Below are 56,225 nucleotides of genomic sequence, written 5' to 3'. Positions count from 1 at the left end.
ACCTGCATCAGGTGCTGGCGATACCGCGCGGCGAGCTCAGCGTGGTAGCCGCGCTCGGCACCGTACCGCCCGCGGGACAGCCGGTTCATGCGGCGCTTCGTGCCACGGACGAACGTCCCCGAACCCGGACGGGTGATCAGCAGCCCTTCGATCCGCAGCTGGTCGATGGTCCGCTGGACGGTCTGCTTGGCGACGCCGAACTGGGTGGCGAGGGACGGGATCGACGGCAACCGCTCGCCGGGCGCCCAGTCTCCACGATGGATGCGGGCCCGGAGCTGCGCGGCGATCTGCCGGTGCGGAAACTCCGCGGCTCCAGGGTTGATGGTCATGGGGCAAAGCCTAGCCTCCTAGGAAGCTCTGCGCAAGTGGATCGGCGTCACGGTGGAAACGCCACATGATGGGAACTGGCTACTGAGGCATGGGAGAAAGGCTCGTACTGTGACTCCATGCAGGTGACTCAGTCCGCGAAGCTGGCAAACGTCTGTTACGACATCCGCGGACCGGTCATGGCCGCCGCCAAGCAGATGGAGGCCGAAGGCCACCACATCCTGAAGCTCAACATCGGCAACCCGGCGCCGTTCGGTTTCGAGGCGCCGGAGGAGATCCTCCAGGACGTCATCCTGAACCTGCCGTCAGCCCACGGCTACGGTGACTCCAAGGGCCTGCTGTCGGCCAGGCGCGCCGTCGTGCAGTACTACCAGCAGAAACAGGTCTACGGCGTCGACATCGAGGACGTGTACCTCGGCAACGGCGTCTCCGAACTCATCGTCATGGCGTTGCAGGCGCTGCTGGACAACGGCGACGAGGTGCTCATCCCCTCGCCGGACTACCCGCTGTGGACCGCCTCCGTCAGCCTCTGCGGCGGCCGCGCCGTGCACTACATCTGCGACGAGACCAACGACTGGATGCCCGACGTCGACGACATCGCCGCGAAGGTCACCCCGCGCACCAAGGCGATCGTCATCATCAACCCCAACAACCCGACGGGCGCCGTCTACTCACGGGAGATGATCGAGCGGATCGCCGAGGTGGCCCGCCGTCACAACCTGCTGGTCTTCTCCGACGAGATCTACGACAAGATCCTCTACGACGACACGAAGCACGTCTCGACCTCCGCCGTCGCCCCGGACCTGTTCACGCTGACGTTCAACGGGCTGTCGAAGGCATACCGCGTGGCCGGCTTCCGCACCGGCTGGCTCGTGCTGTCGGGTCCGAAGCAGCACGCGAGCAGCTACATCGAGGGCCTCGACATCCTCGCCAACATGCGACTGTGCCCCAACGTGCCGACGCAGCACGCCGTGCAGACCGCGCTCGGTGGATACCAGAGCATCAACGACCTGATCCTGCCCGGCGGCCGGCTGCTCGCCCAGCGTGACACCGCCTGGCGGATGCTCAACGACATCCCGGGCGTGTCGTGCACGAAGCCGCAGGGCGCGCTGTACATGTTCCCGCGCATCGACCCCGAGGTGCACCCGATCAAGGACGACCTGCAGTTCGCGCTCGACCTGCTCCGCAAGGAGAAGCTGATGGTCGTGCAGGGGACCGGCTTCAACTGGCACAATCCGGACCATTTCCGCATCGTGACCCTCCCGCGCGTGGCGGACCTCGAGGACGCGATCGGGCGCATCGGCCGGTTCCTGTCCACGTATCGCCAGGTGTGATGGCTGTTTCAAGGATGGACTGACTCAGGTCCGTCGTGGGCGCGGTTCGCTGCTCCCGTCAGACACCGGGCCGGGGCCCAGCTACCGCTGGCCCTGGCCCTGCCATCTCCGCGGACAGTCGCGCAGACACGACCTGCGGTCGTGAACAAGCCCGCGGCCGCGGACGGCCGCGACCAAGCCCCGCACATCGGACCGATGCCGAAGGGCAGCATTTTGCGTGACCTTGTCCGCCACTGAAGTGGATCTTCTTCATGATCGAAGGAGCGTCCTGGCCGTGTGGACGGCCAGTGCTGTCCTTTGATCACGAGTGCAAGATCGAATCAGTGGGGAGGGGCGGCTCGGTGCTCGGGGTGGGGCGGTGGTTGCGCGAAACGCCGATCACTGCACGCGGGTCGGGGCCGGAGGGCGCTCCCGTGGCTTGGCGGCTCCGAAGGGAAAGGGCCGCGTGGCGCACCGCGGCGACCGTTGAAACGCGGCGATCGCCGACTGAACCGCGGCGATCGCCGACTGAACCGCGGCGACTGTTGACTGAACCGCGGCGACTGTTGAACTGCGGCGACTGTTGAACTGCGGCGAGCGCTGAACTGCGGCCAAGGTGTGATGGCCGGGTGTGAGGTCGGAGGGGAGCGCCGTGGCGACCGCGGGGCGTGGGCCTCGGGTTGTGCGCGGAGCGCACCGCGGCCGTCAGGTCGCGTCGTGGGCGGGACGGCCGGGCCGCGGCTGCGGCCCGGCCGGCAGGCCGCGGGGCTTGTCGCGGCCGTCAGGTCGCGTCCGCCGCAACTGTCCGCGGAGGTGGCAGGGAAGGCCGTCCACGGCCTGACCGGTGGCTGACGGGAGCAGCGGATCGCGCCCACGACGGACCGGAGCCATGCGGATGATCTATCAGTCGGGCAGTGGCTACCAGGCGCCGGTGGCGGACGGGCCGGCCTGACCGCCGCGGCGGCGGAGGTACTTCTCGAACTCCTGCGCGATCTCGTCGCCGGACAGGGGTTGCAGGCCGGCGTCGCCGGAGCGTTCCTCCAGCTCGCGGACGTACTCGGCGAGCTCGGCGTCCTGCTCGGCGGCCAGCTTGAGCCGCTCCTCCCACTCCGAGGACTCCTTGGCGAGGTCGCCGGTCGGGACGGGCAGGTCGAGGACCTCCTCGACGCGGTGCAGCAGCGCGAGGGTGGCCTTCGGGCAGGGCGGGTTGTTCGCGTAGTGGGGGACGTGCACCCAGAAGGAGACGGCCTCGAGGTCGGCGCGCACGCAGGCGTCGTGCAGGACGCCGACGATGCCGGTCGGACCCTCGTAGCGGGTCGGGGTGAGGCCGAGGCGCTCGGTGGCGTCGGTGGAGGCGGCCCCGCGCGGCGCGGAACCGCTGACCGGCAGCGGCCGGGTGTACGGCACGTCCGCCAGCAGCGCGCCCAGCAGCACGATCCGGCTCACCTCGAGGCTGTGGCAGACCTCGAGGACCTGCTCGCAGAAGGTGCGCCAGCGCATGCTCGGCTCGATGCCGCGGATGAGGACGATGTCGCGCTCCGCGTCGGGCGGGGTGGCCACCGAGAAGCGGGTGGTGGGCCACTCGATGCGGCGGGTCTCGCCCTCGGACATCATCACCGTCGGGCGGTTGACCTGGAAGTCGTAGAAGTCCTCGGGGTCGAGCGCGGCGATGGGCTCGGCGCCCCACTCCTGTTCGAGATGCTCGACGACGGCGGTCGACGCGTCGGCAGCGTCGTTCCACCCTTCGAACGCGGCAATCGCGACAGGGGAGCGCAGCACGGGCAGGCCGTCGAACTCGGTCACGGTCCCAGCCTACGTGGGCGACCGCCGGATGGCTTGCCGGCCGCGCCCGAGGTGTCGTTTCCAAGATCACCTTGTGTCGTCCCGGGGAGCGCGACGGACGCCGGCCGAGCTGCGCACCGTGGCCCCGATGAGGGAGGAGCGCCTTCGATCATGGCGGCGTGGCCTTCGGGCGACCCAGGTCTCAAAGGTGCGGGACGTGTTCAGTGCGAAACGGACGCCGGGCCGGGCGTCAGCGGCGGTGCAGCAGGCGGCGTTTCTGCTCGGTGAACTCGTCGTCGGTCAGCACGCCCCAGTCCCGGAGGCCGGCGAGGCGTTCGAGCTCGGCACCCCCGGGATTGACCAGCCCACGCAGTGACTCCTCGATGGTCGTGCCGAGCGGCACCGGTCTGGGCAGCCGGGCCAGCCGGATCATGTCCGCCCCGAGCCCGAGGAACACGGCTGTCGCGACCACGAAGCCGGCGACCACGTACGCCCACCGCGGCAGGTCGAACATCCATGTGCCGGCGGCCGCGAGCCCGGCGAGGGCGCCGCCGAGCAGCGTGAACCGCCACCCGCTGACCGCGTTGGCCCGGCCGATGACGGCGGTGACCGTGACGAGCGTGAACAGGACAGCCGCGTCGACCACGAGCAGAACCCCGATCATCGGGCCACGATAGCGAAGTTCATTGATCAAAGGGCGTCACGGCGCCGAGGTGGTCTCCGGGGCGACCGCGGGACGGGCGGACACGGCCGCGGAGACCTCGCCGCGACGCAGCCGGACGCCGCGACGCAGCCAGAAGCCGCGACGCAGCCGGAACAGGGCCGCCGCGAACGCCGCCGAGGCCACCAGGCTGACTGCGACGAACCCCCAGTGCAGCTGGTGTCCCTTCCACACTGCCGCGACCCAGATCAGCGCCCAGTACGCCGCCTGCAGCGTCACACCGACGCGGACGACCCACTTCGGCAGGACGCTGAACAGCACCCCGCCGCCGGCGAAGAGCAGCAGCATCGTCGCGTAGGAGCCCTGGTGCAGGTGGGTGGTCGACGGCCCGTACATGACCAGGATCCACACCAGCAGGGACGCGCCGGCGATGCCGAAGACGAGGCGTAACCGGTCCGGGTCGGCCGCCTCGCGGACCCGCTGGCGCCCGCGGCGGGTGATCAGGACGAGCCAGCCGAGGGTGAACACGCCGAAGCACAGGCTCAGGTAGCGGAACTCCTCGTCGCGCAGGACGCTGGTGCGGCCCGTGCCGAGGAGGTGGTACTGCACGTGCTGCGCGCCGAGGACGGTGGTGAGGTTGGCCGTCTTGTTGGCGAGGGCCCCGGTGCCGCCGGTGCCGCCGTACTGGCTGCGCAGCAGCTCGCCGAGGGACCGCTCGTCGGGGTTCGGGATGCCAGCGAGGTGCATCTTCAGCAGCCGGTCGCCGGGCGGGTCGTACAGCCGCTGGTAGGCCTGCCACGGCGCGAACATCACCAGCGCGGCGACCGCGGCGACGCCGAGCGATGTCCACGCCGGCCGGTGCCGGGGGAGCAGCAGCGCGACGACGATCGGCACGAGGGTGAACACGACGCCGCTGTGCGCGACCATCGCGGCGCCCGCGGCGAGGCCGCCGATCGCCCAGCTCCAGTGATTCGGCTGATTCGGCCGGGGTTCGCGCCGGTCGAAGAACCAGACGCCGCAGGTGAGCACGACCAGCGCCGCCGGCAGCAGCTTCGGCCAGGTGAAGACGGAGTTGAAGAAGAACAGGCCGGTGCAGGCGCAGCCGGCGGCGACGACCGCGAACGTGTGGGTCGACACCTTCAACGCCCGGAACAACCCCCACAGCGCCGGCAGCCACATGGCCTGCAGCAGGACGGTCAGCACCTCGTAGCTGATGATCCGCCACGACGCCGACTCGGTCAGCGGCGCCTGCAGCAACTGCACCCCGGACTGCAACGGTGGCCGGTCGCTGCCCTGCCAGTCCCAGGTCACCGTGCGCGGGTCGCCGTGGTGGATGTTGTCGGCGAAGATCTGCGGCAGGATGTTGTCGCCGGTGAACCCGTTGAGGTGGCAGAAGGCGTTGACCGACCCGGCGCCGGGGCCGGCGGTGCAGGAGAACGTGATCGCGCTGTAGCCCAGGGTCAGCAGTAGCATCAGCCCGAGGGGCGCGGCGACGTCGAGCCGGAGCAGCGCGGCGCGCAGCGTGGGGCGGACCCCGATCCAGGCCGCCGACACCAGCGCCGCGGCGGCGAACCCAGCGACGGCGACATTGCCGAGCCGGTGCGCGCCGAAGAACGCCCACAACACGGCGTAACCGCTCACGCAGCCGACGAGGCCGGCGACGGGCACGACGAGGTGCGCCGGGATGCGGTCGCGGCCGGCCAGCAGGAGCCCGGCGAGCAGGCCGGGCGCAAGGAGCCAGAGCGCCTGCGCCAGCAGGAGCGGGACGAGCAGGATGCTGGATCGCATGGTGCCGCGGCGTCTACCCGACACCCGGCCGGTCATGCCTGATGTCACGTCCCGTGGGAAGAACCACCCCGAAATACGATGGGCCGATGCGATGGATGATCTACGGTGCCGGCGCTGTCGGGGGAGTGGTCGCGGCCCGGCTCGCGATCGCCGGGCTCGACGTGGCGGTCGTTGCCCGCGGCCCGCACCTCGAGGCGATGCAGAAGGACGGGCTGACCCTGCGCCGGCCGGACGGGGACACGGTGGTCAAGGTCGACGCGTACCAGCATCCCGCCGACACCGGCAAGGACGTCGTGGTGCTCGCGATGAAGGGTCAGGACACCGGCGCCGCGCTGGTCGCCCTCGAAGGCTTCCGGGGGCCGGTCGTCTGCCTGCAGAACGGCGTGGCCAACGAGCGCGCGGCGCTGCGGCACTTCGCCGATGTGTACGGCGTCCACGTCATCCTGCCGGCCAGCCATCTGGAGCCGGGCGTCGTCATCGAGCACTGCGATCCGGTCCCCGGCATCCTCGACCTGGGCCGGTATCCGTCGGGCCGGGACGCGACCGCCGAGCGGCTCGCACAGGAGCTGCAGACGGCCGGGTTCGTGTCGCAGCCGCGCGCGGACATCATGCGCTGGAAGTACCGCAAACTCCTGCTGAACCTCGGCAACGCGGTCGAGGCGCTGTGCGGGCGGGTCGACGGGCTCGACGCGGCGGCCGGACCCGTGCAGGCCGAGGGCGAGGAGGTGCTGCGCCGCGCCGGCATCGACGTCGCGTCGGCGGCCGAGGACCGGGAGCGCCGCGGCGACATCATGCGGTGGCCGCACGGCATCAACCGGGCCGGCGGGTCGTCGTGGCAGAGCCTGGCGCGCGGCGCCGGCACCGTCGAGGCCGACTACCTCAACGGTGAGATCGTGCTGCTCGGCCGGCTGCACGGGGTGCCGACCCCGGCCAACGAGACCGCCCGCCGGCTGGTCCAGCGTGCCGTCCGGGAGGGCCGCAAGCCGGGCAGCCTGACGCCCGGGGAGTTCCTGGAGGCCGTGACGTTGAGCACGACTGCGCCGTGAAACCGGGCGTGCGGGGCAGGATCCGTCAGGTGGATTCTGACGACCGGCTCGCGGCCGTGCTCTTCGACATGGACGGCACCCTCGTGGACAGCGAGAAGGTCTGGTCGGTCGGCCTGACCGAGCTCGCCACCCACTACGGCGGGGTGCTGTCCGCGCAGGCCAGGCACGCGATGGTGGGCAGCAACATGACCGACTCGATGCGGCTGCTGCACGCCGACCTCGGCCTGCCCGCCAGCGTCAGCACCGACGCGAGCGTCGGGTGGCTGGAGGCCAGGGTCAAGGAGTTGTTCCACGGCGGCATCGAGTGGCGTCCCGGCGCGAAGGAGCTGCTCGCCGCGTTGCGTTCGGAAGGTGTACCCCTGGCGCTGGTGACCGCCACGCACCGGCACCTGGTCGACGTGGCGCTGCTGACGATCGGCGCGGACAACTTCGACGCGGTCGTCGCCGGGGACGAGGTCGACCGGACCAAGCCGCACCCGATGCCGTATCTGACCGCCGCCCGGCTCGTCGGGGCGACCGCGGCGCAGTGCGTCGCCGTGGAGGACTCGCCCAACGGCGTCCTCAGCGCCCGCGCCGCCGGCTGCGCGGTCCTCGCCGTGCCGTGCGAGGTGGCCCTGGACCCCACCGGCGTCACGCTGGTCGACTCGCTGCTGGACGTCGACGTGGCCTATCTGCGGAAGCTCATTGCATAGAAAGCTCATTGCATAAAGGGGGCGCCGAAGCGCCCCCTTTGCGATGCGGGAAATCAGTCGTGTGAGATCGCCTGCAGGACGTTGACCCGGGAGGCCCGGATCGACGGCAGGACCGCCGCGATGACCCCGACCAGCGCCGCGAGGAGCAGGTACGTCGCCATCTGGCTCCACGGGAACGCCATCTTCGTGAAGCCCTCGTCCTTCAGCGCCCGCACCACCGCCGCGCCGAGGCCGGTGCCGACGGCGAGGCCGAGCAGCGCGCCGAAGGTGGAGATGACGACCGCCTCGACGGTCACCATCCGCATTGTCTGCGCCCGGCGCATCCCGATCGCGCGGAGCAGCCCCAGCTCGCGGGTCCGCTCCAGCACCGACAGGGCGAGGGTGTTGACGATGCCGAGGACCGCGATGAGGATCGCCAGCGCGAGAAGCACCTGGATCATCACGAGGAGCTGGTCGAACTGCGCGGCCTGCGCGTCGACGTACTCGGCCCGGTTCGCGACCGACACCTCGGGGTTGTCGACGAGGAGCTGGTCGACCTGCTTCTGGATCGCGTCGACCGACGCGCCGTCGCTGACCCGGAGGAAGCCCCAGGACGGCTGCGCGGAGCGGTAGTCCTTCACCACGTCACCGGAGACGATGGTGCCGCCGATGACGTCGCTGTGTTGGTACAGACCGACGATCTTCACCTGGTGCGGCTCGCCGCGGGTGAACTGCATGGTCATCGTCGAGCCGAGCGTGAGGTTGCGCTTCTTCGCGTTCTCGGTGTCGATGACGGCCTGGTCCGGGCCGGTCCACTGCAGGGTCCCCTCGGTCGCCGTGAGCTTGAACATGCTCGCGTAGGCGGCCATGTCGGGCGTCGCGGAGATGCCCGTGCCGTGCCCGTCGACCTGGGCGAAGTCCCAGTACTCGCTGGCGGTGCTGGACACGCCAGGCAGCTTCGCCGCGGCGGTCATCACGGCCGGGTCGAACTTCGCCGGCCCGTTGTCGTCGCCGTCGCCGGAGATGATCAGGTCGACGGTGACCTGGGTCGAGGCCTGCGAGGACAGGCTCTGCTTCGCCGAGGCGAGGATGACGTTGACGCCGGTGATCAGGGCCAGGCCGACCATCAGCGCGGCCGCGGTGATCGCGGTGCGCCGCGGGTTGCGGCCCGAGTTGAGCCGGCCCAGCTTGCCCGGCACCGACCAGGAGAACAACCGGCCGAGCAGCGACACGACCGGGCGGGCCAGCAGCGGCGTGAGCAGCGCGACCCCGATGAAGCTGATCAGGACGCCGCCGAGGATCAGCCACAGCGTGTTGTCGCCCTGACCGGCCAGGCCGAGGCCGAGCATCGTGCCGCCGGCCGCGCCGATGAGCGCGCCGCTGACGGTGAGCTTGGTGAGCGGCCGGTCCGGGGTGGAGACCTCCTGCAGCGCCGCGATCGGCGGGATCCGGGAGGCCCGCAGCGCCGGCAGGACCGCGGCGACGACCGTCACCAGCAGGCCGACCACGAACGCGCTGATCACCGCGGCGGCGGGGACGCCGACGCTGGCGAGGGCGACGCCGCTGACGTTGCCGAACACCCAGGCGAGCAGGACACCGACGCCGATGCCGGCGGCCAGGCCGAGGACCGAGGCGATGAGACCGATCGCGACGGCCTCGATGATGACCGAGCCGAGCGTCTGCCCGCGGCTGCCGCCGAGGGCCCGCATCAGCGCCAGCTCACGGGTCCGCTGCGCGACGATGATCGAGAACGTGTTGAGGATGAGGAAGGTGCCGACGAACAGCGCGACACCGGCGAACCCGATGAGGACGTTGTTGAAGAACGCGAGGCCTTCCCGGAACTCCTTGGTCGTCTCGTCCGTCAGCTGCTTGCCGGTCTTGACCTGGAAGTCGGCACCCAGCGCGGCGGCGACGTCGTCGCGGAGCTTCTCGTTCGTCACGCCCGCGGCGGCCGTCACGTTGATCCCGCTGAACACGTCCTTCTCGCCGAGCATCAGCTCCTGCGCGACCGGCGTGGTGAACAGGACCTCCAGGGACCCGCCGAGGGAGTCGCGGTCGCCGCTGTAGCCGAAGATGCCGACGAGCTTGAAGACCTTCTTGCCCGGCTGGAGGGTGAGGACACCGACGTCGTCACCGACCTTGAGCCCGCCGGCGCTCTTGGCCGTGGTCACGTTGACGACGATCTCGTTGTCGGCGGCCGGCGCGCGGCCCTCGCGCAGCTGCAGCAGGTCCGACGTGCCGACCCAGTTGCCGCCGAGCCGCGGCGGGCCGAACGTGGTGACGACCTTGCCGTTCTTGCCGATGACCCGGGCGCCGTCGGTGGTCGCGTCGCCGGTGACGCTCGCGACGCCCGGCACCGCGCGGACCTTGTCGAGGGTCGCGGCCGGGATGTTGCCCTGCTGCGACGGGCCGAAGTCCTCGTCGCCGACCTTCGGCTTCTGCGTGACGTTGACGTCGATGCCCTGGTACACGGACGAGAACAGGCTGTCGAAGGAGCGGCCCATGGTGTCGGTGAGCACGAACGCCCCCGACACGAACATCACGCCCAGCACCACTGCCAGGCCCGACAGGACCAGCCGCAGCTTGCGTGACAGCAGGCTCTTGAGGGTGGCGCGCAGCATCGTCAGACCGCCTTGTCGAGGCGCTTGAGGCGGTCGAGCACGGCGTCGGCGGTCGGCGCGTGCAGCTCGTCGACGATGTGCCCGTCGGCGAGGAAGATGACCCGGTCCGCGTACGACGCCGCGTTCGGGTCGTGGGTGACCATGACGATCGTCTGGCCGAAGTCGCGCACCGAGTTGCGCAGGAACGACAGCACCTCCGCGCCGGAGCGCGAGTCGAGGTTGCCGGTCGGCTCGTCGGCGAAGATGACCTCGGGCCGCGACACGAGGGCCCGCGCGCACGCGACCCGCTGCTGCTGGCCGCCGGACAGCTGGCTCGGCCGGTGCTTGAGCCGGTCCCGCAGCCCCACGGTCTCGATGACCGTGTCGAACCAGGCAGCGTCCGGCTTCCGGCCCGAGATCGACAGCGGCAGCAGGATGTTCTCCTCGGCGGTCAGCGTCGGCAGCAGGTTGAACTGCTGGAAGATGAACCCGACCTTGGTGCGGCGCAGGTTCGTCAGCCCCCGGTCCGACAGGCCGGTGATCTTCGAGTCGCCGATGTAGACCTCACCGCGCGACACGGCGTCCAGGCCCGCGAGGCAGTGCATGAGCGTCGACTTACCGGAGCCCGACGGGCCCATGATCGCGGTGAAGCGGCCCTTCTCGAGCTCCACCGACACGCCGCCGAGCGCGTGGACCTGCGCCTCGCCCGTGCCGTAGACCTTCCAGACGTCGACCGCCTTCGCGGCCACCTCGGTGCGTGTCGCAACCGATGCAGTCATGATTCCCCCTGGTGAATGGTGTGCCTTCATCCTCGGGGCACGTCGTGCTCGTCTCGTCCGCCCGCAGGGCGAGCTGACCACGGGTATTTCGCCGGGGAATGGCCCGGAGTGGATATCAGGGTCATCCCCTAGCCCGCCTTTCTCAGCCTTCACAGAAAAGGGCCCGGAAAAGCGGAAAGCCGGTCGGGGGAGACCCCCGACCGGCTTTTGGCAGTGCTGGTGCCTATTCGTACGCGATGGCGTTGAGCACGTTGAGCCTGGCCGCCCGGACCGCCGGGATGATGCCGGCGACGACGCCGATGATCACGGCACCGATAACGTAGAACACCATCGTGCCCCACGGCATCGTGACCGCCCCGAACCCGACCACCCGCTTCAACGCGGTGACGATCGCCGAGCCGAGCCCGGCACCGACCGCGAGGCCGAGCACCGTGCCGAACACCGTGATCACCACCGACTCGATGGTCACCATCAGCCAGGTCTGGCCGCGCCGCAGGCCGATCGCCCGCAGCATGCCCAGCTCCCGCGTCCGCTCGATCACCGACAGCAGCAGCGTGTTGATGACCCCCAGGACCGAGATCGCCAGGGCGGCCGTCAGCAGGATCTGCACGATGATCAGGATCGCGTCGAAGACCTGCTGGCTGTTGCCGGCGTACTCCTTCTTCGTGAGGACGTCGACCTCGGGGTTGTTCTTGATCACCCCGTCGACCGCGGCCTTGGCGTCGTTGACGTTGACGCCGCTCTTCACCTCGATGAACGCCTGGATCGGCTGCGGGAACGCGAACCCTGCCTGCGCGTCGGTGTTGGAGATGGTGATCCCGCTGGTGGCGGCGTTGGTCTGGGTGATGCCGACCAGTGTCAGCGTCTTCGAGCCGCCCTTGCTGAACGCCACCTGGAAGCTGTCGCCCAGCTTCCACTTGCGGTCCTTGGCCGTCTTCTCGTCCGTGATGAACTCGCCGCTGCCGAGCCGGTCGACGCGCCCCTGCGCGGCCTTCAGCTTCAGCACCGTGGTGGCCGCCGCCATGTCGTCGAAGGCCGCGACGAACTCCTGCTTGCCGTTCCACTCCACGCCGTCGTAGGTCAGCGCGGCGACGGTCTGCGTCTGCGGCAGCCCTCTGATCGCACGCAGCTCGTCGAGCTGGATGGTCGGCGGCACGTCGGACGTCTGCTGGCCCATGACGACCAGGTCGGCCTGCAGGTCCTTCTCCACCGTCTCGCCGAGCGCCGTCGACAGCGACGTGAGCACCGTGCTGATCATCGTGATGATCGCGATGCCGATCATGACCGCGCCGGCCGTGATCGCGGTGCGGCGCGGGTTGCGCGAGGAGTTGCGCTTGCCGAGCTTGCCCGGGATCGTCCAGGAGAAGATCGACCCGAGCGCCCCGACGAGGGGCTTGCTCAGCAGCGGGGCGAGCAGCGTCACCCCGATGATGATCAGCAGCACGCCGCCGAACACCAGCAGCAGCGTTGCGTCGCCGGCCCCGGCCAGCCCCCACGCCAGGGAGCCGCCGCCGAGCGCGGTGACGATCCCGCCGACGATCGTGATCCCGGTCAGCGGCCGGTCGGTCGCCGCCGCGTCCCGCATCGCCGCGATCGGCGCGACCCGGGCCGCCTTGATCGCCGGCACGACCGCCGAGATCATGGTGACCAGGATGCCGACCGTGAACGACACGATGATCGCGGTGAGCGGGAAGCCCACCCCGGCGGAGTCCATGTCGGCAGCCGAGGCGAAGAACGCCGCCCCCGCGGAGCCGAGCCCGAGCCCGACGAGGAAGCCCAGCAGCGACCCGGCCACCCCGATGATCAGCGCCTCGATCAGCACCGACTGGATGACCTGCCCCCGGCCCGCGCCCATCGCCCGCAGCAGCGCCAGCTCCTGGGTCCGCTGCGACACGATGATCGAGAACGTGTTGAGGATCAGGAAGATGCCGACCAGCAGCGCGATCGTGCCGAAGCCGAGCAGGAAGTAGTTGACGTAGTCCAGCAGGCCCCGCAGTGCCTTGCTGGACTCCTCGGACAGGTCCTCGCCCGTCTGCACGACAAACCCGTCGCCGAGCGCCGCCTTGACGTTGTCGCGGACCTTGGCGTCCGAGACGCCGCTGTCGGACTTCACGTCGATGAGGTTGAACGCGCCCTTCTCACCGAGCATGAGCTCCTGCGCGGTGGACTCGGTGAACAGCACCGCGGTCTCACCCGCCATCGAGTCCCGGCCGCCGCTGTACTGCATGATGCCGGAGATCTTGAACGTCTTGCGCGGCTGGGTGCGGGTGATGACGTCGATCGGGTCACCGACGGCGAACTTGCCCGTGAGGGCGAGGCCGTTGTTGATGACCACCTCGTCGTCCGCCGACGGCCCCTTGCCGGCGATGAGCTTCGTCAGCTCGTCCTCGCCGCCCCAGTTGCCGCCGAACTGCCCGGACCCGCTCGCCACGATCTTGCCGTTCTTGCCGACGGCCCGGGCCCCGGTCAGGAAGACCTGCCCCTTCGCCGACTTCACACCGTCGACCTTCGCGACCTTGTCCACGTCCGAGGCCGTCAGCGGCTTCAGCGACTGGGCCGGGCCGCCGCCCTGCGCCTCGACGTCGGCCTTGGTGGTGACCTGCACGTCGGTGTTGGTGTAGATGTCGGCGAAGATGTTGTCGAACGTGCGCCCCAGCGTGTCGGTCAGCACCAGCGAACTGGCGATGAACATGACCGACAGCACGACCGCCAGGGCCGACAGGATCAGCCGGAGCTTGCGCGCCAGCAGACTCTTGAGCGTTGCGCGCAGCACGGCTCAGCCCGCCTGCGACGCGTCAGCGGCGCTCTCGACCTTGGCGTCCAAGCCCTTGAGCTTGTCCAGCACCGCGTCCGCGGACGGCGCCAGCAGCTCGTCGACGACCCGGCCGTCGGCGAGGAAGATGACCCGGTCCGCATATGAGGCCGCGTTCGGGTCGTGGGTCACCATGACGATCGTCTGCCCGTATTCCCGCACCGAGTTGCGCAGGAACGACAGCACCTCCGCCCCCGACCGCGAGTCGAGGTTGCCCGTCGGCTCGTCGGCGAAGATGACCTCGGGCCGCGACACCAGGGCCCGCGCGCACGCGACCCGCTGCTGCTGGCCGCCGGACAGTTGGCTCGGCCGGTGCTTGAGCCGGTCCCGCAGCCCCACCGTGTCGATCACCGTCTCATACCACTTCGGGTCCGCCTTGCGGCCGGCGATCGACAGCGGCAGCAGGATGTTCTCCTCCGCCGTCAGCGTCGGCAGCAGGTTGAACTGCTGGAAGATGAACCCGACCTTGGTCCTGCGCAGGTTCGTCAGGTCCCCGTCGGACATCCCCGTCAACCGGGTGTCACCGATGAAGATCTCACCGCGCGTCACCGAGTCGAGCCCGGCGAGCGTGTGCATCAACGTCGACTTGCCGGACCCCGACGGGCCCATGATCGCGGTGAACTGCCCGCGCTCCAGCTCGACGCTCACCCCGTGCAGCGCGATGACCTGGGCCTCGCCGCTGCCGTACACCTTCCACACGTCCACCGCGCGGGCGGCGACCGCCTGCCCGGTCGTGACTGTCGTGGTCACGCTCGATCCCCCTCTGGTTTCGTGAATGTCCTCACGCTACGGGGTGATCTCGGCCGTGCCGTCCTCCCGGGGTGCCGGTCGGGACTACTTCTTGGGGAGGACGGCTATGAGCCCGGGCGGACCAGACCCGTCTCGTACGCAAGGACGACGGCCTGCACGCGGTCGCGGAGACCGAGCTTCGTCAACACGTGCCCCACGTGCGTCTTCACCGTCGTCTCGCTCACCGACAGCGCCTTGGCGATCTCCGAGTTGGACAGCCCCCGCGCCAGATGGACGAGCACCTCCCGCTCCCGGTCCGTCAGCACCCGCAGGTCCCGCGGCGGCGCCGCGTCCGGGTCCGGCAGCGCGTCGGCGAACTTGTCCAGCAGCCGCTTGAGGATCCGCGGTGCCACCACCGCCTCGCCGGCCGCCACCGTCCGGATCGCGGTGACCAGGTCGTCGGCGGGCACGTCCTTCGCCAGGAACCCGCTCGCGCCGGCCCGCAGCGCGCCCACCACGTATTCGTCCAGGTCGAACGTGGTCAGGATCAGCACCCTGACCGGCAGTTTCGCCTCGACGATCGCCCGGGTCGCGGCGACCCCGTCCATCCGCGGCATCCGGATGTCCATCAGCACCACGTCGGGCAGCAGGCGCCGGGCCAGCTCGACCGCCTCGACCCCGTCACCCGCCTCGGCCACGATGTCGAGGTCCGTCTCGCCGCCGAGCACCATCCGGAACCCGGTGCGCAGCAGCGGCTGGTCGTCCACGAGCAGGAGCCGGATCGGCCTCGGGTTCAAGCTGGCTGCCTTTCCACGCTGTCGACGTGCTGTTCTATCGGGATCCTCGCGTGCACACGGTAGCCGCCGCCGGGCCGTGGACCGGTGCGCAGTGTCCCCCCGTACAGCATCACGCGCTCCCGCATGCCGAGCAGCCCGTGCCCGATCGCGGCCGTCCCCAGCTGCGGCCCGCGCCCCGTGTCGCACACCTCGACGACCACGTCCTGCCGGCTGAACACCATCCTGACCTCGACCGTCGCCGCGCCGGCGTGCTTCAACGCGTTCGTCAGCGCCTCCTGCACGATCCGGTAGATCGTCAACGCGATGCCCGAGTCCAGCGGCCCCGGCACCCCCTCGACCTTGAGCACGGCCTGCAGCCCCGCCTCGCGCATCTGCTCGACGAGCCCCTCCACCCCCGCCAGCCCCGGCTGTGGCGCGAGCTCACCGGCCGGCTCGGCTTCCGTGCGCAGCACCGTCAGCAACCGCCGCATCTCCCGTAACGCCGTGCGCCCCGTCTCCTCGATCGTCGCCAAGGCCTCGTCGGCCGCCCGCGGGTCCCGTTGCAGCATCCGCCGCGACCCGGTCGCCAGGACCCCCATCACGCTCACGTGGTGCGCGACGACGTCGTGCAGCTCCCGCGCGATCCGCCGGCGCTCGTCGGCCACCGCCTGCTCCGTCAACGCCCGCTGGCTTGTCTCCGCGGTCCTGGCCCGGTCCTCCAGCGCCGCCACGTAGGCCCGCCGCGTCGCCATCATCCGCCCCACCGTGAAGCACACCAGGGCGCTCATCGCGTTGAACAGCAGGAAGATCCGTGGCTCCAGCACGAACGGCTCGTCCTCGGTGCGCCCCATCACCGTCGCGAGGGCCATCCCCGGCACCCAGATCAGCAACCCCGCCACCACCGCCGACCGCAACGGCAGGTACGCCGCGGCCGTGTAGGTCACGACGATGACCGCGAACCCGCCGTTGGCCAGCGGGAACGTGCCGAGGAACGGCACCACGGTGTGCGCCGCGGTGAACCACACCGCCACCCACAGCCACTTTCGCCGCACCGCCACCGCGGTCAGCCCGACCGTGTCGAAGATCAGCTGCAGCGTCAGGTTCCTGGTGCCGAACTCGTCCTGCGCGACCGTGGTCGCGATCCCACTGAACACGGCGAGCACTATCGCGAGGGCGATGTCCTGTACCAACGGGTCCGCTCGGCGGCTCAGCACGCGCTTCAGCACTCTTCGTACGCTATCGGCTGCCGGGCCCTTCGGATTCGTCGCCGCGTCCGAGTCCGCCTCATGCTTGAGGATGAGGCCCGTCCTCCTGGCGGACCGTGGTTGGGGCTCGCTGTTACTGGTTGTCCAGACCTTCAAATATTCGCCCAGACGTTGCGGGGACTTGATGGCACCGCCCGGCCTTCGGCCGTGCGACAGGGTTGCGTGGTCCCGGTCCGTGCCGTCGTTGCGGTGATCCCAAGCCAGGTCCGAACTCACATGATCCAGGCCCGTCGAGGTCATCATTCGGTGCTACAACACCGTCTTCAGTCAAAAATCGAAAACCATCGATCACTGGACTGACCGGTACCAGCGCACTTCTCATGATCCGGTAGACCTTGTGCACCCAGGGGTGCACAAGGTCTACCGGATCAAGAGTGCACGATCGAAAGGTCGGGGTGCTGGCTTGCCTGCGCCCCCAACTTGGGTGATTTGTCCGGAATTCTTGAGCCAGCGACGGTCTGGAACCACCGAATGATGACCTCGACGGTGCTGGACCATGCGAGTGCGGACCTGGCTTGGCATCACCGCAAGACGGCACGGACCGGAACCACGCCACCCTGTCGCACGGACGCGCCAGCGGCCGGGCGGAAACCCCGAAGTCCCCTTGCGCGAACGTGAATATTTGAAGGTCTGGTCGGAATCCTACGCGAACCGCAACCAACGCCCCCGAACGGCGATCTCCCACCCACGCTCAAGCGCACAGGATCGTTCAATCGGGGCCCAGGCCGCGCCGTGCCCCGACCTGGGCGTTTTGTCCAAAGTTCTGAAGCCGCCGACGGTGCGGCACCACCAAACGACGCGGACAGGAAGCAGTCACGGTGACCACGCAACCCTGTCGCCCGCCCGCGACAGTGGCCAGGCGGGAAGACCGCGAAGCCCCCCGCCGCGAACCTGAACACTTGAACGACTGGTCGGACCCCCTCCGCGCACCGCAACCAACCAGCGCGCGCCGACCCCGGGCGTTACTCGTCGCGCCCCGTCGCCGGCTCCGCCTCCGTGGACAGCGGCACAGGAGGCACCGCCACCCGCTCCGGATACGGCGGCGGCGTCCCCCCGAACGCCGGGCACAGCGCCTGATGCGCGCACCACCCGCACAGCCGGCTCGGCTGCGCCCGGAAGTCCCGCTCCGCGGTCGCCCGCTCGATCGCCTGCCACAGCGCCAGCAGCGTCCGCTCGAACCGCTCCAGCTCCTCCGCGTCCGGCGAGAAGTCGCAGACCTCACGATCCTTCAGATACATCAGCCGCAACACCCGGGGCACGACGCCGCGGGTCCGCCACAGCACCAGGGCGTAGAACTTCAGCTGGAACATGGCCCGCGCCTCGAACGCCTCGCGGGGCGCGCCGCCGGTCTTGTAGTCCACGACCCGGAGGTCGCCGGCGGGGGAGACGTCGAGCCGGTCGATGTAGCCACGGATGACGAGCTTGCCGTCGACCTCGGCCTGGACGAACGCCTCCCGCTCCGCGGGCTCGAGCCGGTTGGGGTCCTCGACGGCGAAGTAGCCGCCGAGCAGCTCGCGGCTTGACTCCAGGAACGCCTCCGTGTCGGCGAACAGGTCGGCGAGGCCCTCCTCGGTCTCCACGAGGCGCTGCCACTGCGGTGCGACGAGCGCGGCGGCACGCTCGGGGGTGCGGGTGCCGGTCGGCTCCTCGAACAGTGCCTCGAGCACCGCGTGCACGAGGGTGCCGCGCATCTGGTCGGGCGTCGGGCGCTCTGGCAGGCGGTCGATGCTGCGGAACCGGTACAGCAGAGGGCACGTCTTGAAGTCGGCGGCGCGCGACGGCGACAACGTAGGCAGTGTGGTGATGGTCTCCGTCATGCGTGGAAGGTTAGGCCACGGGTACGACAGTTTCACGGACCGGCGTCCCGGCGCGGACTACCCGTAGCATCATGGGCAATGGACGACTACCGCTCGGCACCCGCGCCGGCGTCGTCGGCTGCCCGGACCCGGCCGCCTGAGCGCGGCTCCGGGATCCCGCTGGGTCGGCTGCTCGGCGTCCCGATCCACCTCGCCCCGTCCTGGCTGCTGCTCGCCGCGCTGATCACGCTGACGTATAGCCAGTTCCTGACCTCGCGCCGGGAAGAGCTGTCGCTGGGCACCGGCCTGGCGGTCGGGTTCGGGTTCGTGGTGTGCCTGCTGTTGTCGGTGTTGCTGCATGAGCTCGGTCACGCGATCACCAGCCGGCAGAGTGGCATCGGTGTGAGCGGCATCACTCTGGAGATGCTCGGCGGTTACACCGAGATGGAGCGGGAGGCGCCCCGGCCGGGCGTGGAGCTGTTCGTGTCGCTCGCCGGGCCGGTCGTGTCGCTGCTGCTCGGGCTGTTGTCCGGTGCCGCGGCGCTGGTCCTCCCGGCGGGTGGGATCGCCGAGACGTTCGCGTTCCAGCTGGCGTTGAGCAACATCGTGGTCGCCGTGTTCAACGCGCTGCCCGGGCTGCCGCTGGACGGCGGCCGGGCGCTGCAGGCCCTCGTGTGGAAGATCAGCGGCGACCCGAATCTCGGCCGCCGGGTCGCCGGCTGGTCCGGCCGGCTCGTCGCGGTCGCCACCGCGGGCACCGTGGTCGTGCTGTTCATGCAGGGGATTCTCAACGGGTGGTTCGGCCTGCTCTTCACGCTGCTGGTGAGCATCACCATGTGGGTCGGCGCCGGGCAGGCGATCCGGCACGGGAAGGTCGCCGCGAGCCTGCCGCCGTTCAACGCCAGAGAGCTGGCCAGGCCGATCGTGCCGGTCGCGGCGGTCACGCCCCTGGCCGAGGCGGAGCGGATCGCCGAGCAGGCCGGTGGGCACCACCTCGCCGTGGTCGACGGTGCCGGGGCGATGCTCGGGTTCGTGCACGGCGCGTCGGCCCGGGCAGTGCCGGCGGAGCGCCGGCCATGGGTGCCGATCGGCGACGTCACCCGCCGGCTGGACGAGCACCACGTCCTACCAGGCGATCTTCGGGGCACCGACCTGCTGCACGCCATCCGTGACGACCCGGGCGGCGACTACCTGGTGGTCTCGGGTGAGGATGTGCACGGCGTCCTGCGCGGCGCCGAGCTGCTATCGCTCGTCGAAACACGCCGACCCGACGGCCGGCCCACCAGCAGAAGGAATCGCACGTGACTGTGTCCCTCGACCTGCCAGTGACCCACCGGGGTCCGTTCCGACCGGGTGACCGGGTCCAGCTGACCGACCCCAAGGGCCGGATGCACACGATCGTGCTCGAGGCGGGCAAGGAGTTCCACACCCACCGGGGTGCGCTGCCGCACGACGACCTGATCGGCGCCCCGGACGGCAGTGTGGTCACGTCGGCCGGCGGGACCGCGTACCTCGCGCTGCGCCCCCTGCTGTCCGACTACGTGCTGTCCATGCCACGCGGCGCGCAGGTCATCTACCCGAAGGACGCCGCGCAGATCTGCGCCATGGGTGACATCTTCCCCGGCGCCCGGGTCCTGGAGGCGGGCGCCGGCTCGGGCGCGCTGACGTGCTCCCTCCTCAGGGCGGTCGGCCCGTCGGGGTCGGTGACGAGCTACGAGATGCGCGAAGACTTCGCAGCCATCGCCCGCCGCAACGTCGAGGCCTTCCTCGGCGGGCCCCAGCAGGGGTGGACCTTGCGGGTAGGTGACGTAGCCGGCTGCGAAGATGTCGGTTTTGATCGGATAATCCTTGACATGCTGACCCCGTGGGAGATCCTGCCGCTCGTGTCGCGGGCGCTGATCCCAGGCGGGGTGTTCATCGGCTATGTGGCGACCACGCCACAGCTGTCGGAGCTCGTGGAGGCGTTGCGCGAGGACGGTGGCTACACCGAGCCCCGCGCCTGGGAGAGCCTGGTGCGTGACTGGCACGCCGAGGGGCTCGCGGTGCGGCCCGATCATCGGATGATCGCGCACACCGCGTTCCTCGTCAGCGCCCGGAAGCTGGCACCGGGGGTGACCGCGCCGCCGCGGCGGCGCAAACCGAGCAAGGGCGCCGAAGCATATGCGGCGCGGCGGCTGGCGGCCGCCGCGGTCGCACGGGAGGAGGAGGCAAAGGATGAGCCGTCCGAGCTTCAGTGACCTACCTGCCGTATTTCCGGACTGGTCTCCCTATCCGGACCTCGAGTCGGCGGCCAGGGCCTACCTGCGTGATCCGGACATAGCGCTCGACGCGATGGCCGGGGTGCTGCGCGGGCAGAGTGTGCTCGGTTTCACCCTCGAGCGGTTCGTCAACGACGTCAACGGGGTGTGGCAGGAGGTCGTCGTCTGCGACGGCACCCGGCTCATCCTGTGGCACGGCGAGGACATCCCGCCCGAGGAGGCGCCGCCGGGCTCGATGACGTCGTCGCTGCGGGTGGTGGCGCTGTCCGCGGTGACCGAGGTGGGCTGCCGCCGGCGGCTCAGCCGCAACCCGAACGGGCACGCCAGGGTCGACAGCGTCGACGTCTACCTGCTGCTGACCTCGCTCGACGAGGCGAACGTCGCGGCCGAGGAGGCCGGCTCCGTCATCCGCCACGACGCGTTGCGCTTCGGTAAAACTCTCGACGACGGCGGCGCCGGACAGATCGCCCGTTTGGAGGAGTTTGCCCGGCTCGTCTCTTCGCTCGTGGGCAAGCCGATGCTATGAGGCGTTGGGCCCGGCGACCGGCACGTCATCGGCTGTCCGGTGCACGTGGATGCAGTCGCCGGGGCACTCCTTGGCCGCGTCGATGACCTCGAGCCGGAGGTGTTCTGGCACGTCGACGCGGCTGCCGGGGGCCAGCAGGAGCTCGCCGTCGGGCTGCTTCACGTAGGCCAGGCCATCGACGTCGAACTCGAAGACCTCCGGTGCGTACTGCACACACAGGCCGTCGCCAGTGCACAGGTCCTGGTCAACCCACACCTCAAGAGCGCTCACGCCGCAACATTACAGGGCTGGTGGAAAGCGCCTCCAGGCCGCACGATTTGTAAAAGCCCTGTGGCGCACGGGTTCGAAGGGGCCCAGACCGGCGAACAGCAGTTAGTGTTAGAGCACAACGTTCAAAGCCCCCGGGGAGGTGGGACGTGGCACGCAGCGACGACGCGGAGACGCGCGCCGCACGATGGGAGAAGGACGCCCACGATCTCTCCACGCAGGTCGCCTTCCTCCAAGAGGAACTCGCCCTGGTGCGGCGCAAGCTGACGGAAACCCCGCGACACGTGCGACAGCTCGAGGAGCGGCTCGCCGCAGCGCAGGCGCAGATTGCCCGGCTGACCGAAAACAACGAGCGGCTCGTGGCCACCCTCAAGGAGGCCCGCGCCCAGATCGTGACGCTGAAGGAGGAAGTTGACCGCCTGGCACAGCCGCCGAGCGGTTACGGCGTCTTCCTCGCCCGCCACGAAGACGGCTCTGTCGACGTCTTCACCGGTGGGCGCAAGCTGCGCGTGGCGGTATCCCCGGCCATCGAGGTCGAGGAGCTGCGACGAGGCCAGGAAGTCCTGCTCAACGACGCCCTGAACATCGTCGACGCGCTCGGGTTCGAGCGTTCCGGCGAGGTCGTCATGTTGAAGGAGATTCTGGAGGGTGGTGACCGCGCGCTCGTCATCTCGCACGCCGACGAGGAGCGGATCGTCCACCTGGCCGACACCCTCACCGACGCGCCCCTGCGCGCCGGTGACTCGCTCATGATCGAGCCCCGCTCGGCGTATGCCTACGAGCGGATCCCGAAGAGCGAGGTCGAGGAGCTGGTGCTGGAGGAGGTGCCCGACGTCGACTACACCGACATCGGCGGCCTCTTCTCGCAGATCGAGCAGATCCGCGACGCCGTGGAGCTGCCCTTCCTGCACGCGGAGCTGTTCCGCGAGCACCTGTTGCGCCCGCCGAAAGGCGTCCTGCTCTATGGCCCTCCCGGCTGTGGCAAGACGCTGATCGCCAAGGCGGTCGCCAACTCGCTGGCGAAGAAGATCGCCGAGCGGCGCGGCGAGGAGCGCAAGACCAGCTACTTCCTCAACATCAAGGGTCCTGAGCTGCTCAACAAGTATGTCGGCGAGACCGAGCGGCACATCCGGCTGATCTTCCAGCGCGCCCGTGAGAAGGCGAGCGAGGGCACCCCGGTCATCGTGTTCTTCGACGAGATGGACTCGGTGTTCCGCACCCGTGGCTCGGGGGTCTCCTCCGACGTCGAGAACACGATCGTGCCTCAGCTGCTGAGCGAGATCGACGGCGTCGAAGGCCTGGAAAACGTCATCGTCATCGGCGCATCCAACCGGGAAGACATGATCGACCCGGCGATCCTGCGCCCCGGCCGGCTCGATGTGAAGATCAAGATCGAGCGTCCGGACGCCGAGGCGGCCAAGGACATCTTCTCCAAGTACATCCTCACCACGGTTCCGCTGCACAAGGACGACATCGCCGAGCACGGCAACTCGCCGGACGCGACGGTGGCGGCCATGATCGACGCGGTGGTCCTGCGGATGTACTCCGAGACCGAGGAGAACCGGTTCCTCGAGGTGACCTACGCCAACGGCGACAAGGAGGTCCTGTACTTCAAGGACTTCAACTCCGGCGCGATGATCCAGAACATCGTCGACCGGGCCAAGAAGATGGCGATCAAGGACTTCCTCAGCAACGGCCAGAAGGGCATGCGCCTCCAGCACCTGCTCGACTCCTGCGTTGACGAGTTCCGCGAGAACGAGGACCTGCCGAACACCACCAACCCCGACGACTGGGCCCGCATCTCCGGCAAGAAGGGCGAGCGGATCGTCTACATCCGCACGCTCGTCTCCGGTGGCAAGGGCGCGGAGGCCGGCCGGTCGATAGAGACCGCGACCAACACCGGCCAATATCTGTAGGACCGCGACACGGGCGGGCGGTGGCCTCAGGGCCGCCGCCCGCTTCGCGTTTCCGAAGAGCCAGAAGAGCCAGAAGCGTCAGAAGGGCATGGCTCCGGTCCGTCGAGCGCAAGGTCCGTTGCTCCCGTCAGCGACCGGTCGGCCGTGAACGGCCTCCCTGCCAGGTCCGCTGCCAGTTGCGCGGACACGACCTGCGGTCGTGATCAGGCCCGCGGCCGTGGCCGGCCGCGACACGACCTGCGGTCGTGACAGACCCGCCCTCAGCCGCGCTGTGCCGCTTCGGCCAGGGTGGTTTCGAGCGTCGTCAGGACCATCGACGCCTCCGCCAGCGACACGTGGTGCGTGTCGGCGTAACACGTCAGGACGGTCGCCCCGGGAGCGTCGTCGGCGTGCACGAACACCCGGCTGGACGGGCTGTCCTTGAACGGCATCCAGTCCAGCGTCCGGCGGGTGAGCGCCTGCGGCAGCGACCCCGGCACCACCGGCAGCTCCGGCCCGCGCCGGTCGTTGAGGTGGAAGTCGACCCGGAACTGCGGCCCCCGCTCGGCGGCGACCCGTGCCACCAGGGACTCCTTGCCGGCCGTGTCGTAGTACGCATGCTTGTACGCCGCCGTCGCGGCTCGGCGCGCGCCCTCCAGTACACCGGCGAAATCAGCATCGGCGACGTCCACGAGGCACAGCCCCGGCTGGGCGACCGGCGCCACGACGTCCGCGAGCCCGGAGCGGAACCGGTTGCTGGTCACGAGCAGCATCGGCACCGGGTCGACGCCCGTGCACCGGCGCACCGCGACGGCGAACGCGGCGAGCAGCGTCGTGGCCGGGTCGGCGCCGGTGCGCTCGACCAGCATCCGGGTGGCGAGCGGGATCGCGGGGGAGACCAGCCGGCCCTTCCAGTGCCGGGGGCTCTCCCGCCGTCGTGACGCGACCGGCCATGGCGGCGGCATCGTGCGCAGGACCCGCTCCCAGTGCCGCAACGCGCTGCGGCTCTGCCGGGCCCCCGCCTCGGACGCCTGCCAGCCGGCCTGCTCGAGCGGCTGCATGCCGGTGACCGGGTCCTGGACCTTCGCGGCCACCTCGCGCAGCATCACCGCCGCGCCCGAGCGGTCCATGGCCAGATGCCAGATCACCGCGCAGAGATGGGTGAGCCGGCCGCGGTGCCGCACGACCCCCATCCGGATCGGCCAGTCGCTGGTGAAGTCGACGGGTTCGCGGCGGTACCGCTCCAGCATGCCGGCCGGGTCATCGGTGTCGGCGACCTCCAGGACGGTCGTGCCGGCCGCCGCGACGACCTGCCGGGGCACGCCGTCGGCAGTGAACCGCAGGCGGGTCCGCAGCACCTGGTAGCGGCTCATGAGGTAGCGCAGCTCGCCGGCGACGTCCTCGACGGTCGTGCCGGACGGCAGTGGGGTCACCCCGCCGAGCGGCAGCTGCTCGCCGAACCTGGCCATCGACGCCCAGATATCCTGCTGCCCCCATGACAGCGGCGCCTCACCGGCGCCGGTGCCCTCGAAAGCGACACTGATTCGCATCTGCGGATGTTACGGGCAGCGACGTCCTCACAACAATCGGACATCAGCAAACCTGGCGCGCCGCGGTGGAGGCAGACTGTCGTACCTTGCGACTAGGGTTGTTGGCATGAGTGTGCGGCGCGTGATGGGCACTGAGGTCGAATACGGCGTGTCTGTGCCCGGCCAGCCGGGAGCCAACCCGATGGTGACGTCATCCCAGGTGGTCAACGCTTATGGCGCACGACCCGAGCTCACCAAGGGCGGCCGGGCCCGGTGGGACTACGAGGAGGAGTCCCCGCTGCGCGACGCGCGCGGGTTCACCTACTCCGGCGCCCTCTACGACCCGGCGGAAGCCCTCGCGGACGAGGACCTCGGCCTGGCCAACGTGATACTGACCAACGGCGCCCGGCTCTATGTCGACCACGCCCACCCGGAATACTCCACGCCGGAGTGCACCAACCCGCGCGACATCGTGCTGTGGGACAAGGCCGGCGAGCGGGTGATGGCCGAGGCGTCCCGCCGGGCGGCGACGATCCCCGGGACGCTGCCGATCCATCTGTACAAGAACAACACCGACAACAAGGGTGCCAGCTACGGCACGCACGAGAACTACCTCATGCGCCGGCAGACCCCCTTCGCCGACATCGTCATGCACCTCACCCCGTTCTTCGTCACCCGGCAGATCGTGTGCGGGGCGGGCCGGGTCGGCATCGGGCAGGACGGCTCCGGCCCCGGCTTCCAGATCTCCCAGCGCGCCGACTTCTTCGAGGTCGAGGTCGGCCTGGAGACGACGCTGAAGCGGCCGATCATCAACACCCGCGACGAGCCGCACGCCGACGCCGACAAGTACCGTCGCCTGCACGTCATCATCGGCGACGCCAACCTGTCCGAGATCTCCACCTACCTCAAGGTGGGCACCACCTCCCTCATCCTGGCGATGATCGAGGACAAGGCGCTGTCCGGCGACCTCGGCATCGCCGACCCGGTCAGCGAGCTCAAGGCGGTCAGCCACGACCCGTCCCTGCAGCACCTGATCCGCATGCGCGACGGCCGCCGGCTGACCGCGCTGGACATCCAGTGGGCGTTCTACGAGCGGGCCCGGGCCTATGTGGACTCCCGGCAGGGCTCCGACGTCGACGAGCAGACCGCCGACGTCCTCGAGCGCTGGGAGAGCGTGCTGGACCGGCTCGGCCGCGACCCGATGCTGTGCGCCGGCGAGCTGGACTGGGTCGCGAAGCTCCGCCTCCTCGAGGGCTACCGCGAGCGCGAGTCGCTGGGCTGGTCGTCGCACAAGCTGCAGCTCGTGGACCTGCAGTATTCCGACGTCCGCGCCGAGAAGGGCCTCTATCAGCGCCTGGTCGCCCGCGGTTCGATGGCGACGCTGTTCACCGAGGACGAGATCCAGCGCGCGATCGTCGAGCCGCCGGACGACACCCGGGCCTACTTCCGCGGCCGCTGCCTGGCCAAATACCCCGCTGAGGTGGTTGCGGCCAGCTGGGACTCGGTCATCTTCGACGTGGGCCGGGAGTCGCTGGTGCGGGTGCCGATGATGGAGCCCGAACGAGGGACCAAGAAGCACGTCGGTGCACTCTTCGACAAATGCCCGAGCGCGAAGGATCTGCTGGAAGCGATCACTTCCGGGTAAGTTCGATGCAGCGGTTGTTTGGTGGTCCCCCCGAGGAGGATGAGACATGGCTACGAGGGATACGGGCGGGCAGTCCCAATCCGGTAAGTCCCGGCGCGACGAGGAAGAAGACGTCGCCGCGCCCGAGGTCAACCCGGAGACAGCCGAGCGGGTCGAGCAGTTGGGCGAGGACGTCGACGACCTCCTCGACGAGATCGACTCGGTGCTCGAGGAGAACGCCGAAGAGTTCGTCCGCGGATACGTGCAAAAGGGCGGCCAGTAGCCGTCACTGAGAAGGTCCCGTCGGTCCGGACGCATCCGGGCCGACGGGCGTATTGTTTGGTCAACTACAGTCGATCATCCTGTGAAGGGAGCTCCGTTGCCGACGGGTCTTGACCACTCTGGGCGTCTGCCGGCCGCGTTCCACGCCGCGGGGACCTCGTCGTTCAGCGAGTTCCTGTCGGCGGTCGCGCCCGAGATGCTCCCGGGTCGCCGGCCGCTGCCGCCGGGGATGGCCGCAGACGTGAGCGCGCACGCCACCACGATCGTCGCCATCACCTGCTCCGACGGCGTGCTCATGGGCGGCGACCGGCGCGCCACGATGGGCAACCTCATCGCCCAGCGGGACATCGAGAAGGTCTTCGCCGCCGACGCGTATTCGCTGGTCGGCATGGCCGGCACTGCGGGCTTCGGCCTGGAGATGCTGCGGCTGTTCCAGGTCGAGCTGGAGCACTACGAGAAGATCGAGAGCACCATGCTCTCCCTGGAGGGCAAGGCCAACCGGCTCGCCACCATGGTCCGCAACAACCTCGGCGCGGCCATGCAGGGCCTGGCCGTGGTGCCGCTGTTCGCCGGGTTCGACGTCGACGCCAAGTCCGTCGACAAGGCCGGCCGCATCTTCAGCTTCGACGTCGCCGGCGGTGTCTACGAGGAGCGCGGCTACGACTCGATCGGCTCCGGTTCGCTGTTCGCGAAGTCGTCGATGAAGAAGCGGTACAAGCCCGGCATCACCACCGCCGACGCCGTGAAGATCGCCGTCGAGGCGCTCTACGACGCCGCCGACGACGACACCGCGACCGGCGGGCCCGACCTGCTCCGGGGCATCTTCCCGGTCATCATGACCGCGACCGTCGAAGGCACCCACCGGCTCACCGACGACGAGGTCCGCGCGATCGCCGAGGCGGTCATCGCCGAGCGCGCCGACAACCCGGGCGTCTGAGCCCCTCTCTCACCCAGCTCCCACGTCAGAAGGAGAACCCGCCCCGTGGCCATGCAGTTCTACGCCTCGCCCGAGCAGATCATGCGGGATCGCTCGGAATACGCGCGCAAGGGCATCGCGCGTGGTCGCAGCGTCGTGGTGCTCAGCTATGAGGGCGGCGTGCTCTTCGTCGCCGAGAACCTGTCGACCGCCCTGCACAAGGTCAGTGAGATCTACGACAAGATCGGGTTCGCTGCCGTCGGCCGCTACCCGGAGTTCGAGAACCTGCGCTCCGCCGGGGTCCGCCTCGCCGACCTGCACGGCTACTCCTACGGCCGGCGCGACGTCACCGGCCGGCAGGTCGCCAACGCCTACGCCCGGACCCTCGGAGCGATCTTCACCCAGGAGCAGAAGCCCTACGAAGTGGAGATCTGCGTCGCCGAGGTCGGTGCCACCGCCGAGGACGACGAGCTCTACCGCATCACCTACGACGGCTCCGTCCAGGACGAGCCCGGCCTCGTCACCATGGGCGGCCAGTCCGACACCATCTCCGGTGCCGTGAAGACCCGGCTGCGGCCCGACCAGACGCTCGCTGAGGCACTCAAGCTGGCGGTTGAGGGTCTGAGCAGCGTGGGCGGCGAAAACGGCCAGCCGCGCAAGCTGGCGGCCAACCAGCTCGAGGTCGCCGTCCTGGACCGGCACCGCCCGGGCCGCACGTTCCGGCGCCTGACGGGGCTCGCCCTCACCGCCATCCTCGAGGACCCGGCGAAGAGCGTCACCCCCGAGGAGGGCCTCGAGGACAAGCCGCAGCCCCCGGCGTCGCCGAACACCCCGGCGGACAACGCCAGCGGCCCCACCGCCGCGGACACCTCCTCCGGCGAGGACGACAAGCCGGCGGCGGAGTAGCCACCCGCACACCAGACGACCGCACGACCGGGCCGGGGTTCCAGCTTCCAGCTGCCCCGGCCCCGTCGTGTCCGCTGGTGGTGGATCGCACGCACTCCTGCCGGGGAACGTGTGGAGCGGTGTGGACGCCCCTTGCGCTGCACGCTTCGGTGCGCCGCCACCGCGTCTACTGACCGCCTTAGGTTGGTGCGGGGCCCCAGGGCGGCTGGGCGCCGGGGGCCTGCTGCGGCTGCGCGGGATACTGCTGCGGCGGTGTCCAGGTCGCCGGATAGGTCGCCGGATAGGTCGCCGGATTGGTTGCCGGATGAGCGGCCACCGGCGGCGCGGTCCGGCGTTGCTCGGCGATCGCGCTGGCGACGGCAGCAATCATGAATGCCACGCCGACACCGACGTACGCCAAGTCGCGCAGCAGCTGGATGGTGGTGCCGTCGTCGGAGTCCGACGTCGCGCCCCCGAGGCCGAGCAGCAGGAGGATCACGCCCAACGTCTGAAATGTCATCCGTGCCATGCCGGGGACCGTACCGTCGTCGCGGGCCCGACGACGACGCCCCGTGCCGCGCCGGTGACGGACCGGTCGGGTCGTAGACGGAAGTCTGACGCGCGTCGTACATTGGAGGCATGCCGTACCGCTGGTGGCCGGCAACGCTCGCGGCGCTCGTCGGGATCACCGACGCCGAGGTGCTTCAAGCGTTGAACGCCGAACGGCGACGCCCCCTTCCGGGCTTCGCACTCGGCATCCCGGCCCTCAGCATCTGGGCACGCACCGACACGGGACGACCTCTCATCGTCGTCGTGAAGCAAGAAGGCCAGTTCAGCTGGGGCATCCTCGGAGCACGGGACATGACCCCCGACGAGCTCGCCGAGTATGAGAAGTGGGAGGCGAGCGCAGCATGAACACCGACCCGCTCAGCGAGCAGCAGATGGACGCCATGGTCGCGGCCGTTGCCGCCGGAGAGTTCACGTTCGACCGGTCCGCGCCGGTCCCGGCGCTGCCGCCGAAGCCCGACGCCGAGGTCATGGCCGTCTACTCGATGCGCCTGCCGTCCGACGTGGCCCAGCGCCTCGCCGCGGTCGCGAAGAGCAAGGGCGTGAAGCCGTCGACCCTGATGCGGCAATACGTGGAATGGTGTCTCGCGACGGAGATCAGCGACCGCCCGATCTCGCTCACCGACGCCGTCCGCGCCCTCACCCAGCTCCGCCCCGCCGCCTGAGCCCAGCACCGGACGACCCGCCGGACAACCCTGCCGGTCGGCTCCGCCGGATAACCGTGCCGGACTGCTCCGCCGCCTGAGCCCAGCCTGGACGACTCCGCCGGGCGACCCTGCCGCATGAGCCGCAGCGCTCGATGGCTCAGCCGGACGACCCTGCCGTGACACTCTGTCGGGCCACTCTGCCGGGACGGCTCCCGGTGTGCGACGAGGCGATCCGCCCGCCGCTCCATGACCTGCGCCCTGCTCCGGTCGCCCGCCCGGCTGTCCCCACGACCCGAAGGATCCCCGGGTCAGGTGCCCCGGGGATCCTTCGGGTCGTGGGGAATTCAGCACGCCCCCCGCGTGCGTTCCGGTGTCCGGATCAGCCGCTTCGCCCGCCTGTTCCGCGCCCGGGGTGGATCTTCCTGGTGATCGAAGTCGCGGGCTGGCTGTCCGCACAGCCCGTACACGACTTCGATCACGACCGCCCGCCCGCCCGCCCGCGGCGGCAGGCGGCGGCCTGGGCGACGGACGCCGCGAACGGTCACCATGCCGGCTTCGGCGATCGGGATCAAAAGGCACTGGCCGCCCGCACGGCCGCGGAACGACTTCGAGCAAAGAAGCCGCCGGCCGACGTCCGGGCACGAGGGCCTCGCGACGTCGATCAAAGCAGGCGACCGAGGAGCGGAGCCGGACCCCGCCCCCCGGATCACCAGGTGCGTCAGGTGCGGATCAGGGCCAGGAGCAGCACGATGCCCGCGCGGCCGAGGTAGATCGTGGACTTCATGGGGGAGTTGCTCGGGGTGCCGGCCATTCGGGGGCGCATCGCCACCGGGATCTGGGTGATCTTGTAGCCGGAGCGGGCGACCCGCACCAGCACCTCGATCGTGTCGCCGAGGTACTCCGCCGGGTACCAGTGCGCGAGGAGCTCGATCAGCCGGCGGTTGCAGGCCCGGTGGCCCGACGTGGTGTCGGTGAGCTTGGTCCGAGACAGCCGGGACAGCACCGCGGACAGCATCCGCATCGCCCACTTGCGCGGGCCGGTGACCTTGTAGCCGCCCTCACCCGCGAAGCGGGCGCCGATGACCAGGTCGTGCTCGTCGAGGGCGTCGACGAGCTTCGGGATGTACCGCGGGTCGTGCTGCCCGTCCGCGTCGACCTGGATCGCCACGTCGTAGCCGTGGTCGCGGGCGTAGCGGTACCCCGTCCGCATGGCGCCGCCGACGCCCAGGTTGAACGGCAGCCGGGCCACGATCGCGCCCGCCGCGGCGGCCCGCACCGCGGTGTCGTCGGCGGAGCCGTCGTCCACGACGATGATGTCGACGCCGGGCAGTTCGCCGTGGATCTCGGCGATGACGTCGCCGATGGAGGCGGCCTCGTTCCAGGCCGGGATGATGATCAGGACCTGCTTACCGTTGATCATCGGGGACCTCGATGGTGGGAGCGGGCACCGCGGAGGAGTTGCGAGGGTGGCCGATCTCGCTGCGCAGCAGCGCCAGGTCCTCGGCCAGGGTCCGGGTCTCCTCTTCCAGCCGGCTCACCTCCCAGCTGAGGTGCACCGTGACCAGCAGCAGGAACACGATGCCGAGGAACAGCACCAGGCTGACCCCGGACGCGATCCCGATCGCCTCGGCGAGGTTGTTGGTCAGGAACGGGAAGAAGGCGAGGGGCAGGATCACGATGCTCACGACGAGCCAGAGGATCGCGTACTTCTCCTGCAGTTGCCGCCGGCGCAGCAGCTCCACCATGAAGGCCAGAACCGCCAGAGCAGTCAGCCCCGTGACGATGATGAGTTTCATCCGGCACCCCCCTGGACGGCGGCGAACGCGGGGTCGCGCAGCGCCGCGGTCAGCATGGTATGCCAGTCCCGCATCGGCGCCATCCCCGCGGCCGCCCAACGGTCGTGACCGAGGACGCTGTACGAGGGTCGCGCCGCCGGTGTCACGTAGGCGGCGCTGGTCGTGCGGCGGACCCGCGCGGGGTCGAGGCCGGACAGCGAGAACACCGCCTGGGCGAGCCCGTGCCAGGTCGTCTGCCCGGACGCGGTGCCGTGGTAGATCCCCGCGGGGGCGTCGGAGTCGGCCAGGGCGACGAGCCGCTCGGCCAGATCCCGTGACCAGGTCGGCTGACCCAGCTGGTCGTCGACCACGTCGAGGAACTCGCGGGTGGCGGCGAGGCGCAGCATCGTCTTGACGAAGTTGCGGCCCTGCGCGCCGTACAGCCACGCGGTGCGCACCACGTAGCCGGACGACGGCAGGGTGGTCAGCACGCTGGTCTCGCCGAACAGTTTGCTGTGCCCGTAGGCGTTCAGCGGTGCGGTCGGCGCGTCCTCGGCGTACGGCGCCGTCCCCGAGCCGTCGAACACGTAGTCGGTCGAAACGTGCACGAGTCGTGCACCGTGGGCGCGGCAGGCCTGGGCGAGCACCGTCACGCCCGTGCCGTTGACCGCGAGCGCGGACTCGTAGGCGGTCTCCGCGCCGTCCACGTCGGTCCAGGCCGCCGCGTTGAACACCACGTCGTGGCCGGCGATCACGGCGTGGGCCGCATGGGGGTCGGTGATGTCCAGGTCGGCCCGCTTCAGGGCGGTGACCGGACGTCCCGCCAGAGCCTCGAGAAGGTCCTGGCCGAGCATCCCGCCCGCGCCGGTGACCAGATACCGCGTCACAGGGCCGCGCGCGTCTTGAGGGGCTCCCACCAGGAGCGGTTCTCCTTGTACCAGGCCACCGTCGCCGCGATGCCGGCCTCGAACGTGACGGCGGGCGCGTAGCCGAGCTCGTTGCTGATCTTCTCGTGGCTCAGCGAGTACCGCCGGTCGTGGCCCTTGCGGTCCTCGACGGGACGCACCGCCGACCAGTCGCGGCCGGTCGCCTCGAGGAGCACCTCGGTCAGCTCGCGGTTGGTCAGTTCACGGCCGCCGCCGATGTTGTACACCTCACCCGCGCGGCCCTTCTCCAGGGCCAGCTGGATGCCGGCGCAGTGGTCGGAGACGTGCAGCCAGTCGCGGATGTTGCCGCCGTCGCCGTACAGCGGGACCTGCTTGCCGTCGATGAGGTTGGTGACGAACAGCGGGATGACCTTCTCCGGGAACTGGTAGTGGCCGTAGTTGTTCGAGCAACGGGTGACCACGACCTCCATCCCGTGGGTGCGGTGGTAGGCGAGCACGAGAAGGTCCGAGCCGGCCTTCGAGGCGGAGTACGGCGAGTTCGGCTGCAGCGGCCACTCCTCGGTCCAGGAGCCCTCGTCGATCGACCCGTACACCTCGTCGGTCGACACGTGCAGGAAACGCCCGACGCCGGCCCGTCGCGCCGCGTCGAGGAGGACCTGCGTGCCGATGACGTTGGTGGTCACGAACGGCCCGGCGCCGAGGATGGACCGGTCGACGTGCGACTCGGCGGCGAAGTGCACGACCGCGTCGTGGCCGGGCATGAGCTGCTCGACCAGGTCGGTGTCGCAGATGTCGCCCTCGACGAAGTTGACAGCATCTGAAACTGACGCCAGATTGTCGCGATTGCCGGAATAGGTGAGCTTGTCGAGCACGGTAACGGCCGCGCCGGCATAGGCCGGGTAACCGCCTCCGAGGAGGGTGCGGACGTAATGGGAGCCGATGAACCCGGCACCGCCGGTGACGAGGATTCTCACGGGATCGGGAGTCTAGTCCACTCGGACGGGCGCTGAGTCGACCCAGGGTCAGGTCAACCCGTAAGGTGGCCGAGTGCGTGGCATTATCCTCGCCGGTGGCACCGGCTCCCGCCTCTGGCCGCTGACGAAAGCGGTGTCGAAGCAGCTCATGCCTGTTTTCGACAAACCGATGATCTACTACCCGCTCACAACGTTGGTGATGGCGGGCATCCGCGAGATCCTCGTGATCACCACTCCGGAGGACCAGGACCAGTTCCAGCGACTGCTCGGCGACGGCACCCAGTGGGGTCTCGAGATCAGTTACGCGGCGCAACCACGCCCCGAGGGGCTCGCCCAGGCGTTCATCATCGGCGCCGACTTCATCGGTGACGACACGGTCGCGCTGGTGCTCGGCGACAACATCTTCCACGGCGCGCAGCTCGGCCAGCGCCTTGCCGACAACAACGAGCTCAAGGGCGGGCGGGTCTTCGCCTACCCGGTGGCCAACCCGCAGGAGTACGGCGTCGTGGAGTTCGACGACGACGGCAAGGTGCTGTCGATCGAGGAGAAGCCGGCCCGGCCGAAGTCCCGCTACGCGGTGCCGGGGTTGTACTTCTACGACAACCGGGTCGTGCAGATCGCCCGGGAGCTCAAGCCCAGCGACCGCGGCGAGCTGGAGATCACCGCCGTCAACGCGGCCTACCTGGAGCGCGACGAGTTGCACGTCGCGATCCTGGATCGCGGCACGGCATGGCTGGATACGGGTACGTTCAACACGATGGTCCAGGCCGCCGAGTTCGTCCGCGTGATCGAGGAGCGGCAGGGCCTCAAGATCGGTTGCGTGGAAGAGGTCGCGTGGCGCGCGGGCTTCATCGACGACGCACAGCTGCGGGCACTCGCGGAGCCGTTGCGCAAGAGCGGCTACGGCGAGTACCTGATCCAGTTGCTCGATTGGGAAGCCTGAGCAACCTTGCCCACAATGAACCGACCGAGCATCACAACGACATCGCGACGGGTGGGGCCGCACACGTGAAGTTCCGACAGCTGTCGATCGCCGGTGCCTGGGAGATCACCCCGGTGCAGCGGGGCGATCCCCGTGGGATGTTCATGGAGTTCTACCGCTTCGACCACCTCGCGGCCGAGGTCGGCCACCCGCTGCGGCTGGCCCAGGGCAACCTGTCGGTCTCCGCGCGCGGGGTCGTGCGGGGCATCCACTTCGCCGACGTGCCGCCGGGCCAGGCGAAGTACGTCACCTGCACCCGGGGTGCCGTGCTCGACGTGGTCGTCGACATCCGGGTCGGATCCCCGACGTTCGGTCGCTGGGAGGGCGTGCAGCTCGACGACGTCGACCGGCGCGCGGTGTATCTCAGCGAGGGCCTCGGCCACGGGTTCTGCGCGCTCACCGACGACGCGACCATCACCTACCTGTGCTCGGAGACCTACAACCCGACGGGTGAGCACGGCATCCACCCGCTCGACCCGGATCTCGGCATCGTGTGGCCCGTCGACGAGCCGCAGCTGTCCGCCCGGGACGCCGCGGCGCCGTCGTTGGCCGAGATGCGCGACGCCGGGCGGTTGCCGGACTTCACCACCTGCGAGGCGTATACACAAAGTCTGCGGGCGCAATAGGGCCGGATCGGGGCTCAGGCGGCTAGTGTTCCTACATGGACCGGCGAATTTTCGGCCTTGAGACCGAATACGGGGTCACGTGCACCTATCGGGGACAGCGCCGCCTGTCACCCGACGAGGTCGCCCGCTATCTGTTCCGGCGCGTCGTTTCCTGGGGCCGTTCCAGCAACGTGTTCCTGCGAAACGGCGCGCGCCTCTATCTGGATGTCGGCTCCCACCCGGAATACGCGACGCCCGAGTGTGACTCGGTGCCCGACCTGGTCACCCACGACCGGGCCGGCGAGCGGATCCTCGAAGGCCTGCTGGTCGACGCCGAGCGCCGGCTGCACGACGAGGGGATCGCGGGCGAGATCTACCTGTTCAAGAACAACACCGACTCCGCCGGCAACTCGTATGGCTGCCACGAGAACTATCTGGTCAGCCGGCACGGCGAGTTCGGACGTCTCGCCGACATCCTGATCCCGTTCCTCGTCACCCGCCAGCTCATCTGCGGCGCCGGCAAGGTGCTGCAGACCCCGCGCGGCGCGGTCTACTGCCTGTCGCAGCGCGCCGAGCACATCTGGGAGGGCGTCTCCTCGGCGACCACCCGGTCCCGCCCGATCATCAACACCCGCGACGAGCCGCACGCCGACGCCGAGCGATACCGGCGGCTGCACGTCATCGTCGGCGACTCCAACATGAACGAGGTCACCACGCTGCTCAAGGTCGGCACCGCCGACATCGTGCTGCGGATGATCGAGGCCGGCGTCGCCATGCGCGACCTGTCGCTGGAGAACCCGATCCGCGCCATCCGCGAGGTGTCGCACGACATCACCGGCCGCCGCCGGGTCCGCCTCGCCAGCGGCAAGGAGGTCAGCGCGCTGGAGATCCAGCAGGAGTATTTCGACAAGGCCACCGAGTTCCTCGACCGGCGCGGCGCCGACGCGGCGACCAAGCGGGTCATGGAGCTGTGGGGCCGGGTCCTCAACGCGGTGGAGAGCGGCCGGCTCAAGGACGTCGAGCGGGAGATCGACTGGGTGACCAAGCTCGGTCTGATCGAGCGCTACCAGAACAAGCACGACCTCCCGCTGTCCCATCCCCGGGTCGCGCAGATGGACCTGGCATATCACGACCTGCGCCGCGGCCGAGGCCTCTACGGCCTGCTCGAGAAGCGCGGCAAGGTCGACCGGGTGTCCAGCGACCTCGACATCTTCGAGGCGAAGGAGACCCCGCCGCAGACCACCCGGGCCCGCCTGCGCGGCGAGTTCATCCGGCACGCGCAGGAGCGCCGCCGCGACTTCACCGTCGACTGGGTCCACCTGAAGCTCAACGACCAGGCGCAGCGCACCGTGCTGTGCAAGGACCCGTTCCGGGCCTATGACGAGCGCGTCGACCGACTGATCGCCAGTATGTGAACGTTGGGTTAGGCTGACCGGCGCTATGGACGACAACCCCGCCGGTCAGCCCGCCCCGAAGCCCAAGGCGAGCGACAATCCGGACAAGCCGCGGTCCAACCGCCACGGTCGCCGGTTGCAGCGCATCCGCGAGGAGATCGAGCGCAACCGGACCGAGGGTCCCGCGATCCCGACCTGGGTCCTCGCACTCATCCTCCTGCTCATCATCGCCGCCGTGACCGCCCTCGTGGTGTTCTCGTGAAACGCCTCGCCGCGGCGCTCGCCGCCGCGCTGCTGCTGGCCGGGTGCACCGACGACGGGGAGCGCCGCACCCCGATGCCCGTCGCTCCCACCGGCGCCGGCGAGGCGTCCGCCCTGCCGCTGCCCTCACCGAGCCTGCCGCCGGTCGTCAACTCCGACGGCTGCCAGGGCCTCGTCACCGCCGCCCAGGTGCAGAAGGCCACCGGGCTGCCCGTGCAGGCCAGCGCGGGTGACGGTGCCGCCGCCGTGGCGCAGTACGGCCAGGCCGTGCAGAGCCTCGGCCTGAACGCCCGGGCCCGGATGTGCCCGTTCGGCAACGGCGCCGGCGACCAGGTCACCGTCGTCGCGCTGACGTTCCCCGACGCGGCCCAGTCGCAGAAGCTGTGGACGACGATCAAGTCCCTCGAGGCGGTCGGCGGGGTCGGCGAGGCCGCGCTGAGCGACAAGTCCAAGACCCTGCTCGCCCGGCGCGGCAAGGCGATCGTGGCGGTCTACCTGGTGGCGTCCGCCGCGCCCGACGCCAACCACCTCGGCCAGCTACAGTCCGTCGCCAACGCCGCCCTCGCCAAGGCCTGACGCCGCGACCCGTCCGGCGACCGCCGCGGACAGGAAGTAGGCCCGGTCCTGCGGGTAGCCGCGGCCCATCGTCGACAGCTTCACCGGCAGCGACAGCAGCGCGGGTTCCAGATCCTGGGACAAGGCCGTCACGATCCGGTGCGGCGGACAGATTTTCTGCAGCTTCCGGTGTACGTCCAGCGAAAGCTCCGCCGGCAGATCCGACGGCACGGCGAGGTCCGCCGGCGCGAGGGCGACCCGCCCGAACGCGGTCATGCTGTGGTGCGACACGCCCCGGTGCCGGGGTCGCGGGTCCGCGTCGGAGATGCGCGGCGCGGCGACCGGCCGGCCGCCCAGCGCCGCGACCGCGTTGACCGCCTCACCCGCGGCCACCCCGGAGAAGCCCCACTCGGTGCCGGTGCCGAGGTTGCCCGGGCCCTGCGTGACGATCGCCAGGTCGGCGCCGAGCCCGTGGCGGGCGGCGAGCAGGCCGCTGTGCACGTTGGTCGACTCCAGGTCGCCGCCGAACGCCTGGCCGGTGGTGACCGTGCCGGCGAGCAGCGGGCGAAGCGCGTCCAGGGTGCGGGAGAACCAGGCGGGCAGCGCGCCGCCGTCGGTCATCACGTATGCGACCCGGGCGTCGGGCCGGTCGGCGCGGATCCCGGCGAGGATCGCGGGCAGCGCCGAGTGCAGGTCCGCCACCACTACCGGCATGTGCGAAATATCTGATTCGTTCACCAGTGCGTCGCGGAGCGGGGACGCCTCCTCGTCGGCGGCGAGGACCACCGCCTGCAACGGCGTGTACCGCGCCTTGACCACGTGGCCGGGGACGTCGACGTCGTCCGGCAGGCGGTCCGGAATGGCGACGATCAACGCGTACCCACCGGTGCCGAGGCCCAGGGCGAGCGCGTTGACGTTGAGCAGCACCCGGTCACCGACCCGCGGGGTGCCGACGAGGGCCGGATACGCCAGGGCCCGCACCTGCTCCGGATCGTCCGGGCGGCGCGCCTCCAGGGCCACCTGGACCTCGACGCTGCCGTGCCACGAAGTGCGGGGCGCGACGACCGTCCCCCAGCGCCAGCGGATCATCGGCACAACTTATCGTGTCTGGTTTTCGCACCCCGTGATTGGCCCGTGACGTTACGAACGGTCACCGCGTGGGCGACGCCGGACTCGCGTTCGGGCTGGTAGGTTCGCTGCGTGTCGCGGACCCGAACCGAGCGCCTGGTCAATCTGGTGATCTGCCTGCTCTCGACACGCCGCTTCCTGACCGCCGGTCAGATCGCCTCCATCGTGCCCGGCTATGAGCACGACCCGGAGGACGAGCGCGACCACGAGGCGTTCCAGCGCAAGTTCGAGCGGGACAAGGCCGAGCTGCGCGAGCTCGGCGTGCCCCTGGAGATCGGCACGCCGTCGGTGTGGGACAACGAGCCCGGCTACCGCATCGCCCGCCGTGAGTATGCACTGCCCGACATCCCCCTGGCACCTGACGAGGCGGCCGCCGTCGGCATCGCCGCCCGCCTGTGGCAGCAGACCGGCCTCGCCGCCGCCGCGTCCTCGGGACTGGCGAAGCTGCGCGCCGGCGGCATCGACGTCGACCCGCACGCCACGCTCGGCGTCGAGGCCGTCGTCACCGTCGACCCGGCGTTCGAGCCGCTCACCGCCGCGGTCCGCGACCGGCAGGCGGTCACGTTCGACTATCACGTGCCCGAGCGCGACGCGGCACGCACCCGCAAGCTGCAGCCATGGGGCGTCGTGTGCTGGCGCGGCCGCTGGTATGTCGTCGGCCACGACCTGGAGCGCGGCGCCGAGCGCTGCTTCCGGCTGTCCCGGATCGTCAGCGGCGTCCGGCGGGTGGGCCGGCGCGGGGTGTACGAGCCACCGAAGGTCGACCTGATCGCCTACGTCGCGAAGACCAGCGGGCCGGTCGAGCGCACCAGCCGGGCCAGCGTCCTCGTGCGGCCCGGCCGCGCCGCCGGGGTGCGCCGCTGGGCGGAGACGTGCGTCCCGGGCCCCGACGGCGACCGGCTCACGTTGCGCTACGCCGACGTCGACTTCTTTGCCGGCTGGCTGGTCGGCTACGGCGCCGACGTCGTCGTGCTCGACCCGCCGGAGCTGCGCGAGGAGGTCGTCAAGCGGCTCAAGGCGATCGTCGCCGCGGGCGCTCCGGCTGACGGCGCTTCCGCTTCTGCCGAGGACCGGGCGGAGGTGGCCGTATGACGACCTCGGTGGACCGGCTCGGCCGGTTGCTGAACCTGGTGCCATACCTGCAGGCCCGCCCCGGGATCACCCTCGCGGAGGCCGCGTCGGACCACGACATCACCGAGCGCCAGCTGCGCGAGGACCTCGAGCTGCTGTGGCTGTGCGGCCTGCCCGGCTACGGGCCCGGCGACCTGATCGACATGGCGTTCGTCGGTGACGGTGTCACCGTCACCTATGACGCCGGCATCGACCGCCCGCTGCGCCTGACCCCGGACGAGGCCCTGGCGCTCATCGTCGCCCTGCGCACCCTCGCCGAGACCCCGGGCGTCGCCCAGCGCGACGGCGTCCACCGCGCCCTCGCCAAGATCGAGCACGCCGCCGGCGACCTCGCCGACGCGCCCGTCGCCGTCCGCATCCCCGGCAACGCCGACCGCCTCGAGGAGCTGCGCGGTGCGGTGGAGCGCCGCCACGCGCTGCGGATCACGTACTACACGGCGACCCGGGACGAGACCTCCGAACGCGTCGTGGACCCCATGCGGGTCCTGGTCGTCGGCCGCTGGGCCTATCTGGAGGCCTGGTGCCGCCGCGCGCAGGCGGTCAGGCTGTTCCGGGTCGACCGGATCGACGCCTCCACGGAGCTGGAGGAGCCGGCCCGCGTGCCCGTCCAGGCCGAGCCGACCGACACGCGCACCGGCACCCTGTTCCGCCCGACGCCCGACCTGCCGCTCGTCACGCTGCGGGTGGGGCGGGGCGCCCGCTGGATCACCGAGCAGTATCCGTGCGAGGAGGTCGTGCGGGGGCCGGGGGAGCACTGGACGGTGTCGCTGCGCGCGTCCGACCTGGACTGGGCCCGGCGGATGGTGCTGGGGCTGGGTGCCGAGGTGACGGTCCTCTCGCCACCGGAGCTCGCGGCCTCCGTCGTCGACACGGCCCGCACGGCCCTGGCGGCCTATGACGCGCCGGTGCCCGCGCTGCCCTGACCCGCTGCTTCTGGGGCTGCCGCTGCTCCGGGGCTGCCGCTGTTTCAGGGCTGCCGATGCTTCGGGGCTGCTGCTTTGCGCGCCGGTCGCTTCTTCGGGGTCGCCGTGTGCCGTGCTGCCGGGTGCCGCGGGGTGGACTAAGGTCGGGGCGTGCTCTGGTGGATCTCGGGCGGCATCGTCCTGCTCTCGCTCATCGTCCTCGGCGTGGCCGTGATGTCGACGGCGGCCCGCGTGCGTCAGTTCGGTAACACCGCACTGTCGCTGCAGCGGCGGCTCCTCGACGGCGAGAAGCGACTGCAGCCCCACCTGGCCCAGTTGCAGCAGACCGCCGAGGCCATGCAGCCGCGCCTGGAGGCCATGCAGGAGCAGGCGTTGATCATCCAGGCCCGCCGTGGCCAGCTCGAAGACGCTGATCAGCGCCCTGCCGTGCGCAACAGTTAAGAAACTTGGCGGATCAACCGGGCAAATAACGCCTTTGTCCGGACGGATGGTTGACGATCGGGCGTTCCAGCGTCAACACTCGTCAGGACTTCAGCGGCCGGACCCCTTCCCGCAACCCGGCCTCTGCCCGTCACCCGATGTCACCAGTACGATGGGTCGGGCAATACAAGACTGTGAGGTGGCTTCACATGGGTGCACTCAAGCCGTGGCACATCCTCGTGCTGGTGGTGGTGCTGGTCCTGCTGTTCGGCGCCAAGCGTCTGCCTGACGCGGCGCGGTCGCTGGGTCGTTCGCTGCGCATCATCAAGGCGGAGACGAAGGGTCTCGCCGACGACGACGTCGACGCCAAGGCGGAGGCCCAGTCGGGTCGCGCGCCGCTGTCCGGCACGATCGACGACAACAAGCCGTCGCCCGCGCCGACCGTCGATCCCGTCAACCGCGTTCACGAGCGCTGAGGCGCTAGATCGTCGTGAGCGTCCTCGCCGGGCGGCGCCGGAACAAGGCGCCGTCGCAGTTCGAACGCGCCGCAGACGGCTCCATGACCCTCATGGAGCACCTGCGGGAGCTGCGCAGCCGCCTGTTCAAGGCAAGTCTCGGTCTGGTCCTCGGGTTCGGCATCGGCTACTGGCTCTCCAAGCCGGCGATCAACATCGTCAAGGACCCCGTCTGTGACGTGATGAAGCCTCGCTTCGGCGAGTGCAAGTTCGTCCAGCTGGGCGTCGCCGACGTGTTCCTGCTGCAGCTGAAGGTCGGCCTGTGGCTCGGTCTGCTGATCACCGCCCCCTGGTGGATGTATCAGCTCTGGGCGTTCATCGCCCCCGGCCTGCACCGGCACGAGCGCAAGTATGCGTACATCTTCATCTCGATCGCGGCGCCCCTCTTCGCGCTCGGCGCGTACCTCGCGTGGTTCGCCCTCGGCCACGGCCTCGAGTACCTGCTGCCGGACAAGGACTTCATCGAGACGTCGCTGGACATCACCCGCTACGTCGACTTCATCACCACCGGCATGCTGGTGTTCGGCGTCGCGTTTGAGTTCCCGCTGATCGCGATGATGCTCAACTTCGCCGGCGTCCTGAGCGGCCGCAAGCTGCTCGGCTGGTGGCGCACCGTCGTCTTCATCTTCTTCGCCTTCGCCGCGGTCGCCACCCCGACCCCTGACCCGTTCACCATGACGGGCCTGGCCCTGGCGATGTCGCTGCTGTACTTCGGGGCCGTCGCGGTCGCGCTGATCAACGACAAGCGCAAGGGCCGCAACCAGTCCATCTACGGCGACGTGTCCGACGACGAGATCTCCTCGCTCGACGACTACGCGCCGGAGCCCGTCGCGGCCGCGACGTCCGTCGGTGGCTACGACCCCGTCGATGCGCCGACCCCCGTGGACGCGCCGACCCCGGTCGAACGTCCGAGGTCACTCGACAGCCGCTACGACGACATCACCTGACCTGCCGGACCCGCACGACCGCCAGCGCGCCCGCCGAGCAACCTTCGGCGGGCGCGCTGCTGTTCCGGCACCTCGCACCTCCCGGCAAACACATCGCCGGGGGTGGATCTTTCTGGTGATCGACGTCGCGGGCTGGCTGTTCGCACAGCCCGTGCGCGACTTCGATCACGCCCGACCGCCCGACCGCCCGAGGCGGCGGCGGATGCGGCGGCTCGTTCGTGATCCAGGGCGCCACCCGGCCCGCACGTACACCACGACAGCGGAGACGACCGATCGTTCGGGTGACCGGTCCGGCCTGCTACGGGGTTCCTGAACCGGCGAGCATGCGGGCGATGAGCCGGGCTGTGCGCGGTGGACCCTCGACGCTGCGGCGCAGCTCGTGCAGGGCGTCGTTGCCCGGCTGGCCGAGCCGGGCCAGCACCGCGATCGCGGCGTGGACGACCCGCTCGTCGACCGCACGGCGAAGTGCTGCGACGGAGTGGACGGGTGGCGCTGCGGTTTCGGCGCCGAACTCGCGGTCGGTGCCCAGGACGCAGGTCGACCAGATCAGGCCACGGACGACGAGGGCGTTGTCCGGCCCGACCCAGCGCGGCTCGAAATTCTCGGCGGCGTCTGCGAAGTCGGATGGATCACCGCCCGCCGCGGCGGCCAGGATGTCGTGGACCAGGCGGGGCCCGTCGGGCGTCGCCTGCAGCAGCCCTGCGGCGCGGGTGAACCACGCCGTTGTGGGTGTTGGCGCCGCCCGTTCGAGGTGGGCGACGAGCGGTCCAGCACCGATCGCGGTCCGCAGGAGTGGCAACGCGGCCCGGCCCCAGCCGTCGCCGGCGTGGACCAGGTCGACCTCGGCTCCCGCGTCGGCCAGCAGGGCCCGCAGCAGCGCCCGGAGCCGGCTCCGTTCGGTCGACGTCAGGGACCTGCGCCGGTTCAGCCCGGCGAGCGCCGCCTGTGCCAGCGGCACCAGCGACTGCCGGTCAGGCCGGTCGAGGCGTCCGGCGGCGCTGGTGGCCGCCCGCAGCATGAGCGGTACGTTCGCGTCGTCGAGATCGTCGACGAAACGGAACAGCAGCGCGACGTCCGTGAGCTGCCACGGCAGGGCCCGTCGATTGAGATCGGCGAGCAGGGCGGCGCCGCACCAGTCCGCCCGCCACGACCGCAGCATGTCACCGACGACCACGACGACCGACACCGCAACCTCGTCGTCGGCCGCCGCCACGGTGCCACGCATCCGCCCGACGGCGTTGTCGTACCTCCAGATGGTCTTGCGGAACACGCCCGTGCCCAGGAATCCATCGACGCGGGCCTGGTGCGCCGCCACCGCGGCGTCCGTGACCGTTGCATCGAGGGCGGCGGCATCGATCACCCCGGAATCGTAGTGGGCGGTCGCGGTGCTGTGCGTACGACGGTGCAGGACCTAGCATCCGTCGCGTGAACATTGCGTTGCTCGCCAACCCGACGGCCGGCAAAGGGCGGAAGGCGGGGCTGCTGCCCGAGGTGGTGGCGCGGCTGCGGGCCGGCGGGCACACCGTCGACGTGGTCACCGCCGGCAGCCGCGAGGCCATGGTCGACCTGGGCCGGCAGGCCGTCGCCGACGGGCGGGCCGTGGTGGCCATGGGTGGGGACGGCACCGTGCACCTCGGCCTGCAGGCGGTCGGGGGGACCGGGGCGCCGTTCGGGATCGTGCCCGCCGGCACCGGCAACGACTTCGCGGTCCGGCTCGGGCTCCCCGGTGACACCCTCGCGGCGGCCGACGCGATCGCCGCCCACACCGGCACCAGGGCGGTCGACCTCGCGCGGGTCAGCGGCGGGGGCACCACGGCCTGGTTCGGGGCGGTCATGGCGGCCGGGTTCGACGCGTTCGTCAACGAGCGGGCCAACCGGATGCGCTGGCCGAGGGGTCCGCAGCGCTACAACCTGGCCATCGTGGCGGAGTTGCTGGCGTTGCGCAGCCGGCGGTACCAGATGCGCCTCGACGATGTGGAAAGCGAGTTCGACTCGGTGCTCGTCGCGATCGGCAACACCGAGAGCTACGGCGGCGGGTTCCGGATCGTGCCCGGCGCGGACCCGACCGACGGTCTGCTGGACGTGGTCGTCGCCGAGCCGCTCAGCCGGCTGACGCTGATGCGGTTGCGGCCGAAGGTGTTCAAGGGCACGCATGTCGCCGACCGGCGGGTGTCGACGTTCCGGGCGCGGCGGATCGAGCTGGCCGCCGAGGGGGTCACCGCGTACGCCGACGGGGAGCGGATCTGCCCGCTCCCCGTGACGATCGAGTGCGTCCCCGGCGCGTTGAACCTGATCGGCAAGGCACCGTCGAACCTGATCGGCTAGGCGGCGTTGTGGATCCGCACGGTGACGCCGTTCGCGGACGGGGTGGTGGAGACGTCGGACTCGGTGACGCCGTCGGGCAGGGAGAAGCTGCGGCTGAACGAGCTGGAGCTGGACGAGCTCGACGAGAACGTGGCGCCCCCCTCCGAGTTGTGCGACGAGGTGCTCGTGCCACCGCCGCCCTTGATCGTGAGCCGGCCGCCGGAGACCTGCACGTCGACGTCGGACGCGTTGACGCCGTCGACGGTGATGACGAGGTCGTCGCCGTCGGTGGCGGTGGAGACGGAGGCGGAGTGGGCATGGGACGCGGCGTGGCCGACCTCGGACTCGATGCGGGCGAGCGCGTCCGACGGGTTCCAACGGCTTAACGGCATGATGATCCTCCGGAAGTCAAACGGTCTGTGTCTCTGCACTGTCGCCGCCTGGCGGGGAGCCGACAAGCGCACAGGCGGTGTTGCGACAGTGGTTCCCACCGACGGCAACATTTAAAGCAAGCCGGGTCGGTTCTACAGCAGGCGCAGCACCGCGCCGAGACCGTGCACCTTGCCAGGGTCACTCTCCGGCAGGACAAGGACGCTGCACCCCGCCGCGGCGGCGCCGGCGTCGGCGGGGGAGTCGCCGACCATCAGGGTGCGCTCCGGATCGGTGCGCAGCGCCGCGCAGGCCTTCCAGAAGATGGCCGGGTCCGGCTTGCAGCGGCCCACCTCGTAGGAGAGCACGAACTCGTCGACCAGGTCGGCGAAGCCCAGCTGGCCGGCCAGGTCGCGCAGGTCGAAGCCGATGTTGGAGACCACCGCGACCGGGATGCCGCGCGCACGCAGCGCCTGGAGGGTGGGGATGGTGTCGGCGTACAGCTGCCATCCGTCCGCCATGAGCAGCCGGTTGTAGAGGGCCTCGGCGAGGTCGGCGTCGACGGTCGCGGCCAGCCCCTCGTAGGCGGCCCGGTGCGCGGCGACGGACAGGTCCCGGTCCGCCCACACCTCGGCGAGGTGCGCGGGCACCCGGTGCGGCCTCGGCCCGCCGGCCCGCCCGGCGGTGGTCAACCGGTCGGCGAGGACGGTGGCCCGGCCCCGGTCCAGGGCGGTGCCGAGGCTCGAAGCGGCTGACGTCACCCACCTGACGGGGTCCTCCACCTGCGCGATCGTCCCGTGGAAGTCCAGGAGCACGGCCTCTACGGGCCGCCATGTACTTGGTGGTTCAGCGCTTTCCGGCACGCCAGCACGATACCCATGAGCGGATCCGGGCATCTTTCGCCTAGCCTTGGGGTCATGAACACCCCCGCCGAGCGGTACGAAGCGGCCCAGAGGCGGGCTGAGCGACCTGCTCTGACCGAGTTCGTCGAAGAACTGGACTTCGCGCTCGACCCGTTCCAGGCCGAGGCGTGCGACGCGCTGGAGCGCGGCACCGGCGTGCTGGTGTGCGCGCCGACCGGCGCCGGCAAGACCGTGGTCGGCGAGTTCGCGGTCCACCTGGCGTTGCGGCAGGGACGCAAGTGCTTCTACACGACGCCGATCAAGGCGCTGTCGAACCAGAAGTACAACGACCTGGTCCAGCGCTACGGCGCCGAGCGCGTCGGCCTGCTCACCGGCGACAACGCTATCAACGGCGACGCGCCGGTCGTGGTGATGACCACCGAGGTCCTGCGCAACATGCTGTACGCCGGCTCAGCGACGCTCGAGGGCCTCTCCTTCGTCGTGATGGACGAGGTGCACTACCTCGCCGACCGGTTCCGCGGCGCGGTCTGGGAAGAGGTGATCATCCACCTGCCCGACTCGGTGACGCTGGTCTCCCTCTCGGCGACGGTGTCCAACGCGGAGGAGTTCGCCGACTGGCTCGTCACCGTGCGGGGCGAGACCACGGTCGTGGTCAGCGAGCACCGGCCGGTGCCGCTGTGGCAGCACATGCTGATCGACCGGCGGATGTTCGACCTGTTCCACGACGCCGAGGCGGCACAGAAGCACGACGTGCACCCGGAGCTGCTGCGGTATCACCGCGAGATGCTGCGCCGCGTCGAGCTGGCCGGTCCCCGGGGCGGCCGGCGCAAGGGTCCGTACCGGCCCGAGATCGTCGAACGCCTCGACCGTGAGGGCCTGCTGCCGGCGATCCTGTTCATCTTCAGCCGCGCCGGCTGCGACGCCGCCGTCCAGCAGTGCCTCGCCGGCGGGCTGCGGCTCACCGCGCCCGACGAGCGGGTCGAGATCCGCACCATCGTGGAGTCCCGCACCAAGCACATCCCGAGCGAGGACCTGCAGGTGCTCGGATACTGGGAGTGGCTGGACGGCCTCGAGCGGGGCCTCGCCGCGCACCACGCCGGGATGCTGCCGGCGTTCAAGGAGGTCGTGGAGGAGCTGTTCGTCCGCGGCCTGGTGAAGGCCGTCTTCGCCACGGAGACCCTGGCGCTCGGCATCAACATGCCGGCCCGGTGCGTGGTCCTGGAGCGGCTCGTCAAGTACAACGGCGAGGCGCACGTCGACCTGACCCCCGGCGAATACACCCAGCTGACCGGCCGGGCCGGGCGCCGTGGCATCGACGTGGAGGGCCACGCGGTCGTGGTCTGGGCGCCGGAGCTCGACCCGCGGCACGTGGCGGGGCTCGCCTCCACCCGGACGTATCCGCTCAAGTCGAGCTTCCGCCCGTCGTACAACATGGCGGTGAACCTCGTCGGCAGCGTCGGCGTTCCCGCGGCCAGGGAGCTGCTGGAGAGCTCGTTCGCCCAGTTCCAGGCGGACCGGTCGGTGGTCGGACTGGCCCGGCAGGTGCAGCGCAACGTCGAAACGATCGCCACGTACGGCGCGGAGACCGCCTGCCACCTCGGCGACTTCGACGAGTACTTCGGCTTCCGGGTCGCGATCACCGAGCGGGAGCGCGCCATCGCCCGGCAGGGCATCCAGCAGCGCCGCGCGGCCGCCCTGGAGTCCCTGGAGCGGCTGCGCCCCGGCGACGTCATCCGGGTGCCCACCGGCCGCCGCGCCGGACTCGCGATCATCATCGACCCGGGCGTCGGCGGCCGCGGCTTCGGCGAGCCCCGCCCGCTCGTGCTCACCGAGGACCGCTGGGCCGGCCGGATCTCCGGCGCCGACTTCACCGCGGCCGTCGAGTCGCTCGGCCGGGTCAGGGTCCCGAAGCAGTTCAACTACCGCTCCGCCCAGGACCGCCGCGACCTCGCCGCGCAACTGCGGCGCCTCGACCTGGAGCCGCCCGCGCGCGCCCGGAAGCGTGGTCGGGACATTACGGACGACGCGGAGCTTGACGTCCTGCGGGCGTCGATGCGCCGGCACCCCTGCCACCAGTGCCCGGACCGGGAGGAACACGCCCGCTGGGCGGAGCGCCGCTGGCGGCTCGAGCGCGACACGGAGGCGCTGCGCGGCAAGGTCGCCAACCGCACCGGCTCCCTCGCCCGCACCTTCGACCGGGTGTGCGGGCTGCTGACCGACCGTGGGTACCTCTCCGCCGCCGGCACCGTCACCGACGCCGGCCGGATGCTCGCCCGCATCTGGTCCGAGACCGACCTGCTCGTGGCCGAGTGCCTGCGCCGCGGCGTGTGGGACAAGCTCGGCGCCGCCGACCTCGCCGCGGCTGCCAGCGTCCTGGTCTACGAGGCCCGCCGCGAGTCCGACGACCGCGCCTCCATCCCGCGCGGCGACGTCTCCGACGCGATCGACGCCACCATGCAACTGTGGTCCGACCTGCGCGAGGACGAAGACTCACGGGGCCTGCAGCTGACCCGGGAGCTGGATCTGGGCTTCGTCTGGCCGGTGTACCGGTGGGCCCGCGGCGAGTCGCTCACCAAGGTGCTCGGCAGCGTGCACGGCCTGGAGGGCGACATGCCGGCCGGCGACTTCGTGCGTTGGTCCCGTCAGGTGCTCGATCTGCTCGGCCAGCTCGCTGACGCCCCGGGCGCCTCCGACACCGTGCGGCGCACCGCCCGCCAGGCGATGGCGGCGATGACCCGCGGCGTCCTGGCATACAGCGTCATGGCGTAGTCACGGAGCGATTTTTCACCCGCTCGGATTAGAAAAATTTGTTTGGATCAGCAATGATGCTCTCGCCGGTGAGACGTTTCCGGCGCGGGAGGAAGCATCGTGGGAGAGCTGCACCATTTCACGTACGGGGCGATCACCCCGATCTTTGCGTACGCGATGTCGTTCCTGGGGTCTCTCCTCGGCCTGGTGAGCACGGCCAGGGCACGTGCCGCCACCGACACCCGCCGCCGCGCCTGGCTGCTGGTCCTCGCCGCCTGGGCGATCGGCGGCACCGGCATCTGGGTCATGCACTTCATGGCGATGATCGGCTTCAGCGTCAGCGGCTCCCCGCTGCGCTATGACGTCGCCACCACGGTCGCGAGCTTCTTCATCGCCGTGGTCACCGTCGGCATCGGCCTGTTCATCGTCGGCCTCGGCAAGCCGACCATCTGGAAGATCCTCATCGGTGGCCCGATCACCGGCGTCTCCGTCGCCTTCATGCACTACACCGGCATGGCCGCGATGCAGATCAACGGCTCGTTCCACTATCAGAACAACCTGTACCTCGCGTCCTACGCGATCGCGGTCGTCGCCGCGACCGTCGCGCTGTGGTTCACCGTCGTGGTCCGCGGCATCCCCGCCACGATCGCGGCGGCGGCGGTGATGGGCGTCGCCGTCTGCGGCATGCACTACACCGGCATGGCGGCCATGCACGTCAACCTCACCACCGACAGCCTGGCCGTGATCCCCGGCGTCGACGTCAACTGGTTCCTCGCCCCGATCGTCCTGTTCGTCCTGGTCGTGGTGATCGCCCTGGCCAGCGCCGTGATGGCCGTGCCGTCGGAGCGCGAGCAGGCCGAGGCCGCCGCGGTCCGCGACAAGATCGCCGCCGGCGAGGCGCTGCGCACGGCCACGGCTGGTCCGGTCTTCGGCGGCGGCTCCAACGCCACCCCGGCCGCCCCGGGCACCGGGCAGGCGTTCTCGGCCCGTGCCGCCAACGGCATCGCCGACGCCCGCCGCCAACGCGGTCGCTGACGTTCGTCCCGCTGATCCCTGCCGCCGACGGTCCTCCGTTCGGCGGCAGTGGTGTTTTCCGGGTGCGGTGTTGTGGCCGCGGCTGGCTGCTTTCGGGCCGGTGCCGCTGCGTTGGTGGCTGTTGGCGCGCGGCTGTTGGGCAGCGTCTGGTGGCGCGGTTTCCTCGTATATGCCGGGCGGCTCCGCCACCCGACATATACGACATTTCAACATATAGTTGGGGCCGTGATGATCCAGCGGTTGCGGTCCGCGTGGGTTCTTCGACCAGCGCTTCTCATGATCCGGTAGACCTTGTGCACCCAGGGGTGCACAAGGTCTACCGGATCATGGGGGGCTGGGCGGGGTGGGAGTGGTGAGATCTCGGGGGACGGTCGCTATGGGGTGATCGGCTGGCGGATACTTGGCGGGTGACCGAGGCCCGGCCCCGACTCAGGCGCACTGTCGGCGACTCGCTCGAGGACTTCGAGCGGGACCTGATCTCCAACCTCTACTACCAGCGTGGCACGACGATCGAGTCGGCCAGCGGTCCCGACGGGTACCACACCCTGGCGGTGACCGTGCGGGACAGGCTCGTCGACCGGTACGCGCGCACCGCGGCGGCGCATTACGCGGCCAACCCCAGGTTCGTCTACTACCTGTCGGCGGAGTACCTGCTCGGGCGGCAGCTGCGGCAGAACCTGCTGTACACGGACACCGAGCGCTGGGTTCGGCCGATCGCCGAGGACCTCGGGGTGTCGCTGGAGGCCCTGGAGGTGTACGACGTCGAGCCCGGCCTGGGCAACGGCGGGCTCGGACGGCTCGCGGCGTGCCTGCTCGACTCCATGGCGACGCTGGACATCCCGGCCGTCGGATACGGCATCCGCTACGAGTTCGGCATCTTCAAGCAGACGTTCCGCGACGGCCAGCAGGTCGAGCGGCCCGACGACTGGACCTTCTACGGCAACCCGTGGGAGTTCCCCGCGCCGGACGACCGGCAGCTGGTCGGGTTCTACGGCACCACGAAGGCGGACCCGAAAGACCCGACGGGCCTGAAGAAGCACTGGGTGCCGGGGGAGACGGTGCGGGGCGAGCCGAGCCACATGCTGGTGCCCGGCTACGGCACGCAGACCGTCAACATCATCCGGCTGTGGCAGGCGCGGGCCAGCCGCGAGTCGTTCGACCTGGCGCGGTTCGGGGTCGGGCAGTACGTGGAGGCCGTCGACGACATCGTGAAGGCCGAGAACATCAGCAAGGTGCTGTACCCCGACGACAGCACGGAGCTGGGGCGGGAGCTGCGGCTCAAGCAGCAGTACTTCCTGGTCGCGTGTTCGCTGCGGGACATCATCCGGCGGTACCGGCTGCGCAACAGCGGCTGGGAGGGCTTCGCGGACAAGGTGGTGATCCAGCTCAACGACACCCACCCGGTCGTCGCGGTCACCGAGTTGATGCGGCTGCTCGTCGACGAGCACGGCGTCGGGTGGGACGAGGCGTGGTCGATCACCCGCCGGACGTTCAACTACACGTGCCACACGCTGCTGCCGGAGGCCCTGGAGACGTGGCCGGTGCGGTTGCTGGAGCGGCTCCTGCCCCGGCACATGGAGATCATCTACGCGATCAACCACTTCTTTCTGGAGGAGGTGCGGGCGGCGTACCCCGGCGACGAGGACGTCGTGCGCCGCATGTCCGTCATCCAGGAGGGGGATGAGCGCCGGGTCCGGATGGCGCATCTCGCGGTCGTCGGGAGCACCGCCGTCAACGGGGTCGCCGAGCTGCACACGAAGCTTCTCGCCGAGACGACGCTGCACGACTTCGCGACGCTGTGGCCGGAGCGGTTCCACAACGTCACCAACGGTGTCACCCCGCGGCGGTTCCTGCGCATGGCCAACCCGCGGCTGTCGACGCTGATCACCGAGTCGCTCGGCGACGAGGGGTGGCTGACCGACCTGGAGCGGCTGCACGGGCTGGGCACGGCCGCCGACGACCCCGCGTTCCGGGCCGCGTGGCGCGACGTCAAGCGGCAGAACAAGGTCGAGCTGGCCGCCGCCGTCGAGCGGTCCACCGGCGTGCTCATCGACCCCGACGCGCTCGCCGACGTGATGATCAAGCGGTTCCACGAGTACAAGCGGCAACAGCTGAAGCTGCTGCACGTGATCACCATGGTCAACCGGATCCGGGCCGACCCGCAGGCGACCTACGTGCCGCGCACGGTGCTGTTCGGCGGGAAGGCCGCGCCCGGGTATCACGCGATGAAGCTGCTCATCCAGCTGGTCAACGCCGTCGCCGACGTGGTCAACACCGACCCGGTCATCGCCCGGCACCTGCGGGTGGTGTTCCCGCCGGACTACAACGTGACGAAGGCGCAGTTCGTCATTCCGGCCGCGGACCTGTCGGAGCAGATCTCGCTGGCCGGCAAGGAGGCGTCCGGGACCGGCAACATGAAGCTCGCGCTCAACGGCGCGCTCACCATCGGTACCCTCGACGGCGCCAACATCGAGATCCGGGACCGGGTCGGCGCGGACAACTTCTTCCTGTTCGGCATGGACGCTCCGGCCGCCGCCGCGCTGCGCCGGTCCGGGTATTCGCCGCGCTCGTTCTACGAGGCCGACTTCGAGCTGCGGCTGGCCGTGGACACGATCGCGTCCGGCGCGTTCGCGAAGGGCGACCGCAGCGTGTTCGCCCCGGTCGTCGACGCGATGCTCGGCCGGGACGAGTACATGGCCCTCGCCGACTACCGGGCCTACGTCGACTGTCAGGACACCGTCGCCGAGGCCTGGACCGACACCGAGCGCTGGACCAGGATGTCGGTCCTGAACACGGCCCGGTGCGGCTTCTTCTCCTCCGACCGCACCGTGCGTGAGTACTGCGCGCAGATCTGGAAGGTGGACCCGGTCCGGGTCAGCCCCTGACGGAACGCTCCTGCGCCGCCAGGACCGCGTCGCCGTGCTGCACCGCCCAGGCGCCCATGGCCCGCATCGGTTCGATGAGCGCCGCCCCCGCCTCCGTCAGTTCGTAGTCGACGCGGGGCGGGGCTTCGGCGTACCGGCGACGCTGCACGAGACCGTTGCACTCCAGGCGACGCAGCGCGTCGTTGAGGACCTTCGGCCCGATCCCGCCGATGCGCTCGGCGAGCACCCGCGGGCGGGTCGGGCCGAGTTCGGCGAGGGTGAACACGACGACGCTGTCCCAGCGGTTCGCGAGGACCTCGAAGGCGATCCGCGCCCGGCAGTCGGCGGTGTACATCGCTCCATCCTGCCCCGCCCGTCGCACACCGGGTGGTGTGCATCGACCTGCCTACCGTTGCCGGATGCGGATCGGGATTCTCGGCACGGGCAACATGGCGGCGGCGCTGGGCGGCGCGTGGGTCGACGCGGCGCACGAGGTGGTGATCGGTGGCCGCGATCCGGCGAAGGCGGCAGCCACCGCGGCCCGGATCGGCGCGGCCGGGCACGGCACCCTCGCCGACGCGGCCGGCTTCGGCGAGGCCGTCCTGGTCGCGGTGCCGGCGGGTGCGGTGGCCGAGGTGATCGCGGACGTCGCCGGGCAGCTCGCCGGCCGGACCGTGATCGACTGCACCAACCCCCTGCAACCGACCGCCGACGGGCTCATGCTGGCGACGACATCGATCACACGCTCGGTCCCCGGGGCACACCTCGTCAAGGCGTTCAACCTCTGCCACGAGAGCATTTGGCGGCAGCGGTGGCCGGTGTACGAGGGGCAGCGACTGGTTGTCCCGTTCTGCGCCGACGATGCCGGAGCCGTGGCCGTGGTCGACGCCCTCGTCACGTCGATCGGCTGCGCCCCGGCGCACTGCGGCGGGCTGGTCCGGGCCGGCTACCTGGAGGCGACGGCGGCACTCGCGATCGGGATGTGGTTCGCCGGCGCCGAGCCCAGGTGGGCGTTCCCGGCGCCGGCTGAAGCGTGATCTTCTCCGTGATCCGGAAGACCTTGCGTACCCAGGGGTGCACGAACTCTTCCGGATCACGGAATCAGGCGGCGAGGGCGTCGACGATGCGTTTCGTGGCTCCGGCGAGGCCCCACCGTTCGGCGAGGGCGAGCAGCGCGTCCGGGTCGGCGGGGGACGCCGGCAGCTTCGTGTCCAGGTCGCCGAGCGGGATGGTGCGGGCCACCGCCACCACGTCGCGGGCCGCGGTCAGGTACTCGCGGCCGGCGACGATCTTCGTGCGGAGGCCCGGGGCGAAACCGGACGCGGGGTCGTCGAGGGCGGCGAGGATGCCGTCGAGGTCGCCGTAGCGGTCGACGAGCCGGGCCGCGGTCTTCTCCCCGACGCCGGCGACGCCGGGCAGGCCGTCGGACGGGTCACCGCGCAGCGCGGCGAAGTCGGCGTAGCCCGCGGCGGGCACCCCGTATTTGGCGTGCAGGGCGGCGTTGTCGAGGACCTCGAGCTTGGCGACGCCGCGGCCGCAGTAGAGCACGGTCACCGCGCGGGCGTCGTCGATGAGCTGGAACAGGTCGCGGTCGCCGGTGGCCACCTCGATCGGGCCGGGTTCCCGGGTCGCGAGGGTGCCGATGACGTCGTCGGCCTCGTAGTCGTGCGCGCCGACGGCGGTGATGCCGAGCGCGGCCAGGAACTCCAGGATGATCGGGACCTGGACGGACAGCGCGTCGGGGACCTCCTCGCCGCCGGCCGGGGTGAGCCGGTGCGCCTTGTAGGACGGCAGCAGCGCCACCCGCCACGCCGGGCGCCAGCTCTCGTCGAGTGCGCAGACGAGGCGGTCGGGGTTCCGGCCGCGGACCAGGGTCGACAGCATGTCGAGGAACCCGCGCACCGCGTTGACGGCAGTGCCGTCCGGGGCGACGGCGGCCTTCTCCGGTACCCCGAAGAACGCGCGGAAATAGAGGCTGGCGGAGTCGATGAGCAGTAGAGGACGGGCCACCCGGCCAGCCTGCCATGAACGGCGCCACCCGGCGAAGCGACGCCCCGGCCGGAACCGCTACCGCAGCACGTGCACGCGGGTCGTGGTGCCGGTCTGGCTGGTGTGCCGCTGGACCAGGTCGGCGAGGAAGTGCACCATGACGAGGCCGTGCCCGCGGCGGCCGTCGGCGGGCCGGAGCCGGCCGGCCATCGCGTCGGTGAGGTTGCCGAAGTCGCGGACCTCGCAGACCACCCGCTCGTCGTCGCACCAGGTGCGCAGCGTGCCGGAGCCGCCGGCGTGCACGGTGCTGTTGGTGGCGAGCTCGTTGACGGCGCTCTGCAGGTCGCCGATGCGGTCCGGCGGCAGGTCCGCGTCGAGGCCGATCTCCGCGACGGCGCGCCGGACCTTGACCAGGTCGCCGACCTCGAAGCGCAGTGTGGTCGCGCCGAACGGCGGCTCGGACAGCGGCACGTTGTAGGCGTCGGTGATGCCATAGGGGTCATAGCCGTCGCTGGGGTGCTTGCCGCCGGCGTCGACCATGATCGGGTGGGTCGCGTAGGAGTCCTTGACCATGCGCGGCTCGAGGCGGCTGGCGTCATAGGGGCAGAGGATCGCCGCCTCACGGCCCGTGAACGCCACGTTGATCATCGCTTCGTGCTGGACGCAGGCGGGATACTCGTCCTCGGAGCGGCCCTTCCAGATCGGCTCGCCGATGATGCGGACCCGGCGGCCGGGGTGATCGTCCATGAACCTCGACAGGACCCACGGGATGATCCGCCCGGGGTTGCGACCGGCCTCGGTCATGTCGTGGAACGTGACGCCCTCGCCGAACGCGCCCAGGCGTTCCCGGATCAGCTGCACGTTGGCGGGCGGCGCCGCGACGGCGACGGGCTCGTTGCGCGCGACGCCCTCGTAGATGAACTTCATCGTGCCGTCGAGATAGGTCGCGTGGTCGTGATACAGCAACGCCTCATGGACGAACGGCTCGGAGAGCCGGTCGCTGGGCGCGTCGATGCTGCGCGGACTCATGAGATGCGCTGCTCATCTCGATTCGGATACAACTCAGGTTCGGGCCTTGTGTACTCAAGCTCCGATTGCAGACTACGCCACCCCCGGCCGGACGACACCTTACCGTTGGGATCGACGGGGCGCGGTCGACTCAAAACCCAAACGAACGTTAAGCTTGCTCACGTGTCCCAGAAGGAACAGCGACTCCGTGCCGCGCAGCTCGCCGCCACCGCGGCCGGGCTGGACGCGCTGCTCGTCCCGCCCAGCGCCGACCTGCAGTATCTCACAGGTTACGATGCGCACGCCCTGGAGCGGCTCACGCTGCTCGTGCTGCCGGCCGACGGCGAGCCGACCCTGATCGTGCCGCGCCTGGAGCGCCCCGCCGCCGAGGCCGCCGACCCCCGCGGCGTCCGGATCGTCGACCACGCCGACGGATCCGACCCCTATGAACTGGTGACCGCGGCGCTCGGCGGTAAGCCCGACGCCGTCGGCGTGGGCAACCGGATGTGGGCCGAGCAGGTCCTCGCGCTGCGCGCCGCGCTGCCGGGCGCCGAGCAGCGCCTCGCCGGTGCCGTCCTCGCCGCGCTGCGCCTGCGCAAGTCACCCGACGAGGTCGAGGCGCTGCGCCGGGCCGGGCAGGCCATCGACGCCGTCCACGCCCAGATGGGGCAGTGGCTGCGGGCCGGCCGCACCGAGAACGAGGTCGCCGCCGACATCGCCGCCGCGATCCGCGCCGCCGGGCACGCCACCGTCGAGTTCACCATCGTCGCCGCCGGCCCCAACGGCGCCAGCCCGCACCACGGCACC

Annotated in this window: 54 protein-coding genes (2 of these 54 only partly in view); 29 read left to right on the top strand and 25 right to left on the bottom strand. The window is 70.4% G+C overall.

Going from position 1 to position 56,225, the window contains the following annotated elements; translation table 11 throughout:
* A protein-coding gene (locus ACFPIJ_RS53880) for a GntR family transcriptional regulator (RefSeq protein WP_203846685.1) crosses the window boundary here: on the bottom strand, window positions 1–329 show its beginning. Its footprint begins 466 nt before the window's first position; the window shows 329 of its 795 coding nt (coding positions 1–329); the start codon lies at window positions 327–329; its stop codon lies beyond the left edge, outside the window.
* A gap of 117 nt (window positions 330–446) precedes the next feature.
* Here ACFPIJ_RS53880 and ACFPIJ_RS53875 point away from each other — a divergent pair, with 117 nt between their 5' ends.
* Window positions 447–1,661 (top strand): pyridoxal phosphate-dependent aminotransferase, encoded by a 1,215-nt coding sequence (locus tag ACFPIJ_RS53875; RefSeq protein ID WP_380127322.1) that lies wholly within the window; start codon window positions 447–449, stop codon window positions 1,659–1,661.
* A gap of 897 nt (window positions 1,662–2,558) precedes the next feature.
* Here the strand turns inward: ACFPIJ_RS53875 and ACFPIJ_RS53870 are convergent.
* From ACFPIJ_RS53870 to ACFPIJ_RS53860, 3 genes are all read right to left on the bottom strand, one after another.
* A complete protein-coding gene (locus ACFPIJ_RS53870) occupies window positions 2,559–3,443 on the bottom strand; it encodes a PAC2 family protein (protein WP_380127321.1) in 885 nt (294 codons plus the stop codon).
* A 229-nt stretch (window positions 3,444–3,672) separates the two neighbouring features.
* The gene (locus tag ACFPIJ_RS53865) at window positions 3,673–4,086 is read right to left on the bottom strand and encodes an SHOCT domain-containing protein (RefSeq protein ID WP_380127320.1); all 414 of its coding nucleotides are present in this window, start codon (window positions 4,084–4,086) and stop codon (window positions 3,673–3,675) included.
* Between the two features lie 36 nt (window positions 4,087–4,122).
* Window positions 4,123–5,871, bottom strand: coding sequence for a hypothetical protein (locus ACFPIJ_RS53860; RefSeq protein WP_380127319.1), 1,749 nt, complete (start codon window positions 5,869–5,871; stop codon window positions 4,123–4,125).
* 86 nt (window positions 5,872–5,957) lie between these two features.
* Between ACFPIJ_RS53860 and ACFPIJ_RS53855 the strand changes: the two genes are divergently transcribed.
* Window positions 5,958–6,917, top strand: a complete 960-nt coding sequence (locus tag ACFPIJ_RS53855; protein ID WP_380127318.1) for a ketopantoate reductase family protein — start codon at window positions 5,958–5,960, stop codon at window positions 6,915–6,917.
* A gap of 56 nt (window positions 6,918–6,973) precedes the next feature.
* Window positions 6,974–7,609, top strand: coding sequence for an HAD family hydrolase (locus tag ACFPIJ_RS53850; protein WP_380127392.1), 636 nt, complete (start codon window positions 6,974–6,976; stop codon window positions 7,607–7,609).
* 53 nt (window positions 7,610–7,662) lie between these two features.
* Here ACFPIJ_RS53850 and ACFPIJ_RS53845 read toward each other — a convergent pair whose 3' ends face one another.
* The 7 genes from ACFPIJ_RS53845 to ACFPIJ_RS53815 all read right to left on the bottom strand — a co-directional run bounded on the left by ACFPIJ_RS53845 (window position 7,663) and on the right by ACFPIJ_RS53815 (window position 18,366).
* Entirely contained in the window at window positions 7,663–10,209 is a 2,547-nt protein-coding gene (locus tag ACFPIJ_RS53845) for an ABC transporter permease (RefSeq protein WP_380127317.1), read from the bottom strand.
* A 2-nt stretch (window positions 10,210–10,211) separates the two neighbouring features.
* Window positions 10,212–10,967 carry an ABC transporter ATP-binding protein gene (locus tag ACFPIJ_RS53840; protein ID WP_380127316.1) on the bottom strand — a complete coding sequence of 252 codons (756 nt, stop codon included), beginning with the start codon at window positions 10,965–10,967 and terminating at the stop codon, window positions 10,212–10,214.
* 223 nt (window positions 10,968–11,190) lie between these two features.
* Window positions 11,191–13,740, bottom strand: a complete 2,550-nt coding sequence (locus ACFPIJ_RS53835; protein WP_380127314.1) for an ABC transporter permease — start codon at window positions 13,738–13,740, stop codon at window positions 11,191–11,193.
* Between the two features lie 3 nt (window positions 13,741–13,743).
* Entirely contained in the window at window positions 13,744–14,529 is a 786-nt protein-coding gene (locus ACFPIJ_RS53830) for an ABC transporter ATP-binding protein (protein WP_380127313.1), read from the bottom strand.
* Between the two features lie 104 nt (window positions 14,530–14,633).
* On the bottom strand, window positions 14,634–15,305 hold the full coding sequence (locus tag ACFPIJ_RS53825) for a response regulator (protein ID WP_380127312.1): 672 nt from the start codon (window positions 15,303–15,305) through the stop codon (window positions 14,634–14,636).
* A complete protein-coding gene (locus ACFPIJ_RS53820; protein ID WP_380127311.1) occupies window positions 15,302–16,510 on the bottom strand; it encodes a sensor histidine kinase in 1,209 nt (402 codons plus the stop codon). The genes ACFPIJ_RS53825 and ACFPIJ_RS53820 overlap by 4 nt, the downstream gene beginning before the upstream one ends.
* Window positions 16,511–17,511: 1,001 nt before the next feature.
* Window positions 17,512–18,366, bottom strand: a complete 855-nt coding sequence (locus ACFPIJ_RS53815) for a RecB family exonuclease (protein ID WP_380127310.1) — start codon at window positions 18,364–18,366, stop codon at window positions 17,512–17,514.
* Between the two features lie 78 nt (window positions 18,367–18,444).
* Between ACFPIJ_RS53815 and ACFPIJ_RS53810 the strand changes: the two genes are divergently transcribed.
* Genes ACFPIJ_RS53810 through ACFPIJ_RS53800 form a run of 3 tightly spaced genes read left to right on the top strand, consistent with a single transcriptional unit; the run spans window position 18,445 to window position 21,129 of the window.
* Entirely contained in the window at window positions 18,445–19,650 is a 1,206-nt protein-coding gene (locus ACFPIJ_RS53810) for a site-2 protease family protein (RefSeq protein ID WP_380127308.1), read from the top strand.
* Window positions 19,647–20,582, top strand: coding sequence for a tRNA (adenine-N1)-methyltransferase (locus ACFPIJ_RS53805; protein ID WP_380127307.1), 936 nt, complete (start codon window positions 19,647–19,649; stop codon window positions 20,580–20,582). The genes ACFPIJ_RS53810 and ACFPIJ_RS53805 overlap by 4 nt, the downstream gene beginning before the upstream one ends.
* Window positions 20,560–21,129: a hypothetical protein gene (locus tag ACFPIJ_RS53800; protein ID WP_033362888.1), complete on the top strand. Its 570-nt coding sequence runs from the start codon at window positions 20,560–20,562 to the stop codon at window positions 21,127–21,129. Before ACFPIJ_RS53805 ends, ACFPIJ_RS53800 begins: the two co-directional genes overlap by 23 nt.
* On the opposite strand, the gene ACFPIJ_RS53795 is transcribed toward ACFPIJ_RS53800, so the two are convergent.
* Window positions 21,124–21,399, bottom strand: a complete 276-nt coding sequence (locus ACFPIJ_RS53795) for a ferredoxin (protein ID WP_380127305.1) — start codon at window positions 21,397–21,399, stop codon at window positions 21,124–21,126. The genes ACFPIJ_RS53800 and ACFPIJ_RS53795 overlap by 6 nt on opposite strands.
* A gap of 146 nt (window positions 21,400–21,545) precedes the next feature.
* Here ACFPIJ_RS53795 and arc point away from each other — a divergent pair, with 146 nt between their 5' ends.
* Window positions 21,546–23,312 carry a proteasome ATPase gene (gene arc, locus ACFPIJ_RS53790; protein ID WP_203846667.1) on the top strand — a complete coding sequence of 589 codons (1,767 nt, stop codon included), beginning with the start codon at window positions 21,546–21,548 and terminating at the stop codon, window positions 23,310–23,312.
* Between the two features lie 260 nt (window positions 23,313–23,572).
* Here arc and ACFPIJ_RS53785 read toward each other — a convergent pair whose 3' ends face one another.
* Complete coding sequence (locus ACFPIJ_RS53785) at window positions 23,573–24,841, bottom strand: condensation domain-containing protein (RefSeq protein ID WP_380127304.1); 1,269 nt, start codon at window positions 24,839–24,841, stop codon at window positions 23,573–23,575.
* A 106-nt stretch (window positions 24,842–24,947) separates the two neighbouring features.
* Between ACFPIJ_RS53785 and dop the strand changes: the two genes are divergently transcribed.
* The 4 genes from dop to prcA all read left to right on the top strand — a co-directional run bounded on the left by dop (window position 24,948) and on the right by prcA (window position 28,548).
* Entirely contained in the window at window positions 24,948–26,465 is a 1,518-nt protein-coding gene (dop, locus tag ACFPIJ_RS53780; RefSeq protein ID WP_345003839.1) for a depupylase/deamidase Dop, read from the top strand.
* Window positions 26,466–26,511: 46 nt separating this feature from the next.
* Window positions 26,512–26,727, top strand: a complete 216-nt coding sequence (locus ACFPIJ_RS53775) for a ubiquitin-like protein Pup (RefSeq protein WP_033362892.1) — start codon at window positions 26,512–26,514, stop codon at window positions 26,725–26,727.
* Window positions 26,728–26,823: 96 nt separating this feature from the next.
* Window positions 26,824–27,663, top strand: coding sequence for a proteasome subunit beta (prcB, locus tag ACFPIJ_RS53770; protein ID WP_380127303.1), 840 nt, complete (start codon window positions 26,824–26,826; stop codon window positions 27,661–27,663).
* Between the two features lie 45 nt (window positions 27,664–27,708).
* Window positions 27,709–28,548 carry a proteasome subunit alpha gene (gene prcA / locus ACFPIJ_RS53765; RefSeq protein ID WP_380127302.1) on the top strand — a complete coding sequence of 280 codons (840 nt, stop codon included), beginning with the start codon at window positions 27,709–27,711 and terminating at the stop codon, window positions 28,546–28,548.
* 178 nt (window positions 28,549–28,726) lie between these two features.
* On the opposite strand, the gene ACFPIJ_RS53760 is transcribed toward prcA, so the two are convergent.
* The gene (locus tag ACFPIJ_RS53760; protein WP_380127301.1) at window positions 28,727–29,056 is read right to left on the bottom strand and encodes a hypothetical protein; all 330 of its coding nucleotides are present in this window, start codon (window positions 29,054–29,056) and stop codon (window positions 28,727–28,729) included.
* Between the two features lie 110 nt (window positions 29,057–29,166).
* On the opposite strand from ACFPIJ_RS53760, the gene ACFPIJ_RS53755 reads away from it, so the two are divergent.
* Window positions 29,167–29,442 carry a hypothetical protein gene (locus ACFPIJ_RS53755; protein WP_203846664.1) on the top strand — a complete coding sequence of 92 codons (276 nt, stop codon included), beginning with the start codon at window positions 29,167–29,169 and terminating at the stop codon, window positions 29,440–29,442.
* Window positions 29,439–29,759: a hypothetical protein gene (locus ACFPIJ_RS53750; RefSeq protein WP_380127300.1), complete on the top strand. Its 321-nt coding sequence runs from the start codon at window positions 29,439–29,441 to the stop codon at window positions 29,757–29,759. Before ACFPIJ_RS53755 ends, ACFPIJ_RS53750 begins: the two co-directional genes overlap by 4 nt.
* Window positions 29,760–30,459: 700 nt before the next feature.
* Here the strand turns inward: ACFPIJ_RS53750 and ACFPIJ_RS53745 are convergent.
* The 4 genes from ACFPIJ_RS53745 to rfbB are packed head-to-tail and all read right to left on the bottom strand — an operon-like array spanning window position 30,460 to window position 33,377.
* Window positions 30,460–31,161, bottom strand: a complete 702-nt coding sequence (locus ACFPIJ_RS53745) for a glycosyltransferase family 2 protein (protein ID WP_380127299.1) — start codon at window positions 31,159–31,161, stop codon at window positions 30,460–30,462.
* Complete coding sequence (locus tag ACFPIJ_RS53740) at window positions 31,148–31,537, bottom strand: DUF2304 domain-containing protein (RefSeq protein WP_380127297.1); 390 nt, start codon at window positions 31,535–31,537, stop codon at window positions 31,148–31,150. Before ACFPIJ_RS53740 ends, ACFPIJ_RS53745 begins: the two co-directional genes overlap by 14 nt.
* Window positions 31,534–32,403, bottom strand: a complete 870-nt coding sequence (gene rfbD / locus ACFPIJ_RS53735) for a dTDP-4-dehydrorhamnose reductase (RefSeq protein ID WP_380127296.1) — start codon at window positions 32,401–32,403, stop codon at window positions 31,534–31,536. Before rfbD ends, ACFPIJ_RS53740 begins: the two co-directional genes overlap by 4 nt.
* Window positions 32,400–33,377 (bottom strand): dTDP-glucose 4,6-dehydratase, encoded by a 978-nt coding sequence (rfbB, locus tag ACFPIJ_RS53730; RefSeq protein ID WP_380127295.1) that lies wholly within the window; start codon window positions 33,375–33,377, stop codon window positions 32,400–32,402. The genes rfbD and rfbB overlap by 4 nt, the downstream gene beginning before the upstream one ends.
* A gap of 73 nt (window positions 33,378–33,450) precedes the next feature.
* On the opposite strand from rfbB, the gene rfbA reads away from it, so the two are divergent.
* The 5 genes from rfbA to ACFPIJ_RS53705 all read left to right on the top strand — a co-directional run bounded on the left by rfbA (window position 33,451) and on the right by ACFPIJ_RS53705 (window position 37,195).
* Window positions 33,451–34,320, top strand: coding sequence for a glucose-1-phosphate thymidylyltransferase RfbA (rfbA, locus tag ACFPIJ_RS53725; protein WP_380127293.1), 870 nt, complete (start codon window positions 33,451–33,453; stop codon window positions 34,318–34,320).
* A 65-nt stretch (window positions 34,321–34,385) separates the two neighbouring features.
* Entirely contained in the window at window positions 34,386–34,985 is a 600-nt protein-coding gene (locus ACFPIJ_RS53720) for a dTDP-4-dehydrorhamnose 3,5-epimerase family protein (RefSeq protein WP_380127292.1), read from the top strand.
* Between the two features lie 35 nt (window positions 34,986–35,020).
* Entirely contained in the window at window positions 35,021–36,379 is a 1,359-nt protein-coding gene (pafA, locus tag ACFPIJ_RS53715) for a Pup--protein ligase (protein WP_203846653.1), read from the top strand.
* Window positions 36,380–36,404: 25 nt separating this feature from the next.
* Window positions 36,405–36,620: a hypothetical protein gene (locus ACFPIJ_RS53710; RefSeq protein WP_380127291.1), complete on the top strand. Its 216-nt coding sequence runs from the start codon at window positions 36,405–36,407 to the stop codon at window positions 36,618–36,620.
* Entirely contained in the window at window positions 36,617–37,195 is a 579-nt protein-coding gene (locus ACFPIJ_RS53705; RefSeq protein WP_380127289.1) for a hypothetical protein, read from the top strand. Before ACFPIJ_RS53710 ends, ACFPIJ_RS53705 begins: the two co-directional genes overlap by 4 nt.
* On the opposite strand, the gene ACFPIJ_RS53700 is transcribed toward ACFPIJ_RS53705, so the two are convergent.
* Complete coding sequence (locus ACFPIJ_RS53700) at window positions 37,157–38,263, bottom strand: DUF3866 family protein (protein ID WP_380127287.1); 1,107 nt, start codon at window positions 38,261–38,263, stop codon at window positions 37,157–37,159. The genes ACFPIJ_RS53705 and ACFPIJ_RS53700 overlap by 39 nt on opposite strands.
* Window positions 38,264–38,374: 111 nt before the next feature.
* Here ACFPIJ_RS53700 and ACFPIJ_RS53695 point away from each other — a divergent pair, with 111 nt between their 5' ends.
* The 5 genes from ACFPIJ_RS53695 (at window position 38,375) to tatC (ending at window position 42,238) form a co-directional block, all read left to right on the top strand.
* A complete protein-coding gene (locus ACFPIJ_RS53695; protein WP_380127286.1) occupies window positions 38,375–39,394 on the top strand; it encodes a helix-turn-helix transcriptional regulator in 1,020 nt (339 codons plus the stop codon).
* Window positions 39,391–40,356, top strand: coding sequence for a helix-turn-helix transcriptional regulator (locus ACFPIJ_RS53690; RefSeq protein WP_380127285.1), 966 nt, complete (start codon window positions 39,391–39,393; stop codon window positions 40,354–40,356). The genes ACFPIJ_RS53695 and ACFPIJ_RS53690 overlap by 4 nt, the downstream gene beginning before the upstream one ends.
* Window positions 40,357–40,506: 150 nt before the next feature.
* Window positions 40,507–40,797 (top strand): hypothetical protein, encoded by a 291-nt coding sequence (locus tag ACFPIJ_RS53685; RefSeq protein ID WP_380127284.1) that lies wholly within the window; start codon window positions 40,507–40,509, stop codon window positions 40,795–40,797.
* Window positions 40,798–40,985: 188 nt separating this feature from the next.
* On the top strand, window positions 40,986–41,252 hold the full coding sequence (tatA, locus tag ACFPIJ_RS53680) for a Sec-independent protein translocase subunit TatA (protein ID WP_203846647.1): 267 nt from the start codon (window positions 40,986–40,988) through the stop codon (window positions 41,250–41,252).
* 83 nt (window positions 41,253–41,335) lie between these two features.
* The gene (gene tatC, locus ACFPIJ_RS53675; protein WP_380127391.1) at window positions 41,336–42,238 is read left to right on the top strand and encodes a twin-arginine translocase subunit TatC; all 903 of its coding nucleotides are present in this window, start codon (window positions 41,336–41,338) and stop codon (window positions 42,236–42,238) included.
* Between the two features lie 298 nt (window positions 42,239–42,536).
* On the opposite strand, the gene ACFPIJ_RS53670 is transcribed toward tatC, so the two are convergent.
* On the bottom strand, window positions 42,537–43,598 hold the full coding sequence (locus tag ACFPIJ_RS53670) for a hypothetical protein (protein WP_380127283.1): 1,062 nt from the start codon (window positions 43,596–43,598) through the stop codon (window positions 42,537–42,539).
* A 65-nt stretch (window positions 43,599–43,663) separates the two neighbouring features.
* Between ACFPIJ_RS53670 and ACFPIJ_RS53665 the strand changes: the two genes are divergently transcribed.
* The gene (locus tag ACFPIJ_RS53665; RefSeq protein WP_380127282.1) at window positions 43,664–44,563 is read left to right on the top strand and encodes a diacylglycerol kinase; all 900 of its coding nucleotides are present in this window, start codon (window positions 43,664–43,666) and stop codon (window positions 44,561–44,563) included.
* Here the strand turns inward: ACFPIJ_RS53665 and ACFPIJ_RS53660 are convergent.
* Together ACFPIJ_RS53660 and ACFPIJ_RS53655 are read right to left on the bottom strand one after the other, a co-directional pair.
* Window positions 44,560–44,934, bottom strand: a complete 375-nt coding sequence (locus ACFPIJ_RS53660) for an Hsp20 family protein (RefSeq protein WP_380127280.1) — start codon at window positions 44,932–44,934, stop codon at window positions 44,560–44,562. The genes ACFPIJ_RS53665 and ACFPIJ_RS53660 overlap by 4 nt on opposite strands.
* Before the next feature lie 132 nt (window positions 44,935–45,066).
* Window positions 45,067–45,807, bottom strand: a complete 741-nt coding sequence (locus tag ACFPIJ_RS53655) for an HAD family hydrolase (protein ID WP_380127278.1) — start codon at window positions 45,805–45,807, stop codon at window positions 45,067–45,069.
* A gap of 21 nt (window positions 45,808–45,828) precedes the next feature.
* Here ACFPIJ_RS53655 and ACFPIJ_RS53650 point away from each other — a divergent pair, with 21 nt between their 5' ends.
* The 3 genes from ACFPIJ_RS53650 (at window position 45,829) to ACFPIJ_RS53640 (ending at window position 52,442) form a co-directional block, all read left to right on the top strand.
* Window positions 45,829–48,543: a DEAD/DEAH box helicase gene (locus tag ACFPIJ_RS53650; RefSeq protein ID WP_380127276.1), complete on the top strand. Its 2,715-nt coding sequence runs from the start codon at window positions 45,829–45,831 to the stop codon at window positions 48,541–48,543.
* A 99-nt stretch (window positions 48,544–48,642) separates the two neighbouring features.
* Window positions 48,643–49,557, top strand: a complete 915-nt coding sequence (locus tag ACFPIJ_RS53645) for an MHYT domain-containing protein (protein WP_380127275.1) — start codon at window positions 48,643–48,645, stop codon at window positions 49,555–49,557.
* 407 nt (window positions 49,558–49,964) lie between these two features.
* Window positions 49,965–52,442 carry a glycogen/starch/alpha-glucan phosphorylase gene (locus ACFPIJ_RS53640; RefSeq protein WP_380127273.1) on the top strand — a complete coding sequence of 826 codons (2,478 nt, stop codon included), beginning with the start codon at window positions 49,965–49,967 and terminating at the stop codon, window positions 52,440–52,442.
* Here the strand turns inward: ACFPIJ_RS53640 and ACFPIJ_RS53635 are convergent.
* Window positions 52,432–52,776, bottom strand: coding sequence for a winged helix-turn-helix transcriptional regulator (locus ACFPIJ_RS53635; protein WP_380127272.1), 345 nt, complete (start codon window positions 52,774–52,776; stop codon window positions 52,432–52,434). The two genes, ACFPIJ_RS53640 and ACFPIJ_RS53635, sit on opposite strands and share 11 nt — an antisense overlap.
* A gap of 64 nt (window positions 52,777–52,840) precedes the next feature.
* Between ACFPIJ_RS53635 and ACFPIJ_RS53630 the strand changes: the two genes are divergently transcribed.
* Window positions 52,841–53,458 (top strand): NADPH-dependent F420 reductase, encoded by a 618-nt coding sequence (locus ACFPIJ_RS53630; protein ID WP_380127271.1) that lies wholly within the window; start codon window positions 52,841–52,843, stop codon window positions 53,456–53,458.
* 64 nt (window positions 53,459–53,522) lie between these two features.
* Here ACFPIJ_RS53630 and ACFPIJ_RS53625 read toward each other — a convergent pair whose 3' ends face one another.
* Window positions 53,523–54,431 (bottom strand): 5'-3' exonuclease, encoded by a 909-nt coding sequence (locus tag ACFPIJ_RS53625; protein ID WP_380127270.1) that lies wholly within the window; start codon window positions 54,429–54,431, stop codon window positions 53,523–53,525.
* Window positions 54,432–54,488: 57 nt separating this feature from the next.
* Window positions 54,489–55,439: an anti-sigma factor RsbA family regulatory protein gene (locus ACFPIJ_RS53620; protein WP_380127269.1), complete on the bottom strand. Its 951-nt coding sequence runs from the start codon at window positions 55,437–55,439 to the stop codon at window positions 54,489–54,491.
* A gap of 162 nt (window positions 55,440–55,601) precedes the next feature.
* Here ACFPIJ_RS53620 and ACFPIJ_RS53615 point away from each other — a divergent pair, with 162 nt between their 5' ends.
* A protein-coding gene (locus ACFPIJ_RS53615; RefSeq protein ID WP_380127268.1) for a M24 family metallopeptidase crosses the window boundary here: on the top strand, window positions 55,602–56,225 show its 5' portion. 471 nt of this gene lie beyond the right edge of the window; the window shows 624 of its 1,095 coding nt (coding positions 1–624); its start codon is at window positions 55,602–55,604; the stop codon falls past the right edge of the window.

Source organism: Dactylosporangium cerinum, from assembly GCF_042653625.1.
GTDB classification, from domain to species: Bacteria; Actinomycetota; Actinomycetes; order Mycobacteriales; family Micromonosporaceae; genus Dactylosporangium; species Dactylosporangium cerinum.
This window is presented reverse-complemented; position numbering and strand designations above follow the sequence as displayed.

Bases quoted from the DNA above. Each gene is read 5' to 3' on its own strand.
- ACFPIJ_RS53875 (WP_380127322.1), top strand. From the start codon at position 447: ATGCAGGTGACTCAGTCCGCGAAGCTGGCAAACGTCTGTTACGACATC.
- ACFPIJ_RS53865 (WP_380127320.1), bottom strand. From the start codon at position 4,086: ATGATCGGGGTTCTGCTCGTGGTCGACGCGGCTGTCCTGTTCACGCTC.
- ACFPIJ_RS53860 (WP_380127319.1), bottom strand. From the start codon at position 5,871: ATGCGATCCAGCATCCTGCTCGTCCCGCTCCTGCTGGCGCAGGCGCTC.
- ACFPIJ_RS53855 (WP_380127318.1), top strand. From the start codon at position 5,958: ATGCGATGGATGATCTACGGTGCCGGCGCTGTCGGGGGAGTGGTCGCG.
- ACFPIJ_RS53845 (WP_380127317.1), bottom strand. From the start codon at position 10,209: ATGCTGCGCGCCACCCTCAAGAGCCTGCTGTCACGCAAGCTGCGGCTG.
- ACFPIJ_RS53840 (WP_380127316.1), bottom strand. From the start codon at position 10,967: ATGACTGCATCGGTTGCGACACGCACCGAGGTGGCCGCGAAGGCGGTC.
- ACFPIJ_RS53815 (WP_380127310.1), bottom strand. From the start codon at position 18,366: ATGACGGAGACCATCACCACACTGCCTACGTTGTCGCCGTCGCGCGCC.
- ACFPIJ_RS53810 (WP_380127308.1), top strand. From the start codon at position 18,445: ATGGACGACTACCGCTCGGCACCCGCGCCGGCGTCGTCGGCTGCCCGG.
- ACFPIJ_RS53800 (WP_033362888.1), top strand. From the start codon at position 20,560: ATGAGCCGTCCGAGCTTCAGTGACCTACCTGCCGTATTTCCGGACTGG.
- ACFPIJ_RS53785 (WP_380127304.1), bottom strand. From the start codon at position 24,841: ATGCGAATCAGTGTCGCTTTCGAGGGCACCGGCGCCGGTGAGGCGCCG.
- dop (WP_345003839.1), top strand. From the start codon at position 24,948: ATGAGTGTGCGGCGCGTGATGGGCACTGAGGTCGAATACGGCGTGTCT.
- ACFPIJ_RS53775 (WP_033362892.1), top strand. From the start codon at position 26,512: ATGGCTACGAGGGATACGGGCGGGCAGTCCCAATCCGGTAAGTCCCGG.
- ACFPIJ_RS53760 (WP_380127301.1), bottom strand. From the start codon at position 29,056: ATGGCACGGATGACATTTCAGACGTTGGGCGTGATCCTCCTGCTGCTC.
- ACFPIJ_RS53755 (WP_203846664.1), top strand. From the start codon at position 29,167: ATGCCGTACCGCTGGTGGCCGGCAACGCTCGCGGCGCTCGTCGGGATC.
- ACFPIJ_RS53750 (WP_380127300.1), top strand. From the start codon at position 29,439: ATGAACACCGACCCGCTCAGCGAGCAGCAGATGGACGCCATGGTCGCG.
- ACFPIJ_RS53745 (WP_380127299.1), bottom strand. From the start codon at position 31,161: ATGATCAACGGTAAGCAGGTCCTGATCATCATCCCGGCCTGGAACGAG.
- ACFPIJ_RS53740 (WP_380127297.1), bottom strand. From the start codon at position 31,537: ATGAAACTCATCATCGTCACGGGGCTGACTGCTCTGGCGGTTCTGGCC.
- pafA (WP_203846653.1), top strand. From the start codon at position 35,021: ATGGACCGGCGAATTTTCGGCCTTGAGACCGAATACGGGGTCACGTGC.
- ACFPIJ_RS53710 (WP_380127291.1), top strand. From the start codon at position 36,405: ATGGACGACAACCCCGCCGGTCAGCCCGCCCCGAAGCCCAAGGCGAGC.
- ACFPIJ_RS53700 (WP_380127287.1), bottom strand. From the start codon at position 38,263: ATGATCCGCTGGCGCTGGGGGACGGTCGTCGCGCCCCGCACTTCGTGG.
- ACFPIJ_RS53690 (WP_380127285.1), top strand. From the start codon at position 39,391: ATGACGACCTCGGTGGACCGGCTCGGCCGGTTGCTGAACCTGGTGCCA.
- tatA (WP_203846647.1), top strand. From the start codon at position 40,986: ATGGGTGCACTCAAGCCGTGGCACATCCTCGTGCTGGTGGTGGTGCTG.
- tatC (WP_380127391.1), top strand. From the start codon at position 41,336: ATGACCCTCATGGAGCACCTGCGGGAGCTGCGCAGCCGCCTGTTCAAG.
- ACFPIJ_RS53660 (WP_380127280.1), bottom strand. From the start codon at position 44,934: ATGCCGTTAAGCCGTTGGAACCCGTCGGACGCGCTCGCCCGCATCGAG.
- ACFPIJ_RS53655 (WP_380127278.1), bottom strand. From the start codon at position 45,807: ATGCCCGGATCCGCTCATGGGTATCGTGCTGGCGTGCCGGAAAGCGCT.
- ACFPIJ_RS53650 (WP_380127276.1), top strand. From the start codon at position 45,829: ATGAACACCCCCGCCGAGCGGTACGAAGCGGCCCAGAGGCGGGCTGAG.
- ACFPIJ_RS53635 (WP_380127272.1), bottom strand. From the start codon at position 52,776: ATGTACACCGCCGACTGCCGGGCGCGGATCGCCTTCGAGGTCCTCGCG.
- ACFPIJ_RS53630 (WP_380127271.1), top strand. From the start codon at position 52,841: ATGCGGATCGGGATTCTCGGCACGGGCAACATGGCGGCGGCGCTGGGC.
- ACFPIJ_RS53620 (WP_380127269.1), bottom strand. From the start codon at position 55,439: ATGAGTCCGCGCAGCATCGACGCGCCCAGCGACCGGCTCTCCGAGCCG.